This is a genomic window from Streptomyces sp. NPDC031365, from assembly GCF_055569765.1.
On record NZ_JBVIIM010000041.1, the window covers coordinates 1 to 54,749 of the forward strand.

General features: G+C 71.5%; 33 protein-coding genes, 1 other RNA gene and 1 pseudogene. 18 read left to right on the plus strand and 17 right to left on the minus strand.

Translation table 11 applies throughout. From position 1 onward, the window contains the following. Positions 1-136 precede the first annotated feature (136 nt). Positions 137-1,606, minus strand: coding sequence for a nitronate monooxygenase (locus ACZ5C2_RS35570; protein WP_468800629.1), 1,470 nt, complete (start codon positions 1,604-1,606; stop codon positions 137-139). A 132-nt stretch (positions 1,607-1,738) separates the two neighbouring features. Continuing rightward, positions 1,739-2,233 (minus strand): MarR family winged helix-turn-helix transcriptional regulator, encoded by a 495-nt coding sequence (locus tag ACZ5C2_RS35575; RefSeq protein WP_468800631.1) that lies wholly within the window; start codon positions 2,231-2,233, stop codon positions 1,739-1,741. 127 nt (positions 2,234-2,360) lie between these two features. Here ACZ5C2_RS35575 and ACZ5C2_RS35580 point away from each other — a divergent pair, with 127 nt between their 5' ends. After that, the gene (locus ACZ5C2_RS35580; RefSeq protein WP_468800633.1) at positions 2,361-2,774 is read left to right on the plus strand and encodes an organic hydroperoxide resistance protein; all 414 of its coding nucleotides are present in this window, start codon (positions 2,361-2,363) and stop codon (positions 2,772-2,774) included. 9 nt (positions 2,775-2,783) lie between these two features. Here ACZ5C2_RS35580 and ACZ5C2_RS35585 read toward each other — a convergent pair whose 3' ends face one another. The 8 genes from ACZ5C2_RS35585 to ACZ5C2_RS35620 all read right to left on the minus strand — a co-directional run bounded on the left by ACZ5C2_RS35585 (position 2,784) and on the right by ACZ5C2_RS35620 (position 16,386). Further along, on the minus strand, positions 2,784-4,343 hold the full coding sequence (locus ACZ5C2_RS35585; protein WP_468800635.1) for a hypothetical protein: 1,560 nt from the start codon (positions 4,341-4,343) through the stop codon (positions 2,784-2,786). 98 nt (positions 4,344-4,441) lie between these two features. Next, on the minus strand, positions 4,442-5,707 hold the full coding sequence (locus ACZ5C2_RS35590) for a hypothetical protein (protein ID WP_468800638.1): 1,266 nt from the start codon (positions 5,705-5,707) through the stop codon (positions 4,442-4,444). Then, positions 5,704-7,920 (minus strand): bifunctional glycosyltransferase/CDP-glycerol:glycerophosphate glycerophosphotransferase, encoded by a 2,217-nt coding sequence (locus ACZ5C2_RS35595; RefSeq protein WP_468800641.1) that lies wholly within the window; start codon positions 7,918-7,920, stop codon positions 5,704-5,706. Before ACZ5C2_RS35595 ends, ACZ5C2_RS35590 begins: the two co-directional genes overlap by 4 nt. Before the next feature lies 1 nt (position 7,921). Further along, a complete protein-coding gene (locus tag ACZ5C2_RS35600; protein ID WP_468800643.1) occupies positions 7,922-10,135 on the minus strand; it encodes a bifunctional glycosyltransferase/CDP-glycerol:glycerophosphate glycerophosphotransferase in 2,214 nt (737 codons plus the stop codon). Between the two features lie 152 nt (positions 10,136-10,287). After that, positions 10,288-12,549 (minus strand): bifunctional glycosyltransferase/CDP-glycerol:glycerophosphate glycerophosphotransferase, encoded by a 2,262-nt coding sequence (locus ACZ5C2_RS35605; RefSeq protein ID WP_468800646.1) that lies wholly within the window; start codon positions 12,547-12,549, stop codon positions 10,288-10,290. A 147-nt stretch (positions 12,550-12,696) separates the two neighbouring features. Further along, a complete protein-coding gene (locus tag ACZ5C2_RS35610; RefSeq protein ID WP_468800648.1) occupies positions 12,697-13,614 on the minus strand; it encodes a carbohydrate ABC transporter permease in 918 nt (305 codons plus the stop codon). Beyond that, positions 13,611-14,960: a carbohydrate ABC transporter permease gene (locus ACZ5C2_RS35615; protein WP_468800651.1), complete on the minus strand. Its 1,350-nt coding sequence runs from the start codon at positions 14,958-14,960 to the stop codon at positions 13,611-13,613. Before ACZ5C2_RS35615 ends, ACZ5C2_RS35610 begins: the two co-directional genes overlap by 4 nt. A 7-nt stretch (positions 14,961-14,967) precedes the next feature. Beyond that, positions 14,968-16,386: an ABC transporter substrate-binding protein gene (locus ACZ5C2_RS35620; RefSeq protein WP_468800654.1), complete on the minus strand. Its 1,419-nt coding sequence runs from the start codon at positions 16,384-16,386 to the stop codon at positions 14,968-14,970. A 184-nt stretch (positions 16,387-16,570) separates the two neighbouring features. Here ACZ5C2_RS35620 and ACZ5C2_RS35625 point away from each other — a divergent pair, with 184 nt between their 5' ends. Next, positions 16,571-17,215: a hypothetical protein gene (locus tag ACZ5C2_RS35625; RefSeq protein ID WP_468800656.1), complete on the plus strand. Its 645-nt coding sequence runs from the start codon at positions 16,571-16,573 to the stop codon at positions 17,213-17,215. A gap of 19 nt (positions 17,216-17,234) precedes the next feature. Here the strand turns inward: ACZ5C2_RS35625 and ACZ5C2_RS35630 are convergent, their stop codons facing one another. Beyond that, a complete protein-coding gene (locus ACZ5C2_RS35630; protein ID WP_468800705.1) occupies positions 17,235-21,542 on the minus strand; it encodes an FHA domain-containing protein in 4,308 nt (1,435 codons plus the stop codon). 487 nt (positions 21,543-22,029) lie between these two features. Between ACZ5C2_RS35630 and ACZ5C2_RS35635 the strand changes: the two genes are divergently transcribed. The 4 genes from ACZ5C2_RS35635 to ACZ5C2_RS35650 all read left to right on the plus strand — a co-directional run bounded on the left by ACZ5C2_RS35635 (position 22,030) and on the right by ACZ5C2_RS35650 (position 27,529). Continuing rightward, positions 22,030-23,688: a serine/threonine-protein kinase gene (locus tag ACZ5C2_RS35635; RefSeq protein ID WP_468800659.1), complete on the plus strand. Its 1,659-nt coding sequence runs from the start codon at positions 22,030-22,032 to the stop codon at positions 23,686-23,688. Positions 23,689-23,796: 108 nt separating this feature from the next. Beyond that, complete coding sequence (locus ACZ5C2_RS35640; protein WP_468800661.1) at positions 23,797-25,041, plus strand: serine/threonine-protein kinase; 1,245 nt, start codon at positions 23,797-23,799, stop codon at positions 25,039-25,041. 429 nt (positions 25,042-25,470) lie between these two features. After that, entirely contained in the window at positions 25,471-26,577 is a 1,107-nt protein-coding gene (gene prfB, locus ACZ5C2_RS35645; protein ID WP_468800663.1) for a peptide chain release factor 2, read from the plus strand. A gap of 307 nt (positions 26,578-26,884) precedes the next feature. After that, the gene (locus tag ACZ5C2_RS35650; protein ID WP_468800666.1) at positions 26,885-27,529 is read left to right on the plus strand and encodes a hypothetical protein; all 645 of its coding nucleotides are present in this window, start codon (positions 26,885-26,887) and stop codon (positions 27,527-27,529) included. 102 nt (positions 27,530-27,631) lie between these two features. Here ACZ5C2_RS35650 and ACZ5C2_RS35655 read toward each other — a convergent pair whose 3' ends face one another. Beyond that, the gene (locus tag ACZ5C2_RS35655; protein ID WP_468800669.1) at positions 27,632-27,826 is read right to left on the minus strand and encodes a hypothetical protein; all 195 of its coding nucleotides are present in this window, start codon (positions 27,824-27,826) and stop codon (positions 27,632-27,634) included. Positions 27,827-28,139: 313 nt separating this feature from the next. Here ACZ5C2_RS35655 and ftsE point away from each other — a divergent pair, with 313 nt between their 5' ends. The 6 genes from ftsE (at position 28,140) to ACZ5C2_RS35685 (ending at position 33,180) form a co-directional block, all read left to right on the plus strand. Continuing rightward, entirely contained in the window at positions 28,140-28,829 is a 690-nt protein-coding gene (gene ftsE, locus ACZ5C2_RS35660; RefSeq protein ID WP_103543777.1) for a cell division ATP-binding protein FtsE, read from the plus strand. Between the two features lie 29 nt (positions 28,830-28,858). Next, on the plus strand, positions 28,859-29,776 hold the full coding sequence (ftsX, locus tag ACZ5C2_RS35665; RefSeq protein WP_468800673.1) for a permease-like cell division protein FtsX: 918 nt from the start codon (positions 28,859-28,861) through the stop codon (positions 29,774-29,776). A 67-nt stretch (positions 29,777-29,843) separates the two neighbouring features. After that, positions 29,844-31,004 carry a S41 family peptidase gene (locus ACZ5C2_RS35670; RefSeq protein ID WP_468800676.1) on the plus strand — a complete coding sequence of 387 codons (1,161 nt, stop codon included), beginning with the start codon at positions 29,844-29,846 and terminating at the stop codon, positions 31,002-31,004. Between the two features lie 60 nt (positions 31,005-31,064). Beyond that, positions 31,065-31,544, plus strand: coding sequence for an SsrA-binding protein SmpB (smpB, locus tag ACZ5C2_RS35675; protein WP_468800679.1), 480 nt, complete (start codon positions 31,065-31,067; stop codon positions 31,542-31,544). Between the two features lie 105 nt (positions 31,545-31,649). After that, positions 31,650-32,053: a transfer-messenger RNA gene (gene ssrA / locus ACZ5C2_RS35680) on the plus strand. Between the two features lie 131 nt (positions 32,054-32,184). Beyond that, positions 32,185-33,180, plus strand: coding sequence for an extracellular catalytic domain type 1 short-chain-length polyhydroxyalkanoate depolymerase (locus ACZ5C2_RS35685; RefSeq protein ID WP_468800682.1), 996 nt, complete (start codon positions 32,185-32,187; stop codon positions 33,178-33,180). Positions 33,181-33,189: 9 nt separating this feature from the next. On the opposite strand, the gene ACZ5C2_RS35690 is transcribed toward ACZ5C2_RS35685, so the two are convergent. Together ACZ5C2_RS35690 and ACZ5C2_RS35695 are read right to left on the minus strand one after the other, a co-directional pair. After that, entirely contained in the window at positions 33,190-34,191 is a 1,002-nt protein-coding gene (locus tag ACZ5C2_RS35690) for a LacI family DNA-binding transcriptional regulator (RefSeq protein ID WP_468800685.1), read from the minus strand. A 90-nt stretch (positions 34,192-34,281) separates the two neighbouring features. Beyond that, a complete protein-coding gene (locus tag ACZ5C2_RS35695; protein WP_468800687.1) occupies positions 34,282-35,598 on the minus strand; it encodes an MFS transporter in 1,317 nt (438 codons plus the stop codon). An 83-nt stretch (positions 35,599-35,681) separates the two neighbouring features. On the opposite strand from ACZ5C2_RS35695, the gene ACZ5C2_RS35700 reads away from it, so the two are divergent. From ACZ5C2_RS35700 to ACZ5C2_RS35715, 4 genes are all read left to right on the plus strand, one after another. Then, positions 35,682-36,650: a LysR family transcriptional regulator gene (locus ACZ5C2_RS35700; RefSeq protein ID WP_468800690.1), complete on the plus strand. Its 969-nt coding sequence runs from the start codon at positions 35,682-35,684 to the stop codon at positions 36,648-36,650. Positions 36,651-36,823: 173 nt separating this feature from the next. Next, positions 36,824-38,614, plus strand: a complete 1,791-nt coding sequence (locus ACZ5C2_RS35705) for a DNA polymerase III subunit gamma/tau domain-containing protein (RefSeq protein ID WP_468800692.1) — start codon at positions 36,824-36,826, stop codon at positions 38,612-38,614. Continuing rightward, entirely contained in the window at positions 38,614-40,767 is a 2,154-nt protein-coding gene (locus ACZ5C2_RS35710; protein WP_468800695.1) for a polysaccharide deacetylase family protein, read from the plus strand. Before ACZ5C2_RS35705 ends, ACZ5C2_RS35710 begins: the two co-directional genes overlap by 1 nt. Positions 40,768-40,863: 96 nt before the next feature. After that, a complete protein-coding gene (locus ACZ5C2_RS35715) occupies positions 40,864-42,132 on the plus strand; it encodes an acyltransferase family protein (RefSeq protein ID WP_468800708.1) in 1,269 nt (422 codons plus the stop codon). 243 nt (positions 42,133-42,375) lie between these two features. On the opposite strand, the pseudogene ACZ5C2_RS35720 reads toward ACZ5C2_RS35715, so the two are convergent. From ACZ5C2_RS35720 to ACZ5C2_RS35730, 3 genes and pseudogenes are all read right to left on the minus strand, one after another. Continuing rightward, a pseudogene (locus ACZ5C2_RS35720) lies at positions 42,376-42,810 on the minus strand (transposase); the annotation flags it as partial. A gap of 102 nt (positions 42,811-42,912) precedes the next feature. Continuing rightward, on the minus strand, positions 42,913-43,275 hold the full coding sequence (locus tag ACZ5C2_RS35725) for a Scr1 family TA system antitoxin-like transcriptional regulator (protein ID WP_468800698.1): 363 nt from the start codon (positions 43,273-43,275) through the stop codon (positions 42,913-42,915). Then, positions 43,187-46,654, minus strand: a complete 3,468-nt coding sequence (locus ACZ5C2_RS35730; RefSeq protein ID WP_468800700.1) for a DNRLRE domain-containing protein — start codon at positions 46,652-46,654, stop codon at positions 43,187-43,189. The genes ACZ5C2_RS35725 and ACZ5C2_RS35730 overlap by 89 nt, the downstream gene beginning before the upstream one ends. A gap of 642 nt (positions 46,655-47,296) precedes the next feature. On the opposite strand from ACZ5C2_RS35730, the gene ACZ5C2_RS35735 reads away from it, so the two are divergent. Continuing rightward, complete coding sequence (locus ACZ5C2_RS35735; RefSeq protein WP_468800710.1) at positions 47,297-54,298, plus strand: polymorphic toxin-type HINT domain-containing protein; 7,002 nt, start codon at positions 47,297-47,299, stop codon at positions 54,296-54,298. Beyond that, entirely contained in the window at positions 54,299-54,571 is a 273-nt protein-coding gene (locus ACZ5C2_RS35740; RefSeq protein WP_468800703.1) for a hypothetical protein, read from the plus strand. Positions 54,572-54,749 lie beyond the last annotated feature (178 nt).

Consider the following 54,749-nt stretch of genomic DNA (forward strand, 5'->3'; position numbering starts at 1 on the left):
TCCTGCGCCCCCCTCGCCCGCCTCCCCCCCTCCCCTCCTCCTTCCCTCCCCCCCCCCCCCCCCCCCCCCCCCCCCCCCCCCCCCCCCCCCCCCCCCCCCCCCCCCCCCCCCCCCCCCCCCGGGACCGGACAGTTGTTCACGCGTGTGCGGCCGTTGCCTCGCTCACTCCCGCACGCAGCCACCGCACCACCGCTTCGGCACCGTACGGGGCTCCGTCGGGGGAGAGATCCCGCAGGAATTCCAGGTCCTGGCCGATGGTGACGACGGGCGGCTCCACCACACCGCGCGGCCGGCGCTGCCCGAGGCCGACGGCGGACACCAGCCCGTTGCACAGGCAGTGCCGCCCCTCGGTCCGCTCGAGGTCCCCGCCCTTGCGGACGTACGCCTTCTGCGGCTCCGCGGGACAGCGGTAGCCGATGGCGCCCTGGGGGGTGCGGTAGGGCGTCCGCAGATAGCCGAGGTCGCAGACGCGGGCGCGCGCGGCGCTCACGTCGGGGTCTGCCAGGGTGCCGGGCAGGTCGGCGACCTTGAACGGGAAGCTGGTCGGGGAGGCCGCCGGGTCGTTGCGCACCCGCAGTCCGCCGGCCAGCTCGCGCTCGATCAGCTGCCGCCGCAGTCCGGCGTCCATGCCGGACTCCTCGCAGAGCGCGAACACGCTGCCGAGCTGGACGCCGGCGGCCCCCGCCGCCCTGGCCTCGCGCAGCTGTCGCGGTCCGCACTGGCCGCCGGCGATCCAGAACGGCAGTCCGAGGCGGGCCATCTTCGCGAAGTCGGGGGTGTCCCTGGGGCCGTAGACGGGGTCGCCGTCCTCGTCCAGGCTCAGCGGTCCGCGCGGCGGGGCGCTGTGGCCGCCCGCGCGGGGGCCCTCGACGACGAATCCGTCGGGCCGGGTCTCCTCATCGCGGTTCAGATACGCGGCCAGCGCCGGCAGCGAGACGATGGCCAGGACGCGGGGGCGGCGCAGGCCGTCGGCGTGGCCCGGCCGCGCTCCGCGCAGCACCGAGGCCGGATCGAAGCGCAGCTCGAAGGGCTGCTCGTCGCCCGCCACGTCCACCCGTACGGTGACCGGCTCCGACCGGGCGAGTCCGGCGGCGATCCCGGGAATCTGCGCGGGGATACCGGCGCCGACCAGGACGTAGTCGACGCCCGCCAGGATCGCGCCGAACATGGCCGGCAGGGTGGCGAGCTGGACCTTCTCCAGGTAGTTGACGCCGACCGGTCCGTCGTGGCCCTCCTTGGCGAGCCAGACCTCGCAGAAGTTGGCGACCACGGTCAGCGGCCGGGAGGGGCACGTCTCGTCGACCGTCATCATGGGGGTGGCCGCGAAGCGTTCGCCGGGGCCGATACCGCCCTCGACGAAGTAGCGCTCCCGCAGCTCCTCGGCGAGTTCCGGTACGGGGAAGGCGGCCAGCGCCCGCCTGAGGTGACCGCCCGGGTCGCCGTTCTGCAGCATCCGGATCAGCAGGGTGTCGAGAGCGGTGCCGGAGACGACCCCCAGCTGCCCGGTGCGCGCGACGGCCCGGGCGAGCCGCCAGCCGGACACCCCCACACCCATCCCGCCTTGGATCAGCCACGGCGGACTGGCCGCCGTCCGGGGTTCGTTCATGCGGTCCTCGCAAACCTGACGGCCGGACCGGGGCGAGCCCGCGCCCGAGCCGGCGTATCCCAAACTTACGGTCCCGTAAGCTACGGCATCGTAACCTACGGCATCGTAAGTTGTGGAAGGCGTGCGGGATCTTCACGCGCCCTCGGCCGCCGCCTTGTCCAGTGCCGTGGTCAGCTCGTGGAGGCGGGCGCTCAGGGAGTGGATCTCGTCGCTCTCGAAGCCGGTCGCGGCGAGGATCCGGCGCGGCACCTCCACGGCCCGCTGTCGCAGCGCGGTGCCCTCCTCGGTGGGCCGCACCTCCACCGACCGCTCGTCGCGCGCACTGCGTTCCCGGCGCACCAGGCCGGCCGTCTCCAGTCGTTTGAGCAGCGGGGACAGGGTGCCGGAGTCCAGTCGCAGATGCTCGCCGAGCTTCTTCACGGGCAGCGTGCCGTGCTCCCACAGCACCAGCATGACCAGGTACTGCGGATAGGTGAGGCCGAGATCCTTGAGCACCACCCGGTAGACGCCGTTGAAGGCGCGGGAGGCGGCGTGCAGGCTGAAGCAGATCTGCTGGTCGAGGCGGAGCCAGTCGTCCGCGGCGCCCGGCAGCGGGGGTGTCGCGGGTGGGCTCGGAGTGGCTGTCATGGGTCCAGGGTAGCTCTCGGGGGCCATTTGGTTGCGTGCAATTCAATTGCGTGCTCTACTTGTGGTCGTCGGGCGGCCGGAGCCCTTCGGGGACCCGGCCCAGTCACCACTCGAGAGGGGCCTCCCCATGGACGCGCTCTACACCGCCGTCGCCACCGCCACCCACGGCCGCGAGGGCCGCGCCGTCACCTCCGACGGCAAGCTGGACCTCGGCCTGAGCGCCCCCGTGGAGCTGGGCGGCAACGGTGAGGGCACGAACCCCGAGCAGCTGTTCGCCGCCGGGTACGCGGCCTGCTTCGGCAGCGCCCTCGGCGTGGTCGGCCGGGCGGCGAAGGTCGACGTCAGCGAGGCCGCCGTGACCGCCGAGGTCGTCCTCGGCAAGCAGGGCGAGGGCTTCGCGCTCGCGGTGACGCTGCGCGTCGAGCTGCCCGACGGCCTGGACGAGGCGACCGGCCGCAAGCTGGTCGAGCAGGCCCACCAGGTCTGCCCCTACTCCCACGCCACCCGCGGCAACATCCCCGTGGACCTCGTCGTCGAGTAGTCCCGCCGCTCACGGTCCGACCCGCGCCAGCACCTCCCCCGTCCGCCGGCTCCACGCCACCACCACTGCCTCCTCGGGCACCCGCTGCCAGGGTGTCAGCAGCAGCCAGCGCGCGTGGTACCGGCGGACGACCCCGGCCCGCTCGGCGCGGGTCGAACGGGGATCCAGGTACGCGCGCACATCATCCGCCCGTCGCAGCCGCTCCCGTTCGTCCAGCGCGGCGTCCGGCCAGGCGGGCGCCGCGAGGTTCGGCCCGTATCCGGCGATCGCGTGGACGGCGTGATAGCCGTCGGTGATCACCACCTCGCCCGGCCCGATGTACCGCGCGGCCCAGTCGTACGCCGGCCAGTCGGGCGGCCGTTCGAAGCCGACCGGATCCACCGCGGGCGGCACCACCGCCCCGGCGTGGACGGTCAGGAACGCGGCACAGGCCGCCACGGCCGTGGCCCCGCCCAGCAGCCTCCGCCACACCGGCCACGGCCGGGGCGACGCCAGCTCCACCGCGAGCGCGCACTGCAACGGCACCAGCGTGAGCCCCAGCACCCTGCCGTAGGTGTAGTGGCCGCTGACCCAGCCGTACGCCACCATCAGGCAGTCCGCTGCGAACATCAGCACCAGCGGGTCGCGCCACGAGGTGCGCCGCGCCCGCAGCCACAGCACAGGCAGCCCGAGCAGCGCCAGCCCGAACTGGCCGGCGAGGTCCCGGTACAGCCGCCGGTGCATCGCGTCCACGCTGTCGTCCCCGGCCAGCGCGAAGACGTCGAAGTACGGCCAGCAGGCGGCCACCAGCAGCGCCACCGCACCCGTCAGCCCCCACCGTGCGACGACCGCCGCCGACCACCCGCGCTGCCACCCGGCGACCAGCGTCACCGCACCCAGCGCCGCCGCGACCGCCGTGATCGGGTGTACGAGCAGGATCAGCCCGTACAGCGCGCCCAGCGCCGCGTACCCCGACAGCGGACGCAGCCCGCCCGGCCCCACGTACCGCACGGCCCCCGCGTCCCTGGCCAGCGCCCCCGTCAGTGCCCAGGCCCAGAAGGCGAGCCCGATCGCGAACGCCGACGGGTAGGGCAGGTTGCCCGTCATCGACATCAGGTTCAGATAGCCGCTCCACCAGGCCCGCTCCACCCCCCACAGCAGCGTCATCGCGGTGAGCGCCAGCACCGGCGCCCAAGGACGCGGGGTCAGCACCCGCACGAAACGGCCGATCCCGGTGAGCAGCACGAGCAGATTCAGCGGTCCGGTGAGCCTGAGCACCTCCCAGCCGCCAAGACCGGTCAGCCGGGCGGCCACACCCTGTGCCAGGGCGAACGGCGAGTAGTAGGGGCTGCCCGCCCCCGGCAGGTCCGCCATCGGATGCCGGGGGTGCAGCAGATCGTCCTTGAGGCGCTCGACGACCGCCGCGTGCTGCCCGGCGTCGCAGCACAGCGGCACCGCCCAGTACGCCAGTGACATCACCAGCCAGAAGAGGAAACCGAAGAGCTGGTACGGCGTGGGGCGCCAGGCTCCGCCGCCGCGCAGCGCCGTGGCACCGCTCACGGAACGCCGTACGAGGACCCCGGCGCTCATCGAGTGACGAGGAATGAGGACATTTCAGGCATCTGGCGTATGTTCCCGTAGACGTCGGAGGCTTGACCTCATGTCACCTCTTCGAGTGACCGCGGTGGTCAGTGCACCGGCTCCATCGGCGCCCCCTGCGCGGGTACCGCGATCCGCCGCACCACCGGCTCCAGCAGCAGCGGCACGCCCAGTACCGGCAGCAGCCAGGCCAGCGTGATCAGTCGCTCGCCCCAGATGTTGATGTCCGGATGCCCGGCCTGGTTGAGGAACCCCGTACAGGCCGCGGCGACCACGAAGGCACCGAACGACGGCCGCCGCAGGGCACCCGCCACGCCGGCCGCGAGAGCCGCCACGAACAGCGGTTCCCACAGCTGTCGCCGCAGCCACTCCATCCAGAAGTTCCCCTGGAGCTGGAAGAACTCCGCCCAGGGACGCTCCCGGTCGGGGCGGGAGAAGTGATCGGTCAGCAGGTCCTGCACGCTCTCCGACACCGACGGAAAGTGCAGCAGCCGGGCCAGCAGCACCGTACCCAGCGCCCCCGCGCACCCCGCCCCGGCGAGCGCCGCCGGCCCGCGCCCCGGAGGCAGCCCCCGCCACCGTCGCCGTAAGGCGACCGCCGCGCCCGCGCCCGTCAGGCACAGCCCGAGGAACAGCGCCTGCGAGTGCTTCACGGTGAACAGCCCGAGCAGCGCGGCGCACACGAGCGCCGTGCCCGCCCGCGTCCGGCGTCCCTCCAGCACCAGCGCGCAGCCCCACAGCGCGGCCAGGGTGAGGGCCAGCAGCAGCCCTTCGGTCATCGGGCGCATCGCCGTCGTCCCGCACGGCAGGACGCAGAACAGCGCCTGCCCGGTGAGCGCGAGCGGCACCGGAACCGACAGCGCCCGCAGGACCAGGAAGGCCAGCACCCCGCCCGCGCAGGTGATCACCACGCCCGCCGCCCACAGCCCCCACGTCGCGCCGAACAGACTGACGAACGGCACCAGGAACACCGGATAGCCGGGACGCACCTCGAAGATCCGCATGAACCGCTCCGGCATGAACGGCACGGTGTGCCCGCCGGTCCGTCCGGCCGCCAGCGACGCCTCGACCGCCCGCCACTCCTGCTCCCGGCACTCCTGAAGGACCCGCGGGGCGGGGTCCGGGGCGTGGAAGCGCACCACGTCGACGTTCTGCCCGCGGTGCGCCATCGACGCCCGGCCCGCGCAGTAGTGGTCGATGGTGGCGGCCGCCGCCTCCCGCTTGCCGACGCCGCTCAGGCTCAGGGCGTACGACAGGTAGTTCTTGCTGTCGGGGGTGTCCCGGCCGGAGACGTTCGCGAGTTGCAGCACCGCGAAGACCGCGGCCAGGAGCAGTACCCAGGTGCGCGGCCTCACGACGGAGTCAGCCGGCCGCGGCCCGCGGCCTGGGCGGGCACCCGGGTGGTGCCCGGGGACCCTTCCGGCATCGGCTCGCCCAGCATCAGCACCCGCACCACCCGCTCGGCGGCCCGGCCGTCGTCGAACTCGCAGTACCGCTCCCGGAAGACGGTCCGCAGCCGCGCCGCCTCCGCGTCCCGCCAGGTGCCGGAGTCGAACAGCCACGCCAGCTCCCGGTAGGAGCGCGACACGTGGCCCGGCGCCTCGGCGGTGATGTCGATGTAGGCGCCGCGGCTCGCCCGGTAGGCGTCCCAGTCGTCGGCATGGATCACGATCGGCCGGTCCAGGTTGGCGTAGTCGAACATCAGGGCCGAGTAGTCGGTGACCAGGACGTCGGAGGCGAGCAGCACGTCCCGCACCTCCGGCTCGTCCGTGGCGTCGACGAGCACGCCCCGCCGGTGCAGCTCCGCGAGGCCCAGCCCGCGCGCCGGCCCGTCGGCGAGCGAGGGGTGCAGCCGGACCACGAGGGTGCGGCCCTCGCCCAGGTCGGCGGCGAACCGGGCCAGGTCGATCCGCTCCACCAGCCCGTCCCTGCGGTAGTCGCGCCGGGTCGGCGCGTACAGCACCACCGTGTCGCCCTCCGGGATCCCGAGCCGCGCGCGGACCTCACGGCCGCTGTCCGGTCCCGCGCCGACCAGGACGTCGTTGCGGGGGCTGCCGCTGCGCAGGGAGGCGAAGTGGCAGGGGAAGGCCCGCTCCCACACCAGCTCGGAGTGCCGGTTGGCGACCAGGCTGTGGTCCCAGCGGTCCGCCCGGCGCAGCATCTGCGGCACGTCGAAGCCGTGCCGGGCGCCGGGCTTGCCCAGCAGGTCGGCGCCCATGAACTTCAGCGGGGTGCCCTGGTGGGTGTGGATGTGCACGCTCCCCGGGCGCTTCACCAGCGACCCCGACCAGTTGACGTTGTTGACGAAGTACGTCGCCCGTTCGGTCACCCTGCGGTAGCCGGGCGAGTCCAGCAGCACGTAGGCGGTGTCCGGCGGCAGCCCGGCCGCCTGCTCCTCGTCGGCCAGCACCCATACGCCCCGGACGTGGGGGGCGAACTCGCGCGCCGCGCGGTGGATCGCCGCCGGGTCGCCGAGCACGCCCCGGTGCGAGAACGCCGAGTACACGGCGAGTTCCGGGTCCAGCGGGCGGCGCAGCGCGGACCGGGCCCGCGCGGCCCGCGCCACGGTCGCGGTACGCGCCTGCCCGGCCCGCCGGCCCAGCTCCCGGCCCGCCCGTCCGGCCTGCCGCCGCAGCACGTAGCCGGCGTAGCCGCCCTCCAGCACTCGCAGCTCGGCGGGGACCCGGGCGCCCTCCGGCCGGTGCGCGCGGAACATCTCGGCCGTACGGCGGAAGAACTCGCCCCTGTCGGACGGGGGCAGCCGGTCCGGCTTGGAGAGGATGTCGAGACAGTGCTCGCCCATCTTGGCGTGCAGGAACGGCCGCCAGTGCGCCAGCGCCGGACGGGCGTCGACGAACCGGAACACCCGCGCGTACTGCTCGTGGACGTCGAAGTGCTTGCGGCTGGTGGTGGACAGGATGTTGCCCCGGCGGCGCTGCCGGTAGTACACGCAGATCCGGTCCAGGGTCGCGACGCGCTCCGCGCTGAGCAGCACCGGGAACGTCCAGGGCGTGTCCTCGTAGTAGCCGGGCGGGAAGACGAAGCCCTCCCGTTCGACGAACTCGCGCCGGTAGACCTTGTTCCACACCACCATCAGCAGGTCGAGGATCTCCGGCCGTTCGGCGGCGGTGAAGGTGCCGCCGGCGTTCTCCGCCAGGACATGGGCCAGGACGTTGCGGCGCGTGCCGCCCCACCAGTAGGTGCGGGCGTAGTCGAAGACCAGCACGTCCGGGTCGCCGGTCTCGTCGAGCCGGTCGGCCAGTGCGCGCAGCGCGCCCGGGGTGAGGGTGTCGTCGCTGTCCAGGAAGAACAGGTAGTCGCCCGACGCGAGCGGCATCCCGGCGTTGCGAGCCTGCCCGAGGCCCACGTTCTCCGGCAGATGCAGGACCCGGACCCGTTCGTCGCGGGCCGCGTACGCGTCGAGGATCGCGCCGCAGCCGTCGGGGGAGCGGTCGTCGACCGCGATCACCTCGATGTCGCGGTACGACTGCTCGAGCACCGAGTCGAGACAGGCGTGCAGATACCCCTGCACCTTGTGGACGGGGACGATGACGCTGAAACGGGGCACGTCAGCTCCTCACCGGGGTGGCGGCAGCGGGAGCGGGGACTCGCTCCGCGAGCGGGATCAGGGGCGGCAGGGCCTCGGGAGGCTCACCGAGCAGCACCCGGCGTACGACCCGTTCGGCGGCCCGCCCGTCGTCGAACACGCAGAACCGCTCCCGGAAACGGGTCCGCAGCGCGGCCGACTCGGCGCCCGCGTACGAGCCGTCGCGGAACACCCGGGCCAGCTCGTCGGGGGTACGGGTCACCGGCCCCGGCGGCCCGTCCATCAGGTCGAAGCAGACGCCCCGCGTCTCCCGGTAGACGTCCCAGTCGTCGGCGTACACGACGATCGGGCGGTCCAGATTGGCGTAGTCGAACATGATCGACGAGTAGTCGGTGATCAGGGCGTCGGCGGCCAGGCAGACGTCCTCCGAGGAGCGGTGCGCGGAGACGTCAATGACCCGGCTGACCCGGCCGACCCGGCCGCTGTTCCCGTGCCCGCCCAGGTCGTAGAAGTAGTGGGCCCGCAGCAGGACCACGACGTTCTCGCCGGCCGCCTCGCAGAACGCCTCCAGGTCGAGTCCGGGCTCGAAGCCGGTGTGGTGGTCGCGGTGGGTGGGGGCGTACAGCACGGCGGTGGCGCCCTCCGGGACGCCCAGCTCCGAGCGGATCCGGGCCACGTCGTCGGCGCCGGCCGTCAGATACACGTCGTTGCGCGGATAGCCGTACTCCAGATGCTCGTAGGAGCCGGGGAAGGCGCGCTCCCACACGCGCGTGGAGTGGGGGTTGGAGGAGAGGTTGTAGTCCCAGCGGTCCACCCGGCCGAGCAGCTTGGTGAAGCTGCCGGTGGCGGCGGCCACCACCGGGAACGCCGACTGGTCGACGCCCATGGTCTTCAGCGGCGTGCCGTGCTGCGTCTGGAGGTGGACACTGCCGGGGCGTTTGACGACGCCCTCCGCGAAGTTGGCGTTGTTGACCAGGTACGTCGCGCGGGCCAGCACCTCCCAGTAGCGGTGGCTGCCGATGACCGCGTACTCGACGCCGTCCGGCACGGTGTGCGCCTGTCCGGCCTCCACCAGGAACACCGAACGGAGGTGCGGGGCGAGTTCGCGGGCCCTGGCGTGGATCGCGGCCGGGTTGCAGGCGTAACCGCGGCCCCAGTACGCGCAGTACACGACGAGGTCCGGATCCAGCGGGCGGCGCAGGTGCATCCGGTACAGCAGCCGGGTGCGCAGGCCCCGGGGCACCCTCGACGCCGCCCGGACCACCGCGCGACGCGAGCCGCGCAGGGCGGCGAAGGCCGGGTAGGAGCCGGCCGCCAGCAGTCGGTGCTGCACCCCCACGCTGCCGCCCGGGGGACGGTATCCGGCGGGGCGGTGACGGCGGTACAGGGCGCTCGCGCGGCGGAAGAACGCGCGGCGGCCCGACGGGAGCCGCCGGGGGTGCGCGGCCGTCTTCAGCACGGCCGCGAACAACTGCTCGAACAACGGTCCCGACCGGTCGGCGGGCACCTCCAGGTCGGCCGCCCGGCCGAGCACCAGCCCGGCCTGGTCCAGCAGATCGGCGTGATGCTCCCCGGGCAGGTTCAGCCGGTTGCCCTGCCGGCGCACCAGATGCCGTACGACCACCGCGCGGAGCACCGCCACACGCTCGGCACCCAGCATCGCGAGCCCGCCCCAGCCGATGTCGGTGAAGTGGCCCACCGGGAACACCAGGCACTGCTCGGCGGCGAAGGCGCGGCGCCAGGCCGCGCTCCACGCCGGGAGGCGCACGCCGGTGAGCTGCGGAGCGCGCTCCGGGGCGAAGGCGTCGTCCGGGGTGTTCGCCAGGAGAGGGGCGGCAGGGTTGGTGGACTCGCCCTCCCACCAGGGGACCCGCTCGTGTTCGAAGTGCAGCACGTCCACCCGGCCCGTCTCCGCCAGCCGTGCGTCCAGGGCGGCCAGCGCGCCCGGGACCAGGACGTCGTCGCCGTCGAGGAAGAGCAGATACGTCCCGGTCGCCGCCCGCATCCCCGCGTTGCGCGCCCCCGCCAGTCCTTTCGAGGGCGGCGCGTGCACGGGAGCCACCCGGGAATCCCGTTCGGCGTGCCGGGCGGCCACATCGGCCGCCGGGGACCCTGGGGCGTCACAGACCGGGATCAGCTCGAAGTCACCGAAGGACTGGGCGAGGACCGAGTCCAGCGCCTGGCCCAGCCGGCCTGCGACCCCGTGGGACGGGACGATGATGCTGAAGCGGGGCATTCTGCTCTTTTCGTAGGGGATGGTGTGGCGCCGGCCGCCTCAGCGTGCGGGGCGCCGACCGGGCCGCCCCGCCGGCCGCCGGGTGGGCGGCCGGGCCGGGGTGGGCCGCGACGGGCCGGGGGGCATGGGATCTCCCGAGGGGGAAACGACGGTCAGCCGCCGTCGGTGACGGTCAGCAGGCCCGCCGGCCGCCACGGAGGCAGTGACGCGAGCGACGGCACGTCGGGCGCGGCGGTGGCCGGCGGTGCCGGGCGGCGCTCGTCCAGGGGGACGACCGGAGGGACGGCGGTCTCCCCGAGCACGATCCGGCGTACGACCCGTTCGGCGGCCCGGCCGTCGTCGTGCGGGCAGAAACGGTCACGGAACGCGGCGCGCAGCCGGGCGGAGCGGGCCCCGCGCCAGTGGCCGGAGGCGAAGATGTCGATCAGCTCGTCCTCGCTGCCCACGACCGCGCCCGGCGGGACGGACCGCGGATCGAAGTAGAGGCCCCGGGCCGCCTCGTACGCCTCCCGGTCCTCGGCGTGCAGGACCACCGGCCGGTCCAGGACCCCGTAGTCGAACATCAGCGAACAGAAGTCCGTGACCAGGGCGTCCGAGGCCAGGCACAGCGAGACCGGGTCGGGGTGCCCGGAGACGTCGATCACCCGGTCGGAGGCCGCCTCGAGCGGCCCGTCGGCGCCGTGCCGGACGCGGGCCAGGACGACGAACCCCGGGCCGAGGCGGCGGGCCACGCGCTCCAGGTCGAGCAGCCGGCGCTGGGTGCGGAGGTAGTCACGGCGGGCCGGTGCGTACAGGATCGCCACCGTGCCCCCCGGGATGCCCAGCGACGTCCGCAGCGCGGCGACGTCCGCACCGGTCGCCGAGTGGAACCGGTCGGTGCGCGGTCTGCCGTACTCCAGGGTGGTGTAGCGGCCGGGGAACACCCGTTCCCAGGTCAGGGTGGAGTGGCGGTCGCCGGAGACGACGTAGTCCCACTGGTCGACATCCCGCAGCAGCCGGGTGAAGTCGGTGTCCCGGGCCGCCGCCGGTCGCTCCTGGAGATCCAGCCCCGCATACCCGAGGGGGGTGCTCCGCTGGACCCGGACGAGGATCTGGCCCTCGCGCTTGAGCAGGCCGGGCCCGCTCTCGGTGTCGGTCACCAGATACGCGGACCGGGCGAGCGCGGTCCAGTGGGCGGCGGTGCCGGGGACGAGGCGGCGGGTGCCGGGAGCGAGGGTGTGATGGTGCTCCGGGCCGGCCGCCCACGCGGTGCGGATGTGCGGGGCGAGCTCGCGCACCGCGGACTCCAGGGCGCCCGGGTCGCCGCCGTGGCCCCCGCGGGCGGTGAAGAGGGCGTGGTCGGTGCGCAGCGGGAGCAGCCGCTGGAGGCGGTAGTGCCCGCGCAGGGCGGCTTGGCGCAGGGCGCCCAGCAGCCGCCCGGTGAGCCGTGCCGTCCCGCGGTACACGGCCGCCGTCCGCCTCAGGATCCGGTAGGTGCGGTGCAGACCGAAACGGACCAGCGTGTGATGGATCCGGGTACGCCCGCGGACGGGTGCGCCGGGTGTCCGGTGGCGCCGGTAGTGGGTCCGGGCCCGGTGCAGGAACGCGGCCCGTGAACCGCGCGGCAGCCGGTCCGGCCGGGTGTACACCGTCACCAGGTGGTCCACCATGCGGCGGAACAGCACCGGGCGCCACCGCTGCAGTCCGGGTCGCTCGTCGAGGAACGCGAAGACCCGGTCGTACTGGTCGAAGACGTCGAAGTGCCGGTCACTGGTGGTGCGCAGGATGCAGCCGGCCCGCCGCTGCCGGTAGTGCACGCACACCCGGTCGAGCGTGGCGATCGACTCCGCCGTCATCAGCGCCGGGTAGGTCCAGGGGGTGTCCTCGTAGAATCCGGGCGGGAAGGCGAGGCCCGCGCGCTGGACGAACGCCCGCCGGTAGGCCTTGTTCCAGGCCACCATGAGCAGGTTCAGCAGCCCCGGCCGGTCGGCGAGCCGGAACGGCGCCGGGCCCCGCTCGGTGAGTTCGGCGGCGGCCCGGTTGCGGACGGCCTCGCCCGACCAGTAGGTGCGCGCGTAGTCGTAGACCAGCACGTCCGGTTCGCCGGTCTCCTTCAGCCGGTCGGCGAGGGCGAGCAGCGCGTCGGGGGCGAGGGTGTCGTCGCCGTCCAGGAACACCAGGTAGTCGCCGGTCGCCCGCTCCATCCCGGCGTTGCGGGCCCGCCCGAGGCCGGTGTTCTCCGGAAGGTGCACGACCCGTACGCGCGGGTCCCGGGCCGCGAACTCGTCGATCACCGCTCCGCAGGCGTCCGGCGAGCAGTCGTCGACGGCGATCAGTTCGAGATCGGGATACGACTGGGACAGCACCGATTCCAGGCACTCGTGCAGGTACGCCTGAACCTGGTACGCGGGGACAATGACACTGAACCTGGGCAAGAGGCATCCAACGGTCGGTGCGGGCGTTCTGCCCGGCAACGGCCGCTGGGCCGACTTGGTTACGCGTCCTGCGGCATCCGGGGGACGCCCGTCACACGAAGGGGCGGACCTCACCGGACCGCCCCTTCAACCTGGCGCCCTTGTCTGCTACTTGACCGCACCCGCCATCACGCCGGAAACGAACTGCCGCTGGAACGCGAAGAACACGACCAGCGGGACCACCATCGAGATGAACGCGCCGGGCGCCAGTACGTCGATGTTGTTGCCGAACTGCCGTACCTGGGTCTGCAGGGCGACCGTGATCGGCTGGCTGCCCGAGTCGGTGAAGATCAGCGCGACCAGCATGTCGTTCCACACCCACAGGAACTGGAAGATGCCGAGCGCGGCGATGGCCGGCCCGGCGAGCGGCATCACGACCCGGACGAACAGGCGCAGTTCGCCCGCGCCGTCCAGCCGGGCCGCCTCCAGCAGCTCGCGCGGGATCTCCGCGAAGAAGTTCCGCAGCAGGAACACCGCGAACGGCAGACCGAAACCGACGTGGAAGAGGACCACGCCGGTCAGGGATCCGAAGATGCCCAGACCGCCGAAGAGTTCGGCGATCGGAATCAGCGCCACCTGTACCGGCACCACCAGCAGCCCCACCACCGCCAGGAACCACCAGTCGCGGCCGGGGAACTCCATCCAGGCGAAGGCGTACCCCGCGAGCGAGCCGATCACCACCACCAGCACGGTCGCCGGCACGGTGATGTACACCGTGTTCAGCAGCGAGCCGGTGATGTCGTCGTTCTTCAGCAGCGTCTCGTAGGCACCGAAGGTGAGCTGTGAGGGCTCGGTGAACACCGTCCACCAGCCGTCGGCGGCCATGTCCCGCGGGGTGCGCAGACTGGCCAGCAGCAACCCGATGGTCGGGACCAGCCAGAACAGGCCGACGACGATCAGGAACACACGCACCAGGCCGCCGCTCACCACCTGGCTGAGCCTCGCGCCGAGCGACTGCTCGGGCTCGACCGTCCTGACGGGCGGTGCGCCCGCCTTGGTGGTGACGCTCCCGGGGTCCGCGCTCATCGCCGCACCTCCCGCCTCAGCCGCCGTACGTTGAACCACATCACCGGGATCACCAGCAGCAGCAGGAACACCGCGATGGCGCTGGCGATGCCCGGCTGGTCCGCCGAGAAGCCCTGGCGGTACAGCTCCAGCGCGAGAACGTTGGCGTCGTCCTGGGAGGAGCCCGGGGCGATGATGAAGACCAGGTCGAACACCTTCAACACATTGATCATCAGAGTGACGGTGACCACCGCGAGCACCGGCGCCAGCAGGGGCACCGTGATCCGTCTGAACACCTGCCACTCGTTCGCGCCGTCCACCCGCGCGGCTTCCAGCAGCTCCCGGGGCATGCCCGCGAGCCCGGCCGCGATCAGCACCATCGCGAAGCCCGCCCACATCCAGATGTACGAGCCGATGATGGCCGGTGTGACCAGCGACGGGCCCAGCCAGTCGAGCCCGTTGTACGGCGCCGCGAAGTTGCTCGCCGGTAGCCGGAGGTGTGCCCCGTCGGCCTTCGACGACAGGGAGAACGTGCCGTCGTCGTCCGCCTTCGCCGTCTCCACCACCCTGCCGTCCTTGACGGCCTCGATCCGCATCCCCGGATAGCCCAGCTCCGAGGCGTCGATCCGGTTCAGCGTGCCGACGCCCTTGCCACGGGTGAAGTCCTGCCAGGCGGTGCCGGTGATCCGGTCGGCCTCCGGCTTCGCCGCCGCCGCGGGCTCGGCGTCGTCCGGCATCAGGTCCGGGGCGACACCGACCAGCGGCAGTGTGACGGTGTCACCGGTGCTCACCGTGCCCTTGGTGAGGAACGCGCCCCCGCCGGCCGGCTCCAGCGGCGACTCACGGCCGGGGTGTGCCTTGGGGAACGCCGAGGACTGGGCGAAGGTGTCGTGCACCCCGACCCACACCGCGTTCGCCACACCCTTGTCCGGGTCCTGGTCGTACACCAGGCGGAAGATGATCCCGGCCGCCAGCATCGAGATCGCCATCGGCATGAAGACGACCAGCTTGAACGCCGTTCCCCAGCGCACCCGTTCGGTCAGCACCGCGAAGACCAGACCGAGCGCGGTCGCGACCGTCGGCGCGAACACCACCCAGATGATGTTGTTCTTGAGGGCGGTGCGGATGCCGTCGTCGGTGAACAGTGCCTGGTAGTTGTCGAAACCGGCGAAGCCGTCGCCGGACTGGTTGTAGAAGCTGCGGACGACGGAGTACCCGATCGGGTAGACCACGAGCGCACCGAGCAGCACGAGCGCGGGCAGCAGGAACAGCGCCGCGACCGTTCTCCGTGTGCCGGTGACGCTCTTGCGCGACTTGGGAGCGGCGGGGGCCGCCTTCGGGGTCCCCGCCGCCGTGTCCGACGTCATCGCCGGATCAGTTCCCGTACGCCGCGGCCGCGTCGGCCTCCAGCCGCTCCTGCGTCCCCGCGACGTCCTTCGGGTTCTTCAGGAAGTCCTGCAACGCCTTCCACTCGCCCTTGCCGGGCGTTCCGCCGAAGGCCTGCGGGGCCTGGTCGGACATGTCGAAGCGGAAGTCGTCACCGGCGTCGATCAGTGCCTTGGCCATCTTCTGCTGCACCTCGTTGGGGTACGCGGAGTTCGGCACGTTCTTGTTCGGCGAGAGGTAACCGCCCAGCTTCGCCTGGATGCCCGCCGCGTCCGGGGAGGCGAGGAAGGTCGCCAGCGCCTGCGCCGCCTTCGAGTCCTTCAGGATCACCGCCGCGTCGCCGCCGGACACCACGGGCGGGGAGTCCCCGACCGCCGGGAACGGGAACACCTTCGCGTCCGTGCCCACCTCGGCCTCGGTCTCGGCGATGTTGACCTGTACGAAGTCGCCCTCGTAGACCATGCCGGCCTTGGGCTGGTCGCCGCCGGTGAAGGTCTGCGTCACGGACGCCGGGAACTCCGTCTGCAGCGCGCCGGACGCGCCGCCCGCGACATAGTCCTTCTTGCCCCAGATCTCGGCGAGCGTGGTCAGGGCCTCCTTGACGGACGGGTCCGTCCACCTGATCTCGTGCTGGGCCAGCTGGTCGTACTTCTCCGGTCCCGCCTGGGACAGATAGACGTTCTCGAACCAGTCGGTCAGCGTCCAGCCGTCGGCGCCGCCGACCGAGAACGGGGTGACCCCGGAGTCGTACACCGTCTGTGCGGTGGTGAGCAGTTCGTCCCACGTCTTGGGCTCGGCCGCCCCGGCGTTCTCGAAGACCTGGGCGTTGTACCAGATCAGCGACTTGTTGGCGGCCTTGTAGTAGACGCCGTACTGCTTGCCGTCGACCTTGCCGATGTCCTGCCAGGCCTGCGCGTAGTTCTCGGTGAGCTCCTTGGTGGCCTCGGCGCCCAGCGGTTTGGCCCAGCCCTTCTCCACGGCCTGCTTGATGGCGCCCGGCTGCGGCAGCAGCGCCACGTCCGGCGGGGCCCCGCCCGCGATCTTCGAACCGAGGAAGTTGATGATCGGGTCCTGGGCGGGGACGAAGGTCACCTTGGCGCCGGTGCGCTTCTCGAACTCCGCGAGAACCGTCTTGAAGTTGGCCTGTTCGGCGCCGGTCCACACGGCGGCGACCTCCAGGCTCTCGCCGTCCAGCTTGGGCAGGGTGACGGTGGTGCCGGTGTCGCCGGTCCCGTCGCCCTTGTCGTTGTCACCGCTGTCGTCGTCGCCCCCGCAGGCGGTGAGCGAGACCGCCAGTACTCCCGCGGCGAGCGCGGCGGCGGCTCTCAGCGCCGTGCGGGAGCGGGGGGTCGTCGTGGGGTGGTCGGGCGACTTGGCTATCCGGATGATCCTGCTCGTCCTGCGCATCACTGCCCCGTTCTTCGTACTCCGTCGTACTCCGTCGTACTTCGCCGAACGTTCGAGCGCTCTTCCGTGCGCTCCGGTCTACGCCCGGCGCCTGGGGGTGGCAAGAGCACGTCCCGTGTCAAGTCCGTTATCGTGACCGCGTCGTGACCAGTAGTCAGCACAGGTGAGTACCCCGACTCATGACATGCTCACTCAGAGCAGGAAAGCTCTGGAGATGCTCATCAAACGATCAGTCACCGCAGTGGCCCTTCTGGTGGTCACCCTGACGGCGTGCGGGACGCAGCGGAGCGGTGGGCCGGCGGCGCTGTCCGAGAGCCCCCGCACCACCCTCAGCCCCCTGGCTTCCACCAGCGCCCGGCCGCAGTGCGCGGAGCCGGCCGAGGCACCCACGGTGGTGCCCTCCCCCTCCCCCTCCGCTTCCTCCGCCACCCGTACGGACAGCCCGCAGGAGCAGAACCGGGACGGTGCTCCCCACTACGCCGAGAACCACGCCTACCGGACGCAGGCGTCGATGACTCCGGAGAAGCGGGCTTGGGGAGCGGCGTCGGCGAAGCTCGTCCGCGCGGAGCTGGAGAAGGTGCGCGAGGAGGGCGGGGCCGGTGAGTACGGCCGCTTCAGCGAGGAGCGGGTCGCGGCGGCCCTGGCCCGTCTCGGTTGCGGTGAGGAGCACGGGGTCTACATCAGCAACGGGTACTACAGCGTGCACACAGGAGTCGTCTGTGTGTCCGGCAGGGTGACGAAGGAGGAGCTGACCACCGAGGTACACGGCGCGTACGCGGAACCCCAGCCCGGAACCGGCCCCTGTGTGGAGAACCGGGGAGGCCACTGACGGGCCTCCCTCCCGGCGGTCAGAGGAGCGACGGCACCTCCGCGGCCGAGACCTGACGGGCCGCCCGTTCCAGCGCGCTGGCGAGCAGGGCCAGGTCCGTCGGGCCGTTGCCGAGTTCGCGGACGTGGCGGCGGGCCGGGGGGTCGCCCATGCGGTGCCATTCCAGGGGGACGACCGTCGGCCGCAGCGTCGCCGTCCGCGGGATACGTCCGGTCACCCGGCCGCCCTGGAACGCCGTCTCCCCTCCGTCCGGGCGGGCCAGCCGGCCCCGGCCCGGGGCCGGGTCGTCCGGTCCGCCGCCCGGCACGGGCGCGTCGAGGGTGACGCGCAGCGTCGCCTGCCGCACCGGCTCGGTCCCCGCCGTCCGTGCACACGGTCCGGTGGCCGTCACCAGATGCACGCCGAGCCGCTCGCCGTCCCGCGCCACGGCCTCCAGCGCCCGCATCACCGATCCGGCGGCGGGCCGCCCCGGTGAGCCGAGCGCGGGGGAGACCAGCGTGTCCAGGTCGTCCACGACCACCACCAGCCGGGGCAGCGGTGGCGCGGCCTCCGTCTTGCGGCGGTCCGCTCCCGGCCGCAGCCGCAGCGTCGAACTGGGCGGGGCGTCGAGGTCGCCGTTCTGTTCGGTCCCCGCCCCCGCGCGGGAGGCGGCGGTGCGCTGGGTGACCATACGGTCCGACAGCTCGCGTCCGGTGTGCCACTCCGTGAAGTCCGAGCGGCCCAGCAGCTCCCCGCGCCGCTTCAGTTCGGCGCTCAGGGACTGGGCGAACTCCCGCATCCGCACGGGGTCGTTGGCGCACAGGTGTGTGGTGACATGCGGTACGTCCGTACACACCCGCAGACCCTCGCCGTGCCCGGCGCCCGTCGTGGGGCCGCCCCTGCCGTCGACCAGCACGATGCCCAGCCGGTCGGGGCGCTCGGCGGCGGCCAGCGAGGCGACGACCGCCCGCAGCAGTTCCGTACGGCCGCTGCCGGGTGGTCCCTCGACCAGCAGATGCGGCCCGTCGGCGGCGAGGTCGGCGAAGACCGGGCCGCGCGGTCCGGCGCCCAGTATGGCGGTGACGTGTCCGCCGAGCGCCTGGGTGTCGTCGGCCGCGTCCGCCCAGCGGGCCATCAGCGAGGCCGGGGTGGCCCGGGCCAGGCCCAGCTCGTCCAGGAGCCGCGCCGACCGGGGGAGCGGAGCGGACACGCGCGCGTGCCGCCCGCCCGCGGTGCCGTCGGTGCGCAGCGGGGCGAGTGCCCGTGCGAACCGCTCGGCCCAGGCGGGGGAGACCGCGTCGACGGTGGCGAGGGTGCCGTGGCCGACGGGGCCGGGGGGTGTACCGGAGCCGCTCCCGGCCACGCGCAGCAGTCGCAACGCGGTCGCCACGTCGCCGCTGAGCAGGGCGACGGCCCCGCACTCCCGGAAGACCGGCGCCACCGCGCAGGCCGCCTCGTACGTCTCGGTCACCGGGGACGCGGGGGAGGCGGCGGCCGTCTCGGCGAGACATACGACATGGATCCCGGCCCGTGGACCGTCCAGGGCGAGCCGGGCTGCCGCCTCGCGGACATCGGCGCCCCCGGGGTCGCCGTCCACGACGACGACGGTGTACGGGCCCTCGGCCGGTATGAGGGGAGCGGCCGGGTCGGCCGCGGCGTCGTGGTCCGCCAGGCGGCGCAGCAGCTCGTCGGTGCGGGCCGCGGCCTGTTCGCTGTCGTGCGCGAGCAGCAGGCGGCAGTCCTGGCCGTGCGCCGGGCGCACATGCGGCAGCCAGCCCAGCCAGGACCACTCGGCGGTGCGCTCCGCCAGGGGACGCGAGTGGTCCGCGGCGATCAGGACGATCTCCAGCGAGTCGGGGGAGTGCAGCGCGGCGAGCTGGGCCAGTACCGCGCGGGCCAGCCCGGCGAGACGGTCGCGAGGGCCGGCCAGTCCCAGGGCGCCCACCTCGCGCAGGCCCGACGTCACCGGTACGGCGGGCAGCAGGCCCGAGCCGTCCGGCGCGGCGCGGTCCGTGGTGCCGAGCCGCACCGTGAGCGCCTCGGGGTGACCCGGCCCGCGCTCCCACAGCCGGGGGCCGGGGCCGAGCGCGGTCAGCAGCAGTGTGGCGGGGTCCGGCCAGGTGTCGGGCTGTGCGGGGGCGGCGAAGGCCGTCCCGGGCGCGGGCCCTCCGCCCGGCTCCGCGGCGTGGTCACCCGGCGCGACCGCCGTCGCCTCCCGCTCCTGCCGGCCTCCGGCCAGCCGTCGTGCCCAGGCCCCGATCCCGCCCCGTTTCCGCCCGCTGGAGGGCTGGGGGAGGGCGGTGCCGCGGAGAGGGGTGCTCTTGCGGGAGCCGGGGGCGTCGGACACGGTGGATACGCCGTCGCCGGTTCCGCGCGGTGAGCGGGGGGAACCGGCGCCGGGCGCCCCCGCGCGGTGGCCGCCGTCCGCGCCGGGCGGCTCGCCGTACCGCCCGTCGTCTGGGACACCGGCCGCTTGGCCCCAGCCGGGGATGCCGCCGTGTGCGCGGCCTGTCGTGCTGCCGGTGGGTCCTTCGGGGGCGGGAGGCCCGCCGGTACCGCTGGGGAGTCGCTCGGGCGTGCCGCCGACCGGGTGGGTGGAGCGGGGGCGGGGAGCCGCGCTGTAGTGCCCGTCGTCGTGTGCGGTACCGCGGGAGTGGCCGCCTGGCCCCGCACCGGCTGAGCGCGCGGATCCTGGGGCCTCGTCGTGCGTGTCGCCCGTTGCGCTTCCGGTGGGCCCACCGGGCGCGGGGGCAGGGCCGGCGGCAGGAGGCCCGTCATGACGGTCGTCGCGGATCGTACCGCCGGGGTGTCCTCCGGGGTGTCCTCCGGGCGTCCGGCCGGGACCGGTGGCGGGTGCCTCGTCCCAGGCGTCGCCATGAGCCGCGTCGGAAGCACGGTGTCCCGGTTCGGCAGCACCGGCGGGCCCGGTTCCGAACCCTCCGTCGAGCGGCCCGTGGCCCGCGTGCGTCCCGCCCGCGACCGGCCTCGGCTGCGACACGCGCCGCCCCTTGGGCACCCGGGGAACGTCCCCTCGCGCGGCGATCCGCAGGGTGCGCCCTCCGGCGCCGTCTCCCCGTTGCCCGACATCCGGTGCCCCGCCCTGTTCCGGCACCGGGGCTTCTCCACCCGCGCCCTGCCCGCCAGGAGCCTGCCCGTGGGCAGCGCGTCCACCGGGATGCCACCCGTCGGAGGTCTGACCGCCGCCGATCCCGCTGCCGTGAGCCCGTCCGGCGGACGCCGACGCGCCGGAAGCCCCGCCGCCGGGGGGTGTGCTGTCCGAGGTACGGCCGCCGGGACCTCCACCGCGCGGGGCCCGCCCGCCGGGAGTCGTACCGTCCGTGGTCCGGCTGCCGTGGGCTCCGTCGGAAGCCCCACCGCCGGGAGTCGTGGTGTCCGGGTTCCGGCCCCCGGGAGTCCCGTCGCCCCACACCCGGCCGTCGGCAGGACGGTCGTCCGCGGCCCCGCTCGCCGAGCCGTAGGCGTGGTGGGTGCGTCCCCGCGGCGGGGCCTCCGGTTCTACGCGTGGGCGCGGGCTCTCCCCGGTGAATCCCGCGTCGCCCGCGGTCCTGGGAGCCCTGGCACCACCGGAGAACCCGGCGTCCCCGGCGTCTCCCGCGTTCCCGGCGTCTCCCGAGCCCCCGGCGTTCCCCGCGTCCCCGGCCCCTTCCCCCGCCCGCGGTCCCGGCACCCGTACGTGCCCCTCCCCGTCCGGCGTCGTCGCCGCCCGCGCCCGCGGTCCCGCCGCCGGTGTCAGGCGGAGCGCCGACTCGCCGATGCGCAGCAGCGCGCCCGGGGTCAGCCGGACCGGGCGGGGGCCCACGCGGTGGCCGTCCAGGGTGGTGCCGTTGGTGGAGCCGAGGTCGGCGACCGAGACGCGGCCGTCCGCGGCGACCGTCACCGCGCAGTGCAGACGGGAGACGTCCGGATCGTCGAGCGGTACGTCGGCGTCGGCGGAGCGGCCTATGCGGATCTCGCCGCCGTGCAGCAGATGCACTCCGCCCGCGTCGGGGCCGGCGACGACATGCAGCCGGGTCGGGGTCCCGTCCAGCTCGGGATGCGGCTCGGGCTCGCCCGGGGCGCCCACCGCCAGCACCGCGCCGTCGATCAGCGGCGGCTCGCCCAGCGTGCAGCGCTGGGCGTCGAGACGCTGGTCACCGGCGTACAGCACCGGCGCGCCCGTGGAGCCGGATGTGCCGTCACCGCCGGAGACCGCCGAGGCCAGCGCGGAGGCGACCGCGGCCAGAGCCGTGCCCGCGGGCGCCGTGACCAGCACGTCGCAGTTCGTGGCCCGCTCGCGCGCGGGCGAGGAGGGGCCCAGCGGGTCTACGACGGTCAGCCGGATCTGCATCGCCGTCAGCGGTCCCTTCTGCGCGGGCGCCCGCGACACGGGGGGACGAAGCCGTCTCGCGGCCCCCCTGCCGCGGACTTCCCCCACCGCCACACGCGCACGTACGGCCAGTACTGCACGCATCCTCGCACCTGACACCGACAACGCGCCCGCCTCCCGGCAAGGAATGATCTTGATTGGTCGGCTCTGCCCGCAAAAGTGCCTGACCAGTGACGGGCCGATGATCGCTTCGTGCGCACTTGAGATCGGTCACGTCCACCCCGCGGCAACCAAGAGACCGAGTGGAGCGTCTTTCCTTCGAACCGTCGAACACCGACGGGAACCGGTACGTAAGACCCACAGAGGCACGGCAGCGAGACCACGGGAAGACGACGTCGAAGTCGACCGGCCGGTATCCCGCGCGGCGGCACTACAGTGGGTCGGAACATTCCGCAGCAGGGTGGACCACGGTGTACGCCAGCCAAGCAAGCAGCAGGGAGCGCATGACGTGCGGCCGGTAGGGAGCAAGTACCTGCTCGAGGAGCCGCTCGGACGCGGCGCCACGGGCACCGTCTGGCGAGCCCGCCAGCGGGAGACCGCGGGTGCCGAGGCGGCCGTCCCCGGACAGCCCGGCGAGACCGTCGCGATCAAGGTGCTCAAGGAGGAGCTCGCCAACGACGCCGACATCGTGACGCGCTTCCTGCGCGAGCGCTCCGTCCTGCTGCGGCTCACCCACCCCAACATCGTCCGGGTCCGTGACCTGGTGGTCGAGGGTGATCTGCTGGCCCTGGTCATGGACCTCGTCGAGGGCCCCGACCTGCACCGCCACCTCCGTGAGAACGGCCCCTTCACCCCCGTCGCCGCCGCCCTGCTGACCGCCCAGATCGCCGACGCGCTCGGCGTCAGCCACGCCGACGGGGTGGTGCACCGTGACCTGAAGCCGGCCAACGTCCTGCTGAGGCAGACCGGCGGCGAGATGCACCCGATGCTGACCGACTTCGGCATCGCCCGCCTCGCCGACTCCCCGGGCCTGACCCGTACCCACGAGTTCGTCGGCACGCCCGCGTACATCGCGCCGGAGTCCGCCGAGGGCCGCCCGCAGACCTCCGCCGTCGACATCTACGGCGCCGGCATCCTGCTGTACGAGCTGGTCACCGGACGTCCGCCGTTCTCCGGCGGCTCCGCCCTCGAGGTGCTGCACCAGCATCTGAGCGCCGAACCGCGCCGCCCCTCCACCGTCCCCGACCCGCTGTGGACGGTGATCGAGCGCTGCCTGCGCAAGAACCCGGACGAGCGCCCCAGCGCCGAGAACCTCGCGCGCGGCCTGCGGGTCGTCGCCCAGGGCATCGGTGTGCACGCGAACTCCGGGCAGATCTCCGCCGCGGAGAACGTGGGCGTGCTCCTCGCCCCCGACCCGACGCCCGCGGCGGTGCCCGGCGCACCCGGTGCCGCCGACCCCACCCAGGTCCTTCCGCACGGCGCGGGCGGCTACGACCCCAACGGCGCGACCAGCGTCCTGCCGCAGACCGGCTCCCCGGCCGGCGCCGCCGACCCCACGGCCGTGATGCCTCCGGTACCGCCCGGGCAGCCCGGCGGACCGGGGCCCGAGGACCCGCACCCCTGGCAGAACCAGCTCCGCGCGGCCCGCGACCGCAACGAGCAGACCCAGGTCCAGTACCTCGACCCGAACCAGGACCCGCTGCGCCGCCGCCCCCAGCGGCAGGTCGCCCGGCCCCCGCAGCAGCCGCCCCAGCGGCGCCCCCAGCCGCAGCCGCAGCACGGCCAGGGATACGGCTATCCGCAGCAGCAGCACCAGCCCCAGCAGTACGCCCCGGCCCCGCCCCAGCGGCCGCAGCAGCCCCAGCCGCAGCGGTACGCCCCGCCGCCGGAGCCGCAGCGTCCCGCGCGGGAGCCCCGGCCGCCCCGGCAGCGCGGCGCCAACCCGATGCGGATCCCGGGGCTGGGATGCCTGAAGGGGTGCCTGTTCACGATCGTCATCCTGTTCGTCGCGGGCTGGCTGGTCTGGGAACTGAGCCCGCTCCAGGACTGGATCGGCACCGGCCAGAGCTACTGGGGACAGCTCAGCGACTGGTTCGGCTCGGTGACGGGCTGGATCGAGGACCTGGGCGGCCCCGACGAGCCCTCGGCACCCTCCGGCTCGAACTGAGCTTGTTTACTGCTTTGTCGACACCTGGCGCCGATTTCCGTATCCCCGGTGAAGCACGGCTCCTCGGACGCGTAGTTTTAGCGACAACACGCGTCGGTAGGAGCAGCCTTGGCACGGAGAATCGGCAGCCGGTACACCGCCCACCAGATCCTCGGACGGGGCAGCGCCGGCACGGTGTGGCTGGGCGAGGGCCCCGACGGGCCCGTCGCCATCAAGCTGCTGCGTGAGGATCTCTCCTCGGACCAGGAGCTCGTCGGGCGCTTCGTGCAGGAGCGGACGGCGCTGCTCGGCCTGGAACATCCGCACATCGTCTCCGTACGCGACCTGGTGGTCGACGGCAACGATCTCGCGCTGGTCATGGACCTCGTCCGGGGTACGGACCTGCGCACCCGCCTCGACCGGGAGCGCAGGCTGGCGCCGGAGGCGGCGGTGGCCATCGTCGCCGACGTCGCGGACGGGCTGGCGGCGGCGCACGCGGCCGGGGTCGTGCACCGGGACGTGAAGCCGGAGAACGTGCTGCTGGACATGCAGGGCCCGCTCGGCCCCGGCGGCTCGCACCGCGCCCTGCTCACGGACTTCGGAGTGGCGAAACTCATCGACACCCCGCGCCGCACCCGGGCCACGAAGATCATCGGGACGCCGGACTATCTGGCGCCGGAGATCGTGGAGGGCCTGCCGCCGCGCGCCTCGGTCGACATCTACGCCCTCGCCACGGTTCTGTACGAGCTGCTCGCGGGCTTCACGCCGTTCGGCGGCGGCCACCCCGGCGCGGTGCTGCGCCGCCATGTCACCGAGACGGTCGTCCCCCTCCCCGGCATCCCGGACGAGCTGTGGCAGCTGCTGGTGCAGTGCCTGGCGAAGGCCCCGGCGTCCCGGCTGCGCGCCTCCGAGCTGGGCGCGCGGCTGCGGGAGCTGCTGCCGATGCTGGTGGGGATGCCGCCGCTGGACGTGGACGAGCCGGACACCCAGCCGGAGGAGGAGGCGGACGAGGCGGTCCCGGCGTCCGGCCCTCCCCGGAGCGCAGGGGAGCCGGTGCGGCGCCGTGGCGCGGTCCCGCTGGTGCCCGGCGCGAAGCCGTCCGACTCCAACCGCGACACGCATACGTCCATGAGGGTGCCCGCGCCCGACGAACTGGCCGGCGGCGCCCGGGGCACGGCCCGCGCGCCCCGGGCGGCCGGCGCCCCCCGCCCCGGCTCGGCCCGCAACCGCGCGGTCACCCGCCGGCGCCGGCTGGCCCTGGCCGTGGCGGTGGCACTCGTGACGGCGGCCGGCGTGGGCACCTGGCTGGCGACCGCCGAGGACGACACCACACCCCCCGACAACACCCGGAACTCGGCCCCCGCCACCCCCTGACCCCCACCCCCCTCAGTGACGCGCGACATCGCCGACGCCCGCGTCCACGTCCCGCCACCCCCCGACCCCCACCCCCTCAGGGGCGCGGGAAACTGCGCGAACGGGGTCTGGGGGCGGAGCCCCCAGGGACGGGAAGGGAAGGGGCGGCGGGGGCGCGAGAAACCCGACCCCAAGGCCGTAATCCGCCCCGCGGACACCGATGCCGCCCCCGGCCCCGCGATGAGTGGCACACCGGAGTCATCCCCGCCCCGCCACCCCCTCCCCGCCCCGCCACCGAGGTGAGCCCGCTCAAGGGGCGCCCCCGCGCCCGGGGTGGCCCCCGGCCGAGCCCGCCCGGCCGGGCCGAGCCCCCCCCGCACCCATGGGCGCACCCCGCCCCCCGCCGCCGTCCTGCGTGGGCCGGTGCGGGGAGCCGTTACGCTGGAGGGCGTGGCAGTCGTCGATGTATCCGAAGAGCTCAAATCCCTCTCCTCGACCATGGAGTCGATCGAGGCCGTCCTGGACCTCGACAAGCTGAGGGCAGACATCGCCGTGCTCGAGGAGCAGGCGGCAGCGCCGTCCCTGTGGGACAACCCGGACGAGGCGCAGAAGATCACCAGCAAGCTCTCCCACCTCCAGGCCGAGGTGCGGAAGGCCGAGACGCTCCGGGGCCGGATCGACGATCTCTCCGTGCTCTTCGAGATGGCCGAGGAGGAGGACGACCCGGACACCCGCGCGGAGGCCGAGTCCGAGCTCACCGCGGTCCGCAAGGCACTGGACGAGATGGAGGTCAGGACACTCCTCAGCGGCGAGTACGACGCGCGTGAGGCGCTGGTCAACATCCGCGCCGAGGCCGGTGGCGTCGACGCCGCCGACTTCGCCGAGAAGCTCCAGCGCATGTACCTGCGCTGGGCCGAGCAGCGCGGCTACAAGACCGAGCTGATCGAGACGTCGTACGCCGAAGAGGCCGGCATCAAGTCGACCACCTTCTCGGTCCAGGCGCCCTACGCCTACGGCACCCTCTCCGTCGAGCAGGGCACGCACCGCCTCGTGCGCATCTCGCCCTTCGACAACCAGGGCCGCCGCCAGACCTCCTTCGCGGGCGTCGAGATCCTTCCCGTGGTCGAGCAGACCGACCACGTCGAGATCGACGAGTCCGAGCTGCGCGTGGACGTCTACCGCTCGTCCGGCCCCGGCGGCCAGGGCGTGAACACCACCGACTCCGCGGTGCGACTCACCCACCTGCCCACCGGCATCGTGGTCTCCTGCCAGAACGAGCGCTCCCAGATCCAGAACAAGGCCACCGCGATGAACGTCCTGCAGGCCAAGCTCCTGGAGCGGCGCCGTCAGGAGGACCAGGCGAAGATGGACGCCCTCAAGGGCGACGGCGGCAACTCCTGGGGCAACCAGATGCGTTCGTACGTGCTGCACCCGTACCAGATGGTCAAGGACCTGCGTACGGAACACGAAGTCGGCAACCCCGAGGCCGTGTTCAACGGCGAGATCGACGGTTTCCTCGAGGCCGGGATTCGCTGGCGCAAGCAGCAGGAGAAGTAACTCCCCCGCGCGACCGCCGTTTTGTCGACAAGGCAACTGCCGCCCACTGGGCGGCAGTTGCCTTTCTGTGTCAGGGATGTCCGGGTTTTACGTCACAGTCGCTGTTTCCTTGCTCCGCAAAGCGTGCGTAGCAGGACATCGCGCACGCAACGGCCTTGACGTTCCTTTGGAAAATGGGAAGGGTGAAGCGTGGCATGCGTATCTCCGGGGCGCATGTGAACCGGGGGCGCTTCACCGCAGCAACCTCCGTTGATCACGGCCCCGAGCGCCGCCTCATTGACGATCAGCTACTGGGGGTAGCAACCACATGACCAAGAAGACGCGGATCCGTGTCGCACGGATCGCGGCCGGCGCCGTGATCGCGGCCGGCGCCTCGCTGACCGCGGCCGGCGCGGCCTCCGCCCTCGACCTCGGTGTGAGCGCCGAGGCGGGCGAAGGCGGCCTCAACGTCGAGGTCGCGGCGGGCCTCGGCGACGAGGACGCGGACGACCCGACCGACCCCGCGCCCACCGACCCCGCGCCCACCGACCCCGCGCCCACCGATGGCCCGGGTGTCCCGACCGACCCCGCGCCCACCGACCCGGAGCCCACGGACCCGGACCCGACCGAGCCCACCGAGGACCCGACCGAGCCCACCGAGGACCCGACCGAGCCCACGGAGGACCCGACCGAGCCCACCGAGGACCCGACCACCCCGGGCAACGGCAACGGTGGCAACGCAGCCGACCCCGATGGCGGTGCCTCGCCCCAGGACGAGGGCTCCTCGTCCCTCACCGACACCGGCGACGACGCCCCGGCCACCTCGGCCCAGGGCAACGGCAAGGAGCTTGCCGAGACCGGTGCCGCCGAGATGACCTTCCTGGTGATCGGTGCCGCCACGATGATCGCCGGCGGTATCGGCTTCCGGGTGCTGCCGCGCCTGATGACCGGCCGCGGCGGCGCCGCCGCCTGACGGTGGCCGCGCGCGTGCACACCGTGCACACGGCGTAGGCGAAGGGCCCGGAGCGCAAGCGCGCTCCGGGCCCTTCGTCCTGTCCTCGCCGCTGTCCCCGGCTCAGACGGTCTGCTGGGCGAGCAGCGCCATCGCCGCGATCAGCACCACCAGCAGGGCGATCAGCGTGACGGGGTTCAGCCCCGCGAAGAAGTTGTTCTCCTGCTGCAGCCGCTCGCGGTTCGCGCGGCACACCGGGCACCGGCCCTCGCTCACGGGCGCGGCGCAGTTCGCGCACACCAGCCGGTCGTACGTCATGCGCTCGCCCTCCTCGCACCGGTTCCAGTCCCCACAACGCCCACGTCGGCGTGAACGTTCCCCCCTTCCACTGTGCCAGGTTCCCGCCGAAGCTGCGCCGGGTCGCTTCGGAAGGGGATTTCCCGGGGGTTTTCGCGGCTGCGGCGGCGTGGGGGTCGCCCGCGCGGTTCGCCGTGCCCCGGAGGGGGGTGTGCTCACCCGGCACCGGAACAAAAAGGGTTCAAGCCTCACACAACCCCTCCGGTGCCTGCGCTTGCCTCCCCGGTTCGCGTATGGTCACGCTCATCTACCCCCGGCTACCCGTGGTGCATCCGTGATCCGATTCGACAACGTGTCCAAGGCCTACCCCAAGCAGAACCGTCCAGCCCTCAGGGATGTCACCCTGGAGGTCGAGAAGGGCGAGTTCGTGTTCCTCGTGGGATCCTCCGGCTCCGGAAAGTCCACCTTCCTGCGGCTGATCCTCCGCGAGGAGCGGGCCAGCCACGGGCAGGTGCACGTCCTGGGCAAGGATCTCGCCCGCGTCTCCAACTGGAAGGTGCCGCAGATCAGGCGCCAGCTGGGGACCGTGTTCCAGGACTTCCGCCTCCTGCCGAACAAGACGGTCGCCGAGAACGTCGCCTTCGCCCAGGAGGTCATCGGCAAGTCCCGCGGTGAGATCCGCAAGTCCGTGCCGCAGGTGCTCGACCTCGTCGGGCTCGGCGGCAAGGAGGACCGCATGCCGGGCGAGCTCTCGGGCGGTGAGCAGCAGCGCGTCGCCATCGCCCGGGCCTTCGTCAACCGGCCCAAGCTGCTCATCTGCGACGAGCCCACCGGCAACCTCGACCCGCAGACCTCCGTCGGCATCATGAAGCTGCTCGACCGCATCAACCGGACGGGCACCACCGTGGTGATGGCGACGCACGACCAGAACATCGTGGACCAGATGCGCAAGCGCGTCATCGAGCTGGAGAAGGGCCGTCTCGTCCGCGACCAGGCACGCGGCGTCTACGGCTACCAGCACTGACGCTCCACGGAAAGGCTTGATCAGACGCCATGCGCGCCCAGTTCGTTCTGTCGGAGATCGGCGTCGGTCTCCGCCGCAACCTGACGATGACCTTCGCCGTCGTCGTCTCCGTCGCCCTGTCGCTCGCCCTGTTCGGCGGGTCGCTCCTGATGAGCGACCAGGTGAACACGATGAAGGGCTACTGGTACGACAAGGTCAACGTCTCCATCTTCCTGTGCAACAAGAGTGACGCCGAGTCCGACCCGAACTGCGCCAAGGGCGCGGTGACCGACGACCAGAAGGGTCGGATCAAGACCGACCTGGAGAAGATGTCGGTCGTCGACTCGGTGTCGTACGAGTCGCAGGACGAGGCGTACAAGCACTACAAGGAGCAGTTCGGCGACTCCCCGCTGGCCAGCTCCCTCACCCCGGACCAGATGCAGGAGTCGTACCGCATCAAGCTGAAGGACCCGGAGAAGTACCAGGTCATCGCCACCGCCTTCGACGGGCGCGACGGCGTGCAGTCGGTGCAGGACCAGAAGGGCATCCTGGACAACCTCTTCGGGCTGCTGAACGGCATGAACTGGGCCGCCCGCGCGGTGATGGCCCTGATGCTGGTGGTCGCCCTGATGCTGATCGTCAACACGGTGCGCGTCTCCGCGTTCAGCCGTCGGCGTGAGACCGGGATCATGCGGCTGGTCGGCGCCTCCGGCTTCTACATCCAGGCGCCGTTCATCATGGAGGCCGCGGTCGCCGGACTCATCGGCGGCACGCTCGCGTGCGGATTCCTGCTGGTCGCGCGGTACTTCATCATCGACCACGGACTGGCCCTGTCCGAGAAGCTGAACCTGATCAACTTCATCGGCTGGGACGCCGTACTGACGAAGCTCCCGCTGATCCTCGCGACGAGTCTGCTGATGCCGGCGCTGGCCGCGTTCTTCGCGTTGCGCAAGTACCTGAAGGTGTGACTCTTGCCCGGAGGGGCGTACGGCCAACCTGCCGTGCGCCCCTTCGTGTTGTCCTAGACTCACCGGCATGTCAGGTCGTGCCCTGTTCTGTCAGCCCCGCCGCATCGGCCGCGGGGCCGCCCTGACCTTGGTGTTCGCCGGTGTGCTGGTCGCCGGTGCGGCCACCGGCAGCCTCCCCGGCACCGACCGCGAGGACACGGCGGAAGGGGCCCCGGCGACCGCTCCCGTGGGCCATCACGCGGAGGTCGCCAGGGCGGTCGAGGAGGCCGCCGCCGACGGCGCGTCCCCCATGGAGGCCGCCCAGCGCGCCGTCAGCCGCAGCGGGGACCGCTGGGCCGCCGTCTACTCCCCGGGCGAGTACGAGGAGTTCGAGGACTCCCTGGACGGCCGTTACACCGGCGTCGGCCTGTGGGCCCGTGAGCGGGACGGGCGTATCGAGGTGACCAAGGTGGGCAGCGACACACCCGCCGCCGAAGCGGGCATCCGCGCGGGGGACCGGCTGCGCAGCGTCGACGGGGAACAGGTCGACGGACGGCCCGTGACGGAGGTCATCTCCATACTGCGGGGCGACGCCGCGGGCGACAGCGCCGGAACCACCGTCCGCCTCGGTCTGGAACGCGGCACGCGCGCGTGGAGCGAGACCGTACGCCGGGCCCGGCTGTCCCAGGACACCGTCACCGTCCGCGAACTGGACTCCCGCGTCACCGTCATCACGGTCGGTGCCTTCACCAGGGGATCCGGCGACGAGGTCCGCACCGCCGTACGGCAGGCCCCGGCGGGCGCCGGGATCATCCTTGACCTGCGGGGCAACTCCGGTGGACTGGTCGCCGAGGCAGCCATCGTGGCCTCCGCCTTCTTCGACGGCGGCCTGGTCGCCACCTACGACGTCGACGGTGAGCAGCGCGCCGTGCACGCCGAGCCCGGCGGCGACACGGCCAGACCCCTGGTCGCACTCGTCGACGGCGGGACGATGAGCGCGGCCGAGCTCCTCACCGGCGCGCTCCAGGACCGCGGACGGGCGGTCGTCGTGGGCTCCCGCACCTTCGGCAAGGGCTCGGTCCAGATGCCGACCACGCTGCCCGACGGCTCCGTCGCCGAGCTGACCGTCGGCCACTACCGCACCCCCTCCGGCCGGGGCGTCGACGGTCAGGGCCTCACGCCCGACCTGGAGGCCGACAAAGAGGCGCTCCAGCGGGCCGAGACGGTCCTCGGCGGACTGGGCCGCTAACCGGTGGTCGGTAATCGGCTTCCCGCCGACCCCCTCCGTAGTGCGAAAATGGGCGGCACTATGGCTAAGGAAAAAGGGCGCAAGCTGATCGCGCAGAACAAGAAGGCGCGGCACGACTACCTCATCATCGATACCTACGAGGCCGGTCTGGTCCTCACCGGCACCGAGGTGAAGTCCCTGCGTCAGGGACGGGCGTCGCTGGTGGACGGCTTCGTCCAGCTCACCGACCACGAGGCGTGGCTGCACAACGTGCACGTGCCGGAGTACAGCCAGGGCACCTGGACCAACCACAGCGCGCGGCGCAGGCGCAAGCTGCTGCTGCACCGCGAGGAGATCGACAAGCTGGCGTCCAAGTCCCAGGAGACGGGGCACACCATCGTGCCGCTCGCCCTGTACTTCAAGGACGGCCGGGCGAAGGTCGAGATCGCGCTGGCCAAGGGCAAGAAGGAGTACGACAAGCGGCAGACGCTGAGGGAGAAGCAGGACCGGCGGGAGACCGACCGGGCGATCTCGGCGGCCCGCAGGAAGCAGCGGGCATAGGCCGCCCCCGCGGAGGGCGGGGGAATACGCTGGCACCGACCCGCGTTGGTCACGTACGATGGCGACAGCACCCCACAGCGGGTGCGTACCTTGAGAAAAAAACATGGGGATGATCGGTTTCGACAGCGGCTGTCGAAGCAGGGGAAGCGTGTCGAGGAAGCGGCCATGATCTCGTAAACCACAGGCCGAAAAAAACAATCGCCAATTCTAAGCGATCTGTCTCCCAGGGCGAGCTCGCCCTCGCTGCCTGATTTTCAGGTAGCGAGCAGCGGCTCCCCTACTTAAGGGAGTGTCAGCCCGGGGATGTTCCCGACCCGGATCCTGGCATCAGCTAGGGAACTAAACCTTGATCCCGGTCACGGGGTGAAGAGGGAAACCACACAGTGACTGAGCCCGTCGGAGACTTGTCGGCGTGATCTCCGGGGCCGAGAAAAGCACAGCCGACTGCACACGGAGAAGCCCTGATTCCGCACCGTTGGACGCGGGTTCGATTCCCGCCATCTCCACTCATCCCATGTGGGCAGGGGCCCCGTCGCTTCGAGCGGCGGGGCCTTTGTCATGCGGCCACATGGCCGGGACCGAGGGATGTGGGGCCCGGCCCCATACCGAGAGGTGGTTCACGCTTCTACCTTCTCTCCCCATGACACAGACCAGAGCCGCACTGCGCCCCACCGTGCTGACGGCCCTCCTGGCCGTCCTCCTCTCCCTCCTCCTCGCGCCCGCCCCGGCCGTCGCCTCCGCCGCCTCAGCCGCCTCCCTTCAGGAGGTCACCGGCTTCGGCGGCAACCCCGGTGCCCTGCGGATGTACCGCTACGTCCCCGACGGGCTGCCGGCCGGCCGGCCCGTGGTCGTCGCCCTGCACGGCTGCACCCAGAACGCCGCCGGATACGCCTCCGGCACGGGCTGGACCCGGCTCGCCGACCGCTGGGGCTTCTCCGTCGTGCTGCCGCAGCAGCAGAGCGGCAACAACCTCAGCCAGTGCTTCAACTGGTTCCAGAACACCGACATCCGGCGCGGACAGGGCGAGGCCGCCTCCCTCGCCCAGATGGTCGACCGGCAACTCGCCGACGTCTCCGGCGACCCCTCGCGCGTGTACGTCACCGGACTGTCCGCCGGCGGCGCGATGACCGCCGTGATGATGGCCACGTACCCGGAGAAGTTCGCCGCGGGCGGTGTCGTCGCCGGGCTGCCGTACGGATGCGCCGAGGCCGCCGGATCGCCGTACGTCTGCATGTACGTCGGTGCGACGCAGACCCCGCGGCAGTGGGGCGACCGGGTGCGTGCCGCGCGGCCCGGCCACACCGGTCCCTGGCCCGCGCTCACCGTCCTGCACGGCACGGCCGACTACACGGTGAGGCCCGCCAACATGACCGGCCTGGTGGAGCAGTGGACCGACGTGCACGGCGCCGACCGCACCGCCGACGTCAGTGACACCGTCGCCGGTCACCCGCACCAGGTCTTCCGCGGCCCGGAGGGGAACGCGGTCGTCGAGACGTACAGCCTCACCGGCATGGGACACGGCCAGCCCGTCGACCCCGGCAGCGGGGACGAGCAGTGCGGGGCGGCCGGGGCGTACTTCCTGGACGTGGGTCTGTGTGCCGCGTACCGGCTCGGAAAGGCCTGGGAACTGGGCTGAACCGGTGTGTCACACCCCGCGCGGTGCCGTGCTCGCCCGTTCCGTCAGACACGGCGGCAGCAGCGTGGCCCCCGGTACGGGAGCGCCGGACAGCTTCCGCATCAGCAGACGCACCGCGCGGGTGCCCAGTTCGGCGGACGGCACGGCGACCGAGGTGAGCGGTATGCGGGCCGACGCGGCCATGGGGGCCGGGCAGACGGCGGTGAGGGACAGTTCGCCCGGGACGCGCAGCCCCAGCTGCTCGAACGCGTCCATCAGCGGGTCGAGGAGCGGTTCGTTGTGCACCACCACGGCGGTCAGCGCGGGCAGTTCGCGCAACAGCCGTTCGGCGACCGCGCGGGCGGCCTCCCGGCCGGTGTCGCACGGATGCACGGTGGAGGTGAGCCGGTGCCGGTCCGCTGCCGAGGTGAAGCCCTCCACGAGCCTGCGCGCGAACGCGGTCCGTCGTACGTACACCTCCGGCGGTGAGCCGACCAGCGCCACGACCCGGTGCCCGAGCCGCGCCAGATGCTCCACGCACAGCTCACCGGCCGCCCGGAAATCCAGGTCGACACAGGTCAGCCCGTCCGGCTCGGCGGGCACGCCGACCAGTACGGACGGTAAGGAGCGGGAACGCAGCAGCGGCAGCCGGGGATCCTGGAGCTGTACGTCCGTCACGATCACCGCGTCCGCGAGTCCCGCCCCGGCGACGCGCCCTATTCCCTCGCCGTCCCCCCGGGTGAGCAGCAGGACGTCGTGGTCGTGGGCGCGGGCGGCGGTGACCACCGACACCGCGAACTGTGTCATCACGGGCACATGGATGCCGGAGCGCATCGGGACGGCCAGGGCCAGCACCTTCGACGCGCGGCCTGCCGGCGGCCGGCCGGTGACCGCGTGGTAGCCCAGCTCGCGTACGGCAGCCTGGACCCGGCGCCGGGTCGCGTCGGAGATCGGCCGCTTGCCGCTGAGTGCGTACGAGACCGTACTGGGGGAGACCCCGGCGCGCCGGGCCACATCGGTGATCTTCACCATCGGAGGTTCCTCACTGGCACGGTCCGCGGGGGGCGGAAAGCGGTGTCGAAGCGCTTCGACGGGTGAAGGTATGTGCGGGACCAGTGGTCGTCAATGGGGTGTGCGTGAATCGGTGGAGCGGTTCGACGGCCCGAGCGGGACCAGGGCACACAGGGCGACGAGAAACGCGGTCGCGGCCGCCGCCACCGGCACGCCGTATCCGGCCGCCGGCAGGACGTGCTCCACGGTCCAGCCGCCGGCCGCGCTGCCGCAGGCGATCCCGCCGAGCAGACCGGTGACCGCGAGCGTCATGCCCTCGTTCAGCCGGCCCCCGGGGGTGTACCGCTGCACCAGGGTCATGGTGGTGACCATCGTCGGGGCGGTCGCCATCCCGGCGACCAGGAGCGCGCCCGCGAGGACCGGGAGCGAGCCGGTGAGACCCGCCGCGAGCAGGGGCAGGGTCATCAGCGCGGTCATCGAGGCCAGGCACCACGGCAGCCGGGACCGTGCGGACCCGGCCGGGCGTATCGCCCCGTACAGCAGCCCCGCCGCACAGGAACCGGCCGCCTGGAGCGCGAGTACCGCGCCGGACGCCGCGCGGTGCCCCTGCGCGTCGGCGAACGCGATGGTGACGACCTCCATCGAGCCGAACACCGCGCCCGTCGCCAGGCACACGGCCAGCAGCGGGCGCATGCCGGGCGCCCGGAACGGAGCCCGCGCGGTGGCACGCCGGACGGCCGGGGGCTCGGTCGACCGCTGGGCGGTGAACAGCAGGACACCCGTCAGCAGCAGTACCGCGCCGACGAGCGTGCCCGCCTCCGGGAAGAGCGCCGTGCACAGGAAGACCGCGAGGACGGGGCCGAGCATGAAGCACAGTTCGTCCGCGGCCTGTTCGAAGGAGTTGGCGGTGTGCAGCGCTTCGGGGCTGTCCTTCAGCAGGTGCGCCCAGCGGGCCCGGGACATGCCGCCGGTGTTGGGGGTGGTGGCGGTGGCGGCGTAGGAGGCGAACAGGGTCCAGTCGGGGGCGCCGTGACGCACGCAGAGCAGCAGCGTCAGCGAGCCGAGCACGGCGACCGCGGTGGCCGGCAGGGCGATACGGGCCTGCCCGTACCGGTCGACCAGGCGCGCGGTCCACGGCGCGGCCACCGCCGTCGCCGCCAGGCCGGTCGCGGTGACGGCACCGGCCAGGGCGTACGAACCCCGTGTTCCGGCGATCATCAGGACCGCGCTCACGCTCAACATGCCCATCGGCAGCCGGGCGATCAGGTTGCCCGCCGTGAAGGCGCGGGCGCCGGGCAGCGCGAAGAGACGGCGGTACGGGCCCTCGGTGCGGGGCCCGTCGCGGGTGCGCGGGCGGAAGTCGACGGCGACCAGGGTGTCGGCGGTGACCGTGAGCAGGAGAGTGTCCCGGGATGTCGGCTGCGGCATGGCTCCACCGTCGTCCCTGGTCACGCGGCCGGTCCAACACCTTTCCGGTGCCGATTCACGCACCGGTGTTGTAAGTTCACCGGATGCCCGCCCCCGCCCACCTCGACCCCCGCCTGCTGCGCGCCTTCGTGACCGTCGCCGACGAACTGCACTTCACCCGTGCCGCCGCGCGCCTCTACGTCGCCCAGCAGGCGCTCAGCCGGGATGTACGGCGGCTGGAACGGGAGCTGGGCAGTGAGCTGTTCGTCCGGACCACGCGCCAGGTGACGCTCACCGCCGACGGCGAACGTCTGCTGCCGTACGCCCGCGCGGTGCTCCAGGCGCAGGACGACCTGCTCGTCGCCGCCGGACAGGCGCGGCCCCTGCTGGTCGACCTCAACTCCCCGGGTCTTGAGACTCCGCGCCGGGTGCTGCACCGGGCCCGTGAACTCGCCCCGGACCACGAACTGATGGCCCGCTACGAGAGCGGGCTGACCTGGGCCGCGGGAGAACTGCTCGCGGGGCGGCTCGACGCGTCGTTCGGGCGGTTCGCGGGACTCGCCCCCGCTCTGCGGTCCGGGCTCGACCAGCAGCCGGTGCGGTACGAACCGATGGCGATCGTGCTGCCCGAGGACCACCCGCTGGCCCCACTGACCGAGGTGCCGCTGGCCGCGCTGGCCGGCGAGACGGTGTACGCCGGGGCCGGGAACCCCCGTACACCGGAGTGGACCGACCTCGCGCGACAGCTGTTCGAGGGTCGGGGGATCGCGCTCGCGCCGCCCGCGCCACTGGCCGTCGGGGAGGAGGAGTTCCAGCGGATCATGGCCCTGACACGGCACCCGATCCTCGCCGTCGTAGACTTCCCGCCGTTGCCGTCGACGGTGCTGCGGCCTCTCGTGGCCCCGGTTCCGTTGTCGCCCGTGTCCCTGGTGTGGCGAAAGGGAATGATTCATCCCGCTCTGGAGGGGCTTCGGCGGGCTGCGGCGGTGGTCGCCGCGGAAGAGGGCTGGTTGCGGGCGCCGGGGGAGGGGTGGGTTCCGGCCAGCGACTCCGTCGTGATGGCGTCCCCGTGATGTCTCGCAATCGACACGAAAGGCCAGGCGGCAAACACGGAACCTCCGCGTGCGCTACATTCAATGCCCGAGCACAGTGTGATAAACGGGGCGCTTGGAGCGGGTGGGGGCCCGGTCCGACGGCGGGTGCTCAGGTCGTATGCGCACCCGGAACTGTCCCTGGGGGGAAGTGCGTGCGCGTGGAAAAGTGGCGGGAAGACGCCCAACCCGGAGAGCTCGAGGACGCGACGGCGTCCGAGGAGCGACCGGACAACGCCGAAGACGGGAAGTCCGCGGAGGCCGACTCGATCGAGGACCGCTGGGCCCGCATCGGAGTCTTCCCCACCGTCACCAACACGCCCCCGCGCGGCCCCGCCCGGAACGAGGATCACACCGTGTTCCTGCGCAGGGACGCCCTGCGCGGTGACCAGGTGCACAGCCCCCGCGATCAGGGAGCCGCCGCCACGCCGCCGCGCGGCGCGCAGGCGGACAGCCCGCGCGACGCGGACCGTTCCGCCCGCCCCCGAGGGGAGGCCGCGGGCGCCCCGCGCGACGCGGCTGCCGTCCTGGGTCCGCGCGGCGAGCGGACGCCCGGCCCGTGGAACGCGGACCGGACGGCACGACTGCTGAGCGACCGCGCGCAAGCGGGCGTGCCCGCCGATCTCCACGGAAGTCACCCGGCCGAGCCGCCCGTCGGGCACGTGTCCAACCCCAGGAGCACGAACAGGGCCGCGGGCCCGCGCGGCGAGCACGCGGACAGCCCGTCGGTCTCGCGGAGCGACCGCGCGGACGGCCGACGGGACGCCGGTGGTGTCCCGTACGCCAACGGTGGACGCCCGCCCGGCACGAACCGGGCCGCGGGCCCGCGCGCCGAGCGCATGGATGCCCCGGGGGACGCCGGCCGGAGCGCGGCCCCGTTCCGCAGGGAGCCCGTGGACGCCCCGCGTGGCGTGGACGGCGTAACGACACCGCGTGGCGAGTGGGGCGGCGGCCCGCGCGGTGACGGAGTGAAGGGCGTGGCGGGTCCGCGGGGTGCGGAGCCCGCCGCCGGGTTCCGTGGTGAGCCCGCGGACGGTCCGCCGGACATGGAGCGCACCACGGTGCTGCGCCGTCCCGCCGCCCCGGTGAAGAGCCCTTGGCCGACTTCTGCGGCGGGCGTGGCCGCCGGTGCCTCCCTCCGGGACCCGTGGCAGGAGGAGCCCGCCGGTGAGGCCGCCGCGGCCACGCACGATCCGCACGAGGTGACCGTCCAGCTCGACGCCGTACAGTTCGGGGACGGCGTGCTGCGCGGGGCCCCCGCCACTCCGAAGAGCGGGGCCCCGGACGGCGCCGACGGGCCCGTGTTCGTCGACGAGTCCGGCCGCCGCAGCCGCAGATACCGCCGTATCGGCATGGCCGTCGGTCTCGCCTGCGCCGGCTACGCCGCCGTCCTCGTCGCCACGCTGCTGTCCGGCAACTCCGACGCTCCCTGGCTGCCCGTGCCCGGACAGCAGCAGGGGGAGCGGCCCGCGGGGAAGGTCGAGACCTCCCCGGGGGCCGGCGAGACGGACGCCACTCCCGGCGCCGGCACCAGCCTCCTCCCGGGAGGCTCCCCGAGCGCCGGCGCACCCACCGTGCCCGAGCCCGGCGTCAGCATCCCCGCACCCGGCGCGACCGCCGGCCAGGACAAGCCCGGTTCGACCGCCGACCCGGAGCCGACCGCGACCCAGAAGACCCGGAATCCGGGCTCCGGTGACACCTCCACGTCGGAAGCCCCCGTGGAAACGCCGACCACCCCGCCGGCGGACCCGACCTCGCCGGCCGACGATCCCGATCCGGAGACGACCGCGCCCACGGGTGGCGGCGACGGCGGCACCGGTGTCGACACCGCGGCGGACACCGTCGCCGGCGGCAACGACGCCCAGCCGGTCGCCGCAGAGAACCCCGGGGCCGAGCCGGAACGTCCCGCCACGTCCGCCGCACCGTCCCCGGAGAACGTCCTGTGATGGCATCCCGAACCCGCCGTCGCCGTGTGCCTCTGCGTCTGCTGCTGCCGCTGCTCTTCCTCGTCGCCCTGATGGCGATGCTCATGCTGCGCGGCTACGTGCACAGCGAAATCCTCGCCGACCACCGCGTCCAGCCCGGGACCGCGGCCGACCGGGTGCCGGACAAGATCCTGGAGGGCGGCCCGGTCATCGACACCCGGGGCGGCCGCGCGGAGACCCTGCGCGTGCCCGACCGGCACGTCGTCCTCACCTTCGACGACGGCCCCGACCCGGTGTGGACCCCCAAGGTCCTGGACGTGCTGGAGAAGCACGACGCGCACGCCGTCTTCTTCGTCACCGGGACAATGGCCTCCCGCTACCCCGACCTCGTCCGCCGCATGGTCGCGGAGGGCCACGAGATCGGTCTGCACACCTTCAACCACCCCGACCTCTCCCTGCAGTCGAAGGACCGCATCGACTGGGAGCTGTCCCAGAACCAGCTCGCCATCACGGGCGCCGCGGGCATCCGCACCTCCCTCTTCCGGCCGCCGTACTCCTCCCAGGCCGGCGCCATGGACAACGCCTCCTGGCCGGTCACCCAGTACATCGGCGACCGCGGCTACATCACCGTCGTCAACACCGCCGACAGCGAGGACTGGCGCAAGCCGGGCGTCGACGAGATCATCCGCCGCGCCACGCCCAAGGACGGCAAGGGCGGCATCGTCCTGATGCACGACTCCGGCGGCGACCGCCACCAGACCGTGCGGGCGCTGGACCGGATGATGCCCGACCTGAAGGCCAAGGGCTACGCGTTCGACAACCTCACCGAGGCCCTGGAGGCGCCCAGCGCGCACTCCCCGGTGACCGGCGTCGAGCTGTGGAAGGGCAAGGCCTGGGTCTTCCTCGTCCAGGCCTCCGACAACATCACCGGTGTCCTCGTGGTCGGTCTCGCGATCATCGGCTTCCTGGTCATCGGCCGCTTCGTGCTGATGCTCGTCCTGTCGGCCGCGCACGCCCGCAAGGTGCGCCGCAAGGGCTTCGCCTGGGGACCGCCGATCACCGAACCGGTGACGGTGCTGGTGCCGGCGTACAACGAGGCCAAGTGCATCGAGGACACGGTGCGTTCCCTCGTCGAGAGCGACCACCCCATCGAGGTCATCGTCATCGACGACGGCTCCAGTGACGGCACCGCGCGGATCGTGGAGTCGCTGGGCCTGCCGGGCGTCCGGGTGGTCCGCCAGCTCAACGCGGGCAAGCCCGCCGCCCTCAACCGCGGTGTGGCCAACGCCCGCTGCGACATCATCGTGATGATGGACGGCGACACCGTCTTCGAGCCGACCACCGTCCGCGAACTGGTGCAGCCCTTCGGCGACCCGCGCGTCGGCGCCGTCGCGGGCAACGCCAAGGTCGCGAACAAGGACAAGCTGATCGGCACCTGGCAGCACATCGAGTACGTGATGGGCTTCAACCTCGACCGCCGTATGTACGACGTCCTGCGCTGCATGCCCACCATCCCCGGCGCCGTCGGCGCGTTCCGCCGTTCCGCGCTGGAGCGGGTCGGCGGCATGAGCGACGACACGCTCGCCGAGGACACCGACATCACCATGGCCATCCACCGCGACGGCTGGAAGGTGGTCTACGCGGAGAACGCCCGCGCGTGGACCGAGGCCCCCGAGTCGGTGCAGCAGCTGTGGTCCCAGCGCTACCGCTGGTCCTACGGAACCATGCAGGCGATCTGGAAGCACCGCCGCGCGGTGATCGACCGGGGTCCCTCGGGCCGCTTCGGCCGGGTCGGACTCCCGCTGGTCTCCCTCTTCATGGTGCTGGCCCCGCTGCTCGCCCCGCTCATCGACGTGTTCCTCATCTACGGCCTGGTCTTCGGCCCGACCCGCGCGACGATCCTGGCCTGGTTCGGCGTCCTCGCCATCCAGGCGGCCTGCGCGGCCTACTCCTTCGCCCTCGACAAGGAGAAGCTCACCCCGCTGCTGTCGCTGCCCCTGCAGCAGATCCTCTACCGGCAGCTGATGTACGTCGTGCTGCTCCAGTCCTGGATCACGGCGCTCACCGGCGGACGGCTGCGCTGGCAGAAGCTGCGGCGCAAGGGCGGCATCTCGGCCCCGCCGGGAGCCTCCGCCCAGCAGCCGCGGGCCATGGGCGGCAGCCCGGTGGCGTAGGTCCCGCTCGTCACATTCCCGCCTCCCCGGCGACGCACCAGGAAGACCCACGACGTGACCGCACCTCTCCTGCCGGCCGGCCCGAACGCGACGGACTTGACGGAAGCGACGAACGGGGCGGACGGATCGAACGCCCCGTCCGCCCCGTCCGCCCCGTCCGCCCCCTCCCGCCCGGCACCGTCCGAACCGGCCGTCCGCCCACCTGCCCGGGACCGCTACTTCGACCTGCTCCGCGCGGTCGCCCTGTTCCGTGTCGTCCTCTACCACCTGGTCGGCTGGGCCTGGCTGCCCGTCGTCTTCCCGTCCATGGGCGTGATGTTCGCCCTGGCGGGCAACCTGATGGCCCGCTCCCTGAAGCGCCCCGCCGTCCAGGTCGTACGCGGCAGGATGCGCCGGCTGCTGCCCCCGCTGTGGCTGCTCGGCGCGATCGGCGTGGCGGGCATGCTCGCCCAGGGCTGGAGCCCCGACGACGACGGCCACCCCGGCTGGTGGTTCCTCCACCTCACCTTCTGGGTGCTGCCGCTGAGCGACCCGCCCTACGCCGAGGGCGTCGCCGGGATCGAGGGCCTGCTCGGCGAGGACTGGGCCGCCGAACTCGCGGGCCCGCTCTGGTACATCCGCGCCTACCTCTGGTTCGTCCTGCTCTCCCCGTACCTCCTCAAGCTGCTGCGCGCTCTGCCGTGGCCGACGATCGCCGCGCCGCTGGTCCTGTCGGCGGTCCTGGAGTTCGGCTGGCTCGCCCTGCCCAGCGAGCGGATCGACTCGGCGCTCACCGACTTCAGCACCTTCGGCGCCTGCTGGATCCTCGGCATGGCCCACCAGCAGGGCGTGCTCAAGCGCCTCCCGCGGTACGTCGTGCCGTCGCTCGCGCCGATCGTCGCCGCCTTCGGCCTCTGGTACGCCTTCCACCAGGGCTTCAGCACCGGACACGACCTCGACTCCATCCCCTTCGCGCAGGCCGTGTGGTCGTTCGCGACGGTTCTCCTGCTGCTGCACATCAGCCCCTCGTGGGCCGAGTGGCCGCGCCGGCTGCGCCGCTGGGTCCGCCCGATCACCCTGCTCAACTCCCGCGCGGTGACGATCTACCTGTGGCACAACGTGTGCATCCTGGTCGCCGCCACGCTCTACGACCGGCTGTGGGGCTTCGAGACCCTGGAGCTCAACGTGCCCTGGCTGCTGGAGAGTCCCTGGCCGGTCCTGGTCCTGGCGTGGATCCTGATCTCCGGCTGTGTGCTGGCCTTCGGCTGGGTGGAGGACCTCGCGGCCAAGCGTCGGCCCCGGCTGTGGCCGGACGGCCCAACAGGCGGCCGCGGTGCCGGCCACGGCGGCGGCAAGCGTCGGGCCCGGCCGCGAGCGCGGGCCTGAGCCACCCGCCGGTGCCCGCGCCGGGTTGCCGCCATCGACTTCACCAGCCTCCGGCGCCGTATGTCCGGCCGGCGGCCCGGACCCGTAGGGCCGAACCGTCCCGCCGCGTACGGCACTCCGCCCGCCCCGCGCAGTACGGCACTCCGTCCCGGGCACCCTGATCTGACCTTCAGCACCACCCCTCGTACGGGACTGTGAATCGTTCGGCTCTGGCCCGTAGTGGGTGGTGACGTCGGGTAGCCGTCAGGGCAGGAGAATGCGGTGGCGGAGGAGGTCGAATCCGGCGCGTCCGTGCATCTGTCTCATGATCCTCTTGGTGCGAGTGTTGACGCCCTCGGTGCGGCCGTTGTGGTACGGCAGGGTGAGGCCGGCGTTGACGGCGGCCCGGTCGATTTCGAGGCCGTTGGTGAAACTGCGCAGGTGGGGCAGTGCGGCAGCGCGGGCAGTGGCGATCCACTCGATGAGTTTGATGTCGTTGCCCTCGGCCGGTTTCAGCAGGGCGGCGAAACCGCGTATGAGACCGGCGAGCGTGGTCATTTCCGGGCAGGCCGCGGCGATCTTCTCCAGCGGGGTCGTTTCCTTCGGGCGCAGCTTCTCGGGGTCGGTGAGCAGGAGCCGGCTGGCATGGCGCGGGGTGGTGACGGGGCGGTCGCCTTCGGCGCGGCCCTGGTTGAGGTACATCAGCCACGGTCGGACTCGACGTGGCCGAGCAGGATGTTCCACGGCGGAGAGCGAGAGCCCTGCACTCACGTCCAGTCCCAGCGCGGTGAGGTAAGCAACTCACCTCCCGCAACGCCCCGCCCAGGCTCCCCCTGGGCGGCTGCGGTAACAGAACGTCCTGGCCATCTGTCCGGCCATCACGTCACGCCCGTCGGCCTGTTGGCGCAGCGCGGTTTCGCTCAGGATGAGCCTCATCGGTAGCGGATCGGTCGTCCGTGTCAGCAGCGCCTGTCGGTCGGCCCTCAGTCGCACCCGGGCCTCGCTCTCTTCCTCGCTCAGTGCGCCCGGACCCGCTTTTCCAAGGAAGCGGGTCCGGGCGTTTGGGGTCGGCAGGTCAGCCGATGGCGATGCGGGTTTTCCAGTGACTGTTCTGTCCGATGATCTCTGTGCCGGATCCGGACAGAACGGTCTTGCTCCCTGCATAGAAGCGTACGGATCCGTCGGAGCGTACGGCCCAGATGTCGGGTATGGCGTCGCCGTTGGCATCGGGGGTTCCGATCAGCAGCGGAATGCTGGTGCTGGACCAGCCGGAGGAACCGTAGACGGCGTCAACGCCGTCGGCGGAGTTGGCGCCGGAGGCCAGGGAGGTCAGGTCGGTTCCGCCGCCGGCGGCCCTGATGCCCTTGCGGAAGAGGAGCCGGCTTGAGACGTCGGTGCGGAAGACCAGATCCGTCACCCCGTCGCCGCTGACGTCGGCCACGGTGACGATGTCGCGGTCGGCCCAGGGCGTGGAGGACAGCCGGATCGCCTTGTCGATGGTGGCGCCGTGGTAGCCGGTGAAGGCCCAGATCTCCTCGCCCACGGTGGCGAAGAAGTCCGTGCGGCCGTCTCCGGTGGCGTCGCCCGCGGAGACGATCTGGGTGAGGGAGGCGGGGCTGGGTGCGTTGGAGGGCAGGAGGATCTCGATCCGGCGGTCGATGTTGACCGCGCCGTAGCCGTCGCCGGGGTAGACCCAGAGCTTGCCGCCGACGCGGACGACCAGGTCCTGGAGGCCGTCACCGCCGTAGATGTCGCCGTTGTGGGTGATCAGGGAGTCCTTGAAGTGACCGGAGGGTGCGGCGACGAACGGTGGAAGACCGTCCTGGGAGCCCGGGTCCTTGGCGGGATTGGCACGGTAGGCGCCGGACATGGAGTAGTCGAGGTCACCGCTGGCGCGGGCGAGGTCGGGTGTGGCCTGGGACGGGTAGAGAGCGAGATTTCCCCCAACGGTCACGGCCATGAGGTCGGCGAGGCCGTCGCCCGTGAAGTCGCCGGGGCTGTCGGCTTCGTCGCGCGGGCTGACGTAGAAGAAGTAGAGGGCCGGGTCGGAGGGGTTGCCCGCCGAGTCGACAGCACGGATGTACAGGACGTTGGGGCCGGCTGTCGGGGGCTTGGCGTCGGCGATGGTCGTCGGGGTGGTGACGGCCGTTCCGGCGGTACGGCTCTTGGAGAAGTTGTAGTTGGCACCGTTGAAGGAGTACTCGAAGCGGACAGTGTCGGTGGAGCCGGCGTAGACGGTGAAGGAGCCCGCCGTACCGAACTTCAGCTTCGACCAGTTGGCGTCCTCGGCGTCGTTCCCGAAGCCGTTCTCCGCGCCGTCTGCGTTGGGGAAGTCGGTGGAGGTGACTTTGGGGCGCTTGGGCGGGGCGGTGTCCAGGATGAACCGGCAGGGCGTTTTGGCCGGCGAGTAGCCGGAAGTGGCGCCCTTGTCGTCGATGCCGCGGACCCGCCAGGAGTAGAGGGTGCCGTTGGTCAGTTTGCTGGTGGAGAAGGCGGGTGTGGAGCGCAGGGCGTCGCCGCCGTCACTGCCGGTGGAAACCTTGCCCGTGGAGCCGAGTATGTCGCCGGTGGAGCCCCATTTGCCGGTGGGCCAGAGGTCGAAGTCCAGGTAGTCGAGGTTGTTGTCCTTGTCTTTCCCTCGCGCGGTGAAGGTGACGCTGCCCGTGCCCATCCGGACGTACGGCTCGGTGGTGGTGCACTTGGCGTCGGGGGACAGGTCGAGGTTGGTGGGGGACGAAGGGCGACGGTTGTAGACGAGTTCGAGTGCCGGTCCGTTGTCGCCGTTGGCCTGGAACTTCTTCCAGGAGTACTGGGATTTCTCGTTTCGGGCACGCAGACCGAAGGTGATTTTGGAGCGGCCGAGGTCGGCGTAGTTCTGTGCGGCCTTCTTCACGTCGAAGGTCTCGTAGGCGTCGCGGCAGCCGGATTTGTAGCCGTGTGCGAAGCTGCGGGTCTGCAACTTGTTGCCGTCGGTGAGTTTCGGGGCGTTCTTCCAGTTGGTCTTCTTGCTGATCGCTCCGGTGACGTGGACGCTCATCGAGCGGGCGCTGCAGGACCAGGAGTACGTTTCCAGGAGGCGCAGCTTGGCGCTGCTGATCTTCGCGCCCTTGAGGTTCTTGTCGAAGTCCATGTTGAAGAAGGAACGCGAAGTGCCCCAGGTGTCGGACTCGAAGCCGACCCGGGCCTCGTGGGTGCCGCCCTTGTTGAAGCCCTTGCCGTTGTAGAAGGTGGCGTTGGGGTGCCGGCTGTAGGCGGTCGTCCAGTTGTCCATGTGCTTGGTGACGGACGGGTCGATGAAGACCGGGTAGGTCGTTTCCGGAGCGTTGAGGAAGTTCAGGTCCGGGGTGATGACCCAGTTGTCGTCCGAGAGGTCGGACTCCACGGTGTTGCCCAGGGAGTCCGGGGATGGTCCGTCGAGCAGTGGGAGCGAGAGGGTTGCCGCTGGTCCGCTCTGCGAGGGGTCTGGGGTGGGTTCGGCGGGAGCGGTGGGTGTGGCGGTCTCCGAGGGGATGACTTCTGGGTCGTCAGTGGGGGTGGGCAGGCTCGGGGCTTCGGATTCCCGGTCGGTCTGCTCGTCCGACTCGGCGTCGTTCGTCGCCTCCTCGGCCGGCACCGCTTCCGGTGTCCAGGACGTCGAGTTGCTGGGCTCAGGGCTCTCCGAGCCGGTCGGCTGGGCAGTGGCTCCGACCTGTCCGTCGGTGATGGCGGGCTGGCCGGTGGAGTCCCACATCAGCGGGGTGCCAGAGCTGGCCACTTCGTTGCCGTAGAAGGTTTCGGCGGTGAGGACGCCGGACAGTGGGTCGAGGCGGAAGGTCAGGTCTTGGGAGGTGATGCCGTACGAGAGCTGCTGCACCAGCGGGTTGGCTGCGGCCGCCCGGTTCTTCAGGACGAGGAGCTGGGCGAAGCCGTCGTTGTCCGCTGTGAGGACCAGGTCGGCGCCGGGGAAGATCTCCGGGTACAGGGCGCGCGAGCCGTCGATGATGGGGGCCGGGACCGGTCCCGGCCAGGTGAGCTGGATGGCGTACTCACCGGCATCGCCCACATAAAGCGTGACAAGATCGCTCGCTCCGGCCCCGGCGGGAGCGTCTTTTACCAGTGACACACGCTGGCCCCCGGCCCGGGAGGCCCGCTCCGGGTCCTGCTTCTTGCCTGATCCCGCGGTGAACACCATCCGGGCGCTGGTGGCCGTGGTCTCCCAGCCGGCCTTGCTGCGCCGCAGATCCGTGTCGATCGCGCGCCATTCGCCGTCCTTGCGGACCCGGATCGGTGAGGCGTGGAACCTTTTGGCGAGCTGGCCGTCGGGACGGGCCCAGGTGGTGGAGCGCTCGGTGCGGTCCGCGGTGACCTCGACCTGCTTGCCCGTGCGGGCGGCTTGGACGAAGGCGGCGCTCTCGGTGACCGCCTTCGCCCGCTGGGGTTCGGTCTGCTGTTGTCCGTCGGAGCGCGTGTACCCGGCGTAAGCGATGCCGGTCGCTGCGACCGCCGTGGCGAGGGCGAACGCCAGGGTGCGGCGTCCGGGCCTGCGTGGCTGAGTGGTTGGCATCGTGAGAGGTCCCTTTCCCCATGCCCGGCACACGGATCGACGTGTGCGGGGCTCCTCCGGAACGATGTGGCCGGCCATGGCGAAGCGGACCGTTCCGTACGGGGGCGCGGGCATGGCAGGGCGAGCTGATGATGACTCATGAGCTGCCTGTCGTCACCCTGTGAATTCTCACGCCAGAAACTCGGGGCGGGCGATTTCCGTTTCTCCGGGGACCGCCCGGCTGAGGCTGATGAGTGTCCACCCGTCCCGAGAGAGGTCTCATATCAGCACGAAGTGCCCCATGGCCTCAGGTATTTGAGTGTCCATCAGATGTTATCGGGCGAAATTGGACCCACGTCGGAATGTATTCCTCCTCGGAGGGGTGCCACCCGATCGATGCCCTCTGCGAGTGATTCTCTCGTTACGTGGCGTGACAATGATCACTAGTGGTCTGAACCTCTAGCGTTTCTTCACATCGCTCTCACAGAATTCGCCCGATCTGTTTCGTCCTGCGCGAGGTCCGTTTCCGGCCCCGCTCCAAGTGGTCCGGGGGGACCCTCCGTGTTCGGTCGAACTCGCCTTTCCCGAAGCCTGCGCGTGCGCAGAGCGGTTGTCGCCGCAGCTGGTGCCGCCGTGCTCACCGGTCTGCTGCCCACGGCGGCGATGGCTGTGCCGCCGGTTCCGCCGGCCGACGAACCGGGGCGCGAGGCCCTGACTCTCGAGTCGCTCGCCAAAGTCGTCCCTGCCGACGGCGCCCCGGTCAACCAGGACGTCGAGAGCCTGAAGACCGATGTTCCGCAGGACATGGAGGCGGCGCCGCCCGGTACCGACACTCCGCTTCCCGCGTCCACCACAACGGTCACGTTTCCGTCCAGTACCGCACGGAGCTTGTCCGCCGCCGTCGAGTCCCAGTCGCTGGACCAGGTCCCGGTCACGCTCGCCCCGGCCGAGGGGCAGCCCACCCCCACCGGTGCGTGGGGCGTGAGCGTGGACGCCCGCACCGAAGTCACCACGCAGGGCGTGGACGGTGCGGTCATCCGCGTCGACCCGCCGGACACGGGCGCGGTGCCGGTCTCGCTCTCTCTGAACTACGGCACCTTCGAGAACCTCTACGGCGCCGACTGGGGCTCCCGTCTGCGTCTGGTCCAGTTCCCGGCGTGCTACCTGACCACCCCCGATGTCGAGGAGTGCCAGGCATACACGGAGCTGGAGACGGTCAACGACCCGGACGCCAACACAGTCTCCGCGACCATCGACCCGGCCGCCGACGACACTGTCGCCACGGCGTCCGAAGGCCCCTCCACGCATTCGGCGGGCTCTCGCCTGCTGGGCGCGGAAGGCAGCGGAGACTCCACCGTGATCGGCGCGGTCGATTCCGGGGCCGGTCCCGGCGGCTCGTTCAAGGCGACCCCCCTTGCCTCGACCGGCTCCTGGTCGCATGCCGGCAGCTCCGGCGCCTTCGTGTGGTCCTACCCGCTGACCGTTCCAGCGCCCCCGGCCGGCCCCATTCCGAAGGTCGCGCTCACCTACAACTCGCAGTCCGTGGACGGCCGCACCGCTGTCTCCTCCCCTCAGGCCTCATGGATCGGCGAGGGTTGGGACTACGACCCCGGCCGCATCGAGCGCCGCTACCGCAGTTGCAAGGACGACCGGAAGACCCTTGATGCCGGCGCCCCCAACAACACCGCCAAGGCCAATAAGACCTCCGACCTGTGCTGGGTCTCGCACAATGCGGTGATGTCCCTCGCCGGCCGGACCACCGAGCTGGTCCGCGTCGGAACCACCGACAGCTACCGCCTGGCGTCCGACGACGGTACCCGGGTCACGCTCAAGACCGGTGCGGCGAACGGCGATAACGACGGCGAGTACTGGGAGGTGACCACCACCGACGGAACCGTCTACACCTTTGGCCGTCACGAGGTCGGCGGTGGCCACGCCAACACCAACTCGGTCTCCACGGTTCCCGTCTTCGGCAACCATCCCGGCGAGCCCTGCCATGCAACCGCCTTCGCCGACTCCCGCTGCGGCGCGGGCAAACAGCAGGCCTGGCGCTGGGGCCTGGACAAGATCACGGATGTTCACGGCAACGTGATGGTCGTCAACTGGAAGCAGGAGACGAACTACTACGCCGTCCGGGACAAGCGCAAGACCCCGGAAGCCTACGAGCGCTTCGCCTACCCCACCACCATCGACTACGGAATGCGCTCGGACGACCTGTCCACGCCTTCCGCGCAGGTCAGCTTCGGCGTCAAGCAGCGCTGCCTGAAGTCCGCCACCGCCTGTGACGCTGCGAACTTCGCCAAGACCGATGACCCCGGTGCCTACCGCCCCTGGTGGGACACCCCCGGCAACCTCAACTGCACATCAACGTCCAAGCTCTGCCCCGGCTTCCCGTCCTTCTGGACGCAGATGCGCCTGGACACCATCACCACCCTCGGTGCCCGCCCCGGCGTGACCGGCCTGGGCAGGGTCGATGTCTACGCCCTCCACCAGTCGTTTCCCGACAACTGGTACGACACCTCCCCGGGACTCTGGCTCAACTCGATCACCCGCACCGGATACGGCCCCGGCGACACCACGGGCACCATCCAGTCCAAGGACGGCGTGAGCTTCGCCGAGTACCGCGTCGGCTCCTCCTCTCCGCTCCAGTCCCGCCTGCGTGACCGTCAGCTCCCCAACCTCGTCCGCACCGGCCCCAAGGACCAGCGTCCCGCTTTCACCCGCCCTCGCATCGGCACCGTCGCCACCGAGGCCGGCGCCGACATCGAGGTCGAGTACACCGGCGGCTGCGCCACCCCGCCGTCCGAGGACAAGGAGAAGGCGAACGGAACCTGCTACCCGGTCCGCTGGTCCCCGGACGGCGACGAGCGGACCCCGCCCAAGCAGTGGTTCAACAAGTACGTCGTCGCCTCCGTCGTGGAGACCGACAAGGTCACCAACCACGGCGTGCCGATCGTCACCAAGTACAAGTACACAGGCCCGGCCTGGGCCAAGTCCGACGACGAGTTCCAGCGACCCGCCCTGCGCACGTACAGCGACTGGCAGGGATACCGCCAGGTCTCCGTGGCCAAGGGCAGCAAGACCACTTCCAGCAAGACCGGCAACGACGACCCGCAGTCGCAGTCGTACTCCGAGACGCGCTACTTCCTCGGCACCGGCGGCGAGGTCAAGGACACCACCGGCACCCACACCCTGGTCAGCGACGACGCCCGCCAGTACGCGGGCCTGGCCGCCGAGGTCCTCACCTACAAGGACTCGAACAAGCAACTCCTCCAGCGCACCCTGAACTTCCCCTGGTCCAAGCAGACCGCCTCCCGCGCCCGGGAGGCAGAGGACGGCTCGGCCATGGAACCGCTCCTCGCCCACCGCGTCGGCATCAAGCGCACCGACGACATCCAGTCCCTCGACGAGGGATGGCAGTCCAAGCGCACCCTCACCACCGTCGACGACACCTACGGCCTGGCCACCGAGGTCGAGAGCTTCGTCGTCAAGCCCGACGGCACCGGCGGTGAAACACTCTCCGAGCAGGAGTGCACCCGCAACACCTACGTCCACAACACCGACGCGCACCTGATCGGCCTGATCTCCCAGAGCCGGACGATCGCCGTCCCCTGCGATCGATACGACGGCGCGAACTACGCCACGCACCTGCTGAAATCGGTCCGCACCAGCTACGACACCCTCACCTACGCCGCCACCCCGCTCAAGGGCCTGCCCACCACCGTCGCCGAATCCAACGGGGCGGGCGACGCACACAGCGTCATCACCACTACCACGTACGATCCGCTCGGCCGTATCCGCAAGGTCACCAGGCCGGATCAGGGCACCACCGAGAACGTCTACACGCCTGCCGACACCGGAGGCCCGCTCACCGGCCTCAAGACCGTCAACGCCCTCGGACACGCCACCACGACCACGTTCGACCCCGGCCGCTCCCTCCCCCTCACCATCACCGACCCCAACGGCCGCGTGACCCGGCACGAGTACGACGACCTCGGCCGCCTGGTCAAGGGCTGGTCCCCCATCCGCTCCAGCGGCACCCAGACCCCCGACGTCCAGATCAGCTACCAACAGGCCACCGCCACCCCCTCCAGGACCAGCCCTGCTGCCGTCACCACCAAGACGATCAAGGACGACGGCAGCTACGCCTCCTCGGTCACCATCTACGACGGCCTGCTCCGCCCGGTCCAGACCCAGAACGAGGCCCACGGCCCCGGCCGCATCATCACCGACACCTCCTACGACGACCACGGCCGGCCCAGCATCGTCACCAGCGGCTACCTCGCCGCAGGCCAGCCGACCACAGCACTGTTCGCACCCAAGTCCACGACACTCATCCCCAGTTACGTAAAGACCCAGTACGACGGCACGGGCCGCACCGTCCGTCAAGCGACCTACCACGACGGCGACTTCCAGCACGAGACCTTCACGTCGTACGGGCCGAACACCGTGCACGTGGACCCCCCGGGCAACACCGCTCCGGCAACGTGGACCACCACCGATGCCCTCGGCCGGGTCACCGAGATCGAGCAGTACACCGACGCCGACCAGTCCACCACCCGATCGACCCGCTACGCCTACGACATCCGCGGCAACCGCTCGGAAGTCATCGACCCGGCCGGCAACAAGTGGACGTACAAGTACGACGTACGCAGCCGCATGGTCGAGGCCACCGACCCGGACACCGGCACCACCAAAACGACCGCGTACGACGGCGCCGACCGTCCCCTCACCACCGTCGACGCCAACGGCAAGTCCCTGCACACGACCTACGACGTGCTCGGACGCGTGACGGCTGTCCGCGAGGGTTCAGCCATGGCCGGCCCGATCAAGACCTTCACCTTCGACGCCGTCGGCGCCCTCGGCCTGCCGGTCGCCTCGACCCGCCACAGCGCGGACGGCGACTACGCCACCAAGATCACCGGCTACACCACCGACTACCAGCCCACCGGGCAGGACATCACCATCCCCGCCAACACCAAGACCACCGGGCTCTCAGGCACCTACAGCTACACCTACAGCTACACGCCGACCGGCAAGCCCCTCTCGGTGACCTACCCGTCAAAGGGCGGCATCTCCTCCGAGAAGGTGATCACCCGCTACAACGAGGACGGCCTGCCCGAGTCCACGTCCGGCTTTGACTGGTACACCGCCGACGTCACCTACTCCCCGTTCGGCGAAGCCCTCCGCACCGTCTCCGGCTCCCAGCCCTACCGCGTGTGGACCACCAACTTCATCGACCCGCGCACCGGCCGCCTCCAGCGCACCGTCGCCGACCGCGAGACCGCTTCACCCCACCGCATCACCGACAGCTACTACTCCTACGACGCCTCCGGCACCATCACATCGAACTCCCGCAAGCTGAGCGAAGCCTCAGGCTCCACCTGGGACACGCAGTGCTACACCTACGACGCCCTCGGTGAACTCGTCCACGCCTGGACCTCCACCATCGCCCCCACTGGCACAGGCAACGGCTGCAAGACCGCCAACGGTGCCACCTTTGGCTACCGCACCGACTACGCCACCGCGTCCGGCCCCGTCGCGGACGCCCCGAACGCGGCCAACGACACCTCCAGCCCGGACGCCTCGCTGACCAGCACGCTCGCCGCAGCCGCCCCGGCCGCCGGCACGGTGGCGACGTCCGCCACCGCCTACCGGCAGGCGTTCACCTACGACTGGATCGGCAACCGCTCCACCCTCACCGCGCACAACGTCACCGACCCCGCCAAGAACATCACCTATCAATCCGGCTACGGCACCACCGCCGGAAACGGCGCCACCGAACCGGTTACCACTCAGCCCCACACCCTGGCCTGGGTCTCCACCACCCCCATCGGCTCCGGCAGCGCCTACACCTACGACACGGCCGGCAACACCACCAAGCGCGACCTCGCCAACGACACCCAGAGTTTCACCTGGACCACCGAGAACAAGCCGGCCACCGTGACCACCGGCGCCACCACCGTCAACTACACCTACGACACCGGCGGCCAACGCCTCCTGGAGAACTCCAGCGAAGGCTCCACCCTTTACCTTCCCGGCGGCGAACTCACCACCGACGCCACCGGAAAGATCACCAAGGCGACCCGCAACTACGCCCTTCCCGGCGCCCCCACAGTCGTCCGCACCTCAAACGGCACCAGCACCGGACACACCCTCAACATCCAGCTCGCCGACCATCTGGGTACCGCCAACACCACCATCCAGATGGCCGCCAACCAGCCAGTGACCAGGCGAGCCTTCAAGCCCTTCGGCGAGGCCCGCGGCCCCAAGCCGGCCTCCTGGCCGGACAGGCGCAGCTACCTGGGCGTCGGCATCGACGACACCGCCACCGGACTGACACACATCGGCGCACGCGAGTACGACCAGGCCAATGGCCGCTTCATCAGCGCGGATCCGCTGCTGGACATCACGGACCCGTTGCAGATGAACGGCTACTCCTACGCCAAGAACAGCCCCATCAGCACCAGCGACCCCGACGGCCTGAAGCCGGCCACCGATTGCTACAGGGGCTGCCAGGACCGCAATAGCACCTATCGGGACTGGATGGTCCCGGACGGTAACGGAGGCTGGTCTTACCGTCACGAAACCTCCGTTTACACCTATGACGTAGTGGGCGACCTCCACAGCGTCACCCGATTCGGCAGCAGCAATCCGCTGAGCACAACGACCGTCGTCAAGCCATACGACCTGAAGGCCCAGAAGAGCGCACTCAAATTCGTGGGCTCCCTCGTCATCCCTGACGTTGAGTCATGGAAGAAGACGTTGACCGGAGAGGGAAACGGCTGGGACTACTTTGGCGTCGTCTCGGACCTCCCCTTCGCGAAGGTCACGAAGCTGGTACCCGATTCGGTCAAGAAAAAGGGTAAAGAGGCCATCGAAAAATGGCTCAAGAAGAATCCAGAATGCAATAAGTGCTTCCTTGCCGGCACCCAAGTCCTCATGGCCGACGGCAAGACCAAGGAAATCGAAAAAATCAAGGTCGGCGACGAGGTTGTTGCTACCGACCCGGAAACCGGGGAGACCCGCCTCCGGAAGGTCACCCGCCTGATCGTCACCGAACACGACAAGCACTTCAACGAACTGACCATCAAAACACCCGACGGACCCGAGAAGCTCACCGCTACACACGAACACCCCTTCTGGGTTCCCGAGATCGGCGACTGGGTCGAAGCCCGCAACCTCGCCGCCGGAATGACCCTCAGAACCCCCGACGGCACCACCGTCCGCATCATCAGCAACCGGGCATACACCAAACACGCTCGGACGTACAACCTCACCGTCGACGACCTGCACACGTACTATGTGCTGGCGGGGCAGACTCCGGTCCTGGTTCATAACTCAGGTCCTGGGTGCGGATCCGTATGGATCGATTCGAACAGGGTGCCTCATCATTTCAAACATGCTGCCGACTTCGGGGTCACTGCGAAGGAGAGCAAAGCGAGCAAGCAAGCATTCGTGAACGCCTTGGAAGGCTTCGTTAAGGATCCAGGGAACGTTCAAATCGCGGGAACGTATCGCGGGACGCCTGCCCGGCACTACGTGGATCTCAACACCGGGCGTCACGTCTCGGTGGACATCGAATCCGGCGAGATGCTTGGTGCCTGGAAATCGGATGTGACTTCAGACCAGTTCTGGTACCTGACCATGCAAGGGAAGCTGTAAATGGCCACGTTGGAGCCCTTTTTGGTACTCGCGGAGGCTGTATCGGAAGGGAGAATCTCTCCTTCAGAGTTCTCTCTTGTCTGCCTTCCCCTGTACAAGGGGTACGGCGGCCCGTATCCGACAGCCGAGCAATATGAGGCGGCGACAGAACTCTTCTATGTCGCGCACGACTACGACTCAGCTGGCATCGGTATGCCTGACCTGCTGAATGATGACCAGGTTCGACTGAAGGCGGCTGATATCGCCCGTAGAATGCACGTGCTCCTGCAGTAGCCACATTCGAACAAGTCGCTTTGGCAGAGGAATGGGTGGGTCCCTCGGCTCGGAGGCCGAGGGACCCACCCATGGTCGTTTGAGGGACTGTAAAACGATCGGTGTAACTCCTGATCAAGGAAGATGCATCGATGACCAGCGACAACGTGACCGAGGCCGAGTCCGTCAAGGCCGCTGA

Coding starts and splice junctions, on each gene's coding strand:
- ACZ5C2_RS35570 (WP_468800629.1), bottom strand. CDS start 1,606: ATGAACGAACCCCGGACGGCGGCCAGTCCGCCGTGGCTGATCCAAGGC.
- ACZ5C2_RS35575 (WP_468800631.1), bottom strand. CDS start 2,233: ATGACAGCCACTCCGAGCCCACCCGCGACACCCCCGCTGCCGGGCGCC.
- ACZ5C2_RS35580 (WP_468800633.1), top strand. CDS start 2,361: ATGGACGCGCTCTACACCGCCGTCGCCACCGCCACCCACGGCCGCGAG.
- ACZ5C2_RS35585 (WP_468800635.1), bottom strand. CDS start 4,343: ATGAGCGCCGGGGTCCTCGTACGGCGTTCCGTGAGCGGTGCCACGGCG.
- ACZ5C2_RS35600 (WP_468800643.1), bottom strand. CDS start 10,135: ATGCCCCGCTTCAGCATCATCGTCCCGTCCCACGGGGTCGCAGGCCGG.
- ACZ5C2_RS35610 (WP_468800648.1), bottom strand. CDS start 13,614: ATGAGCGCGGACCCCGGGAGCGTCACCACCAAGGCGGGCGCACCGCCC.
- ACZ5C2_RS35615 (WP_468800651.1), bottom strand. CDS start 14,960: ATGACGTCGGACACGGCGGCGGGGACCCCGAAGGCGGCCCCCGCCGCT.
- ACZ5C2_RS35620 (WP_468800654.1), bottom strand. CDS start 16,386: ATGCGCAGGACGAGCAGGATCATCCGGATAGCCAAGTCGCCCGACCAC.
- ACZ5C2_RS35625 (WP_468800656.1), top strand. CDS start 16,571: ATGCTCACTCAGAGCAGGAAAGCTCTGGAGATGCTCATCAAACGATCA.
- ACZ5C2_RS35630 (WP_468800705.1), bottom strand. CDS start 21,542: ATGCAGATCCGGCTGACCGTCGTAGACCCGCTGGGCCCCTCCTCGCCC.
- ACZ5C2_RS35650 (WP_468800666.1), top strand. CDS start 26,885: ATGACCAAGAAGACGCGGATCCGTGTCGCACGGATCGCGGCCGGCGCC.
- ACZ5C2_RS35655 (WP_468800669.1), bottom strand. CDS start 27,826: ATGACGTACGACCGGCTGGTGTGCGCGAACTGCGCCGCGCCCGTGAGC.
- ftsX (WP_468800673.1), top strand. CDS start 28,859: ATGCGCGCCCAGTTCGTTCTGTCGGAGATCGGCGTCGGTCTCCGCCGC.
- ACZ5C2_RS35670 (WP_468800676.1), top strand. CDS start 29,844: ATGTCAGGTCGTGCCCTGTTCTGTCAGCCCCGCCGCATCGGCCGCGGG.
- smpB (WP_468800679.1), top strand. CDS start 31,065: ATGGCTAAGGAAAAAGGGCGCAAGCTGATCGCGCAGAACAAGAAGGCG.
- ACZ5C2_RS35685 (WP_468800682.1), top strand. CDS start 32,185: ATGACACAGACCAGAGCCGCACTGCGCCCCACCGTGCTGACGGCCCTC.
- ACZ5C2_RS35690 (WP_468800685.1), bottom strand. CDS start 34,191: ATGGTGAAGATCACCGATGTGGCCCGGCGCGCCGGGGTCTCCCCCAGT.
- ACZ5C2_RS35695 (WP_468800687.1), bottom strand. CDS start 35,598: ATGCCGCAGCCGACATCCCGGGACACTCTCCTGCTCACGGTCACCGCC.
- ACZ5C2_RS35700 (WP_468800690.1), top strand. CDS start 35,682: ATGCCCGCCCCCGCCCACCTCGACCCCCGCCTGCTGCGCGCCTTCGTG.
- ACZ5C2_RS35710 (WP_468800695.1), top strand. CDS start 38,614: ATGGCATCCCGAACCCGCCGTCGCCGTGTGCCTCTGCGTCTGCTGCTG.
- ACZ5C2_RS35725 (WP_468800698.1), bottom strand. CDS start 43,275: ATGCAGGGAGCAAGACCGTTCTGTCCGGATCCGGCACAGAGATCATCG.
- ACZ5C2_RS35730 (WP_468800700.1), bottom strand. CDS start 46,654: ATGCCAACCACTCAGCCACGCAGGCCCGGACGCCGCACCCTGGCGTTC.
- ACZ5C2_RS35735 (WP_468800710.1), top strand. CDS start 47,297: ATGGCTGTGCCGCCGGTTCCGCCGGCCGACGAACCGGGGCGCGAGGCC.
- ACZ5C2_RS35740 (WP_468800703.1), top strand. CDS start 54,299: ATGGCCACGTTGGAGCCCTTTTTGGTACTCGCGGAGGCTGTATCGGAA.